Origin of the sequence: Vreelandella alkaliphila, from assembly GCF_016107625.1 — a bacterium.
Lineage (GTDB): Bacteria > Pseudomonadota > Gammaproteobacteria > Pseudomonadales > Halomonadaceae > Vreelandella > Vreelandella alkaliphila.
Map to the genome: position 1 here is coordinate 1 of NZ_JABASV010000015.1, position 57,671 is coordinate 57,671.

A 57,671-nucleotide genomic window follows, 5' to 3' on the forward strand; every position below is an offset into this window, starting at 1 on the left:
TGGTAACGCTGTGCGTCCCCGGCAGCGGATGCGTACTTTACGGATTCGCTGCCGTTTTGGCAAGAGCTATTGGAAAATAAATTGAAATAAAAAAGCGGCAGGTGTTGTTCTAAGAACAAGCCTGCCGCAAACCACCGATCAGTCCCCTGACCAGAGAGTGCTCAGTTAAACCTACAGATGAATCTGCTTTTGCAGAATAACGACTCCTGCTGAGCTAAATCTCAAAAGCTTATATCTCAAAGCCCAAGCCAAAATCTTCGCTCGACATCGCCATAAGGCTTCCCGCACCCGCTTGAATCATCTGAGCATGTGCTTTAGTACGCGGCAGCAGGCGCTGGTAATAGAAACGAGCAGTATTCAACTTGGCCGCATAAAACGCCTTATCGTCACCTTCTAATTCCACCAACGACTGCTTAGCTGCGCGGGCAAAAAGGTACGCCAAGGTGACATAGCCGGAGTACATGAGGTAGTCGACGCTAGCCGCCCCCACTTCTTCACGGTCTTGCATGGCTTTCATACCCACGCCCATCGTTAGCTCGCCCCACTCAGCATTTAGCTTCGCTAGCGGCTCAACAAACTCTTTTAGAGCTGGGTTATCAGCTTCCGTCTTACAGAACTTATGGATCTCTTTGGTGAATACTTTTAGCGATTCACCCTGGCTCATCAACACCTTTCGGCCAAGCAGGTCTAACGCCTGAATGCCGGTAGTACCTTCATAGAGACGGGTAATACGCGCATCACGCACCAGCTGTTCCATCCCCCACTCTTTAATGAAGCCGTGCCCACCAAAAATCTGCACGCCTTCATTGGTGCACTCAAAACCAACTTCAGTGAGAAACGCTTTCACGATAGGCGTTAATAGACCAAGCAGAGTTTCAGCCCGCTCTTTCTCTTCGCCAGGCTTACCGTGCTCAACGATATCTAGCATTTGAGCGGTGTATAGCACCAGCATGCGACCACCCTCGGCGAACGCCTTCTGGGTTAGTAGCATACGGCGCACATCAGGATGAACAATAATAGGGTCTGCTACTTTCTCAGGCGCTTGAGCACCAGAAAGGGCGCGCATTTGTAACCGGTCACGAGCGTAACTGAGCGAGTTTTGGAAACTGGCTTCAATTAAGCCTAAACCTTGAATACCCACCCCAAGACGTGCGGCATTCATCATAGTGAACATGCACGCCAAGCCCTTGTTAGGCGCTCCAACTAAATAGCCCGTCGCACCATCAAAGTTCATCACACAAGTCGCATTACCGTGGATGCCCATTTTGTGCTCGAGCGAGCCACAGGAAACGCCATTACGATCGCCGGGATTGCCTTGAGCATCTGGCATAAACTTAGGCACAACAAATAGAGAAATACCCTTCGAGCCCTCAGGAGCGCCAGGCAGTTTGGCTAATACGAGGTGTACGATGTTTTCTGCCAGATTATGGTCGCCAGCAGAAATAAAGATCTTAGTACCTGTAATGGCGTAGGCACCACTCTCATTAGGCACCGCACGCGTCTTAATTAACCCGAGGTCAGTACCACAGTGCGGCTCGGTGAGGCACATTGTGCCTGTCCAAACACCCTCAACCAGTTTGGTAAGGTAGGTTTCCTTTTGCTCATCAGTGCCATGATGCCGAAGCGCATCGGCCGCACCATGGGAAAGCCCTGGATACATACCCCACGCTAAGTTAGTTGCGCAGATCATTTCAGACAGCATCATCGCCAATGAGGGCGGAAGACCTTGGCCGCCCTGTTCAGGATCTGCTGCTAGGCTTGGCCAGCCACCTTCAACATATTGCTGATACGCTTCTTTAAAACCTTGCGGCGCTTTAACTTCGCCACCTTCTAACAAGCACCCCTCTTCATCGCCACTTTGATTGAGCGGAAGTAGCACATCACGGGCAAAGCGCGCGCCCTCTTCAAGAATCGCATTCACGACGTCTGGAGACGCTTCATCACCACAGGGTAGCGCTGCATAGTGGCTGGGGTAGTCAAACATTTCGTCCATAACGAAACGCATATCACGTAAGGGGGCTTGATAGCTGGGCATGTCACTTCTCCTGAACTGGGGGCTGAAAGCGGCTTACATTTTTAGTACGGCCTGGATTTCAAAAAAAGCCGCTTTCAAACACATGTTTGAAAACTAGCGCGCAGCCGCATCATAGTCAAGCGGTCGTTTGAATATAACACTCAAAACCGCTACAACTTTGGTCGACCAACCGGTAAAAAATTGATCTATAAACAAAAAAACCCGCCAGCAAAAGTGCTGGCAGGTTATCAGCCGCTACTAATTTTCCAGCCTATTTACTGCATTCGAATGCCTCCATCCAGCCGAATCACTTCACCATTCAACATTGGGTTAGTGATAATCTGCTCGGCCAACTGAGCAAATTCATCTGGCTTACCCAACCGCTTGGGGAAAGGCACCGCAGCGGCTAAGGCTTGAGCCGCCTCGTCAGGAATCTCACTCATCATGGGCGTTTCAAAAACGCCAGGCGCAATCGCCATAACGCGAATAGCATGACGCGATAGCTCTCTAGCAGCCGGCAAACTCATTCCCACAACACCGGCTTTCGAAGCACTGTAAGCACACTGCCCCACTTGCCCATCGAATGCCGCGATAGAAGCCGTATTAATAATTACGCCCCGCTCACCGCTCTCATTGGGCGTATTTTTGGCCATGGCGGCTGCCGCCAAACGCATCACATTAAACGTACCCACTAAATTAATGTTGATCGTTTTTGCATAGCTTTTCAGGTCTGCGGGATTGCCATTACGGTCAACCAGTTTGGCCACGCTTACTACGCCAGCACAGTGAATAACACCCGAAAGGCCGCTGCCACCTCCCAGTGCAATCGCTTCGTCAATCGCCTGCTGCATTTGCTCGGCAGAGGTGATATCAGCTATGCAGGCCACTGCACGATCACCTAAGCGTTTAGCATGGTCCGACACGCTATTATTCATGTCACACAATACAACGCTCCCACCGGCAGCTATTAGGCGCTCTGCTGTTGCCGCACCTAGCCCTGAAGCAGCACCAGTAATTAAAAACGTACAATCCTTCACCTGCATTTCAACTTTCCTTTGATTATTTGTCGTTGCGTGCTTGCTCAGTCGCTTGGGCACGAAGTTTGAAGCGCTGAATCTTGCCGCTAGGCGTTTTGGGCAGCTCATCGACGAATTCGATAACCCTGGGGAACGCATGAGTAGAAAGACGCTCACGCACTTGCTGGCGGATCTCATCAGCAAGCCCCTCACTAGCCTCATACCCATCACGCAGTACGATATAAGATTTAATGACCTCGCCACGAATCTCGTCTGGCTGGCCAACCGCTGCAGATTCGGCAACCGCAGGGTGGGTCATGACACTGTTTTCAACATCCGTAGGGCCAACTCGGTAGCCTGCGGTGGTAATAATGTCGTCATCGCGTCCGGCAAATTGAAACGAGCCGTCTTCATTGCGGATAACTACATCACCAGTCAGGTAGTAACCGTTCACAAAGGGATCTTTTTCTTGCCAGGTATACCCTTGGAAGAAGTGGGCGGGTGAGTTTTTGATATCAACTGCAAGCACACCCGGCTCACCGGGCGGCAGCTCGTTATACTCGGCGTCCAAGATAACCAAGCGGTAGCCCGGCATTGGCACCCCCATCGCTCCAACATGTTTGGGGTGATCAAGGGAGTGATGGTTATTACAGGTCATGCCGGTTTCTGTTTGACCATAGTGATCCATGACCGGACAACCTAACGACTTCTCCACCCAGGTCACTACTTCTGTATTCAGTGGCTCGCCTGCCGAACTCGCCGCGCGAAGCTCTAAGGTTTGGTGGGCGTCATCGAACAGTCCTGACGCTTTCATTAAGCGGTATGCCGTGGGCGCCGCAGCGAAGTTAGTAATATGGTGACGCTTCATGAACGCCAAGGCACCTTCTGCACTGAAACCTGCCTCGCAGAAGTGCGTGGTAACACCGAGCAGCAGCGGCCCAGCAATCGCGTAATAAAGCCCATATGCCCAACCAGGGTCAGCCATATTCCAAAAGCGATCATCGTCACGAAGATCGACCGCCAGCTCCATATAGAGAGCAAACGCTGTCATACCGGAAAGCGGCACTGCTACTCCCTTTGGCTTACCTACCGTGCCTGAAGTAAACATCTGAAGAAAAGGTTTTTCAGGGGCAAGACGAGGTGGCTTTTCGCTCATTGACGTATGCGTCAACGCAGCCTGCCAATCATGATCATTAGGATGCTCGCTAGTGGCCCCGCCTACTGCCAAAACAGGCGGGCACTGGCTTAGCCCATCAAACTTAAAGCGATTAGCATGATCGGTAATAACCAGCTTGGTGTCAGCGCGCCCCAGGCGATAATCCACCGCATCAGGACCGAACGCGGTAAATAACGGCTGATAAACCGCACCAATTCGCCAAGTGGCAAGAACCGCCACTAACAGCGCTGTTGAGCGCGGCAGCATGCAGGCAATACGGTCCCCTTCACCAAGCCCTTGGGCCTTAAACCAGCCAGCAAGCTTGCCGCTCTGCTCGTCTAGTTCTGCATACGTCAGCGTATGGGTTTGTCCATTGATATCTTCCTGCACGAGCGCAAGCACATCACCTCGCCCCTGGCGCACATGACGACCGCAGCATGCCTCAAAGGCATTAAGGCAACCATCCTGATGGTCATCCAGCCTGGCAATCATGGTGTCAACCGTAAAGCCTTCCAGGAAGGTGGAATATGTGGGTAGTGACGCTGATGTTGCTGTCATGATGGCTCTCTTATGTTGTTAGTCGTGAGCAGTTGTACGCAAACAGACAGGCCAGGTTTCGATCTTACACTTTATTATTGTCCGTTTACGTTAACGGAAACCTTGCAATTAAACTAACGCTAAAAGCATTTGCGCGGGAGCGCAAGCAATCAGCGTCGTAAACGGATTAGACGTTGGTCGAGAGGGGTGTTAACGGGCCATAATCATTGCGACCAGTTCATCGGCTAGATCATCGGGGGTGCGCGGCCCACTAGGGTCGTACCAGCGTACCGTCCAATTCAGGGCACCCAATATAAATCGCGATACAAGAAAGCGGTCACCGTGAATAAGCTCTGCTGCCAGCGCATCATCGATAACCTCTACCCATAGTGCTTCGTAAGCATCCCGCAGGTGGCTTAAATGGGCACTCGCATCTGGATCTAACCGTCGCCATTCAAATAACGCGACCACATGGGCATTGCGATCAGCGAAAAGTGTCTCTAAGTGCGCTCGGGCCATAGCATGCAGACGCGCCTCAGGATCATTGTCGCACTCTTGAAGCGCTGCTTTAGCAATACTAAGAGCATTCTGGGTACCCTCCTCTATTACCGCAGCTAAGATTTCCTGCTTATCTTTGAAGTGATGGAACAAGCTGCCAGACTTGATACCCATTTCTTGCGCCAGCATACGCACCGTGGTGCGATCAAAGCCTTCTTGGACGAATAGCTGAGCCGCTAAACGTGTCAATTCCTTGCGGCGAGGGGAAGCATTCATTACATTCATGTCATTTACACTAGCGCTTGCTTGGTTACTTAGGAGAAGACCACAGCCCCGCCAACGGGTCAACGCATCACTAAGCTTACAGCAAGATAATCACAAGAAATCCGACAGGAGACGCACAAATGAGTAATGCCACCGAGGTTGTATTTTTATCTGCCACCCGCACGCCAATGGGCGGCATGATGGGTAGTCTTTCCAGCATGACGGCTCCCGAACTTGCGGCCGTTGCAATCCGCGCTGCCATAGAGCGAGCGGGTATCGAAGCATCCGTTATTGAAGAAGGCATCATGGGTTGTGTACTACCCGCCGGCGTAAAACAAGGGCCAGCCCGCCAGGCCATGCGTCAGGCTGGCATTCCCGATGCCAATGGTGCTACTACGATCAATAAACTGTGTGGTTCTGGCATGAAAGCCACCATGCTAGCCCACGACTTGATCAAAGCCGGGACGGGGGAAGTGCTTCTCGCTGGCGGCATGGAATCGATGTCTAATGCCCCACACGTACTCACTAAAGCGCGTGGCGGTTATCGTCTAGGTCATGGCGAGCTAAAGGACCACATGTTCCTTGACGGCTTAGAAGATGCCGAAACCGGCAAATTGATGGGGGTTTTCGCTCAGGATGTTGCCTCAGAGCGTGGCTACACGCGCGAGCGCCTGGATGATTTTGCCATTGCATCCTTAGAGCGCGCTATGGACGCTACCAATAACGGCCACTTAGCGGCAGAAATGGCGCCGGTAACAGTAACCACCCGCCAAGGTGAAACGCTGGTCGAGCATGATGAACAGCCCTTCCAAGCGAAGCTAGATAAAATTCGCCAGTTGCGCCCGGCGTTTGCCAAAGACGGTACTATTACGGCTGCCAACGCTAGCTCAATTTCCGACGGTGCATCCGCACTTATTTTGGCCAGCCATGAAGCCGCACAGCGCCATGGTGTGAAGCCACTAGCCAAAATGCTTGGCCATACCACCCACTCTCGCCATCCAAGCGAATTCACCATTGCGCCAGTCGGTGCCATTGAAAAGCTGATGAAAAAGCTTGGCTGGGGTGTTAACGATGTTGATCTGTTTGAGATTAACGAAGCGTTCGCTGTCGTTACGTTAATGGCGATGGATGACTTGGGGCTACCCCACGAGAAAGTCAACGTGTTTGGCGGCGCTTGTGCCCAAGGGCACCCAATTGGCTCAACAGGTTCACGCGTCATTGCGACGCTTATTCACGCCCTACGCACCAAAGGCAGCAAACGTGGTATTGCCAGCCTGTGCATTGGTGGTGGCGAAGCCACCGCTGTGGCCGTTGAGCTAATCGACTAATATAATCAACCCTCCCGCGCCTTGCCATACTGATCATGCCAAGGCGCGTTTATCCTCCCTATCGCCATACTTTTCTGAAGTGGCCAATGTCTGCCAGTCCAACGACCTGGGCGCCTCTGTAACTTCACTGATATCATCATGATTATTGCTAAGCTGATCCTCAACCATGCGAAATTGACCAGCATATTCACGCATTTTCAGAGCTTCTTGAGTTAGTCCTTCAGCACTTTGTGCCGCGTGATTGACCAGCTTCAGCGTATCTTGAGTTGTCATATCAATTTGCGTGACCGCCCTGTTCACTTCCTCAATACCACGTCGCTGCTCTTCCGACGCGCTGGCTATCCTTGCCATCAACTGCTCTACCTGAGTGGCCGACTGCATAATATCGCGCGTATGCTCACCCGCTTGCTGAGATAACTCACTCCCCTCCTCAACACTCTGGCGAGATGCTTCAATACGCGACCGAATTTCATGTGCCGCATCAGCACTGCGCGTTGCTAACGCTCGTACTTCGCTGGCCACCACCGCAAAGCCACGCCCGTGCTCACCCGCACGCGCTGCCTCAACAGAAGCATTCAAAGCCAGAATATTCGTTTGGAAGGCAATGCTTTCAATCATGGAAATAATGCTTTGTATTTCTTCGGAGTGCTTGTTAATGGCCTGCATAGTCGCTATGAACTGGGCAATCACTTGATCACCTTGCTGCGCTTTATGAGCGACACCCGTCGTCGCTTGACTCACATGCGCCGCACTTTCTGCATTCTGATTTACGGTTGCGGTTAACTGCTTGAGGCTTGCCGCCATTTGCACGAGTGCGGATACTTGCGAGTCAGTTTGCCCCGCCAATTGTTGGCTTTGAGCTGCCATGACTTGGCTATCGGTGTAAACCTGTTGGCTGCTGTTGTTAAGATGGTTCACCGTCGACGTCAGCGAATGCTGCATGTTTGCCAATTCGCTAAACAACAGACCAATTTCATTCGCGGCATGGGCTTCGACTGGCGTTGATAAATCGCCCTTGGCAATGCGTTTAAAGTGCTGCGTTATTGCACGCAAAGGCTGCAAAACATTGTTACGCACGCCCCATACCACTAACGCTATGACCAGCATTGCCACAACAACAACGCCAAGCACCCCCCAAAATAGTAGCGACGATACTTTTTGAAAGCGATCAAGCAGCCCAGCGCCACGGGCGACCGAATAACCGTAGAAGGCTTCCGCAGCAGTCACAAACTGCTGACTACTCTCATCCACGCGAGACTCGCCAGATAGGAAGCCTCGAACATCGCGCTCTTCCAGCATCATCATTTGCAAACTTAAATTATTATTAACTAGTGAGTGGAAATTATTCGCCAACTGATCCACAAGCTCAAGCCGCTCATCCTCAGCAAAACTCGAGTAGAAAGCGTTAAAGCGGGCTGAAGCCGTATTCAACAAGCTCCCTGCTTCCTCTAACAAAGGTTCTGGACGCTCAAAAGAAGGAGTACGAATTAGCTCAGCAGCTCGGTTCATTTGTATACGAGCACGCAGCAGCTGGGTATAGGCCCCGTTAAGCTCGCGTACCTGATTCATGTCTCGTTGCTGCAGCGACGTAAATGCCTCACGGCCAAAGTGATTGGCAAATAACCCCAACCCACCAATTGCCAATATGAGACAGGTGAAGGTCACTAACACCAGCGCCCAGCTTGCTTTAACGCTTAAACTATTCACCATACGCATAAATTCTTTCAACCACGTGGCTGATCATGAGCATGCAGGGACAGCCATAGCTGCAGACGCCGACGGATTTCTAATAGCGCTTGCTCGTATGCATCTAGTTTACTAATTAGCCTCGGATCACGAATATCCCAGAAAAGCACTTCTCTGGCGCGCCCTTGCCAGTCTCTGCAAACCTGTTGCGCCTTGTCGCAAAGTACAATGACAAAGTCGAAGTACTCGTCCTCAAACTCATCCAGTGACTTACTACGCAATCCTTCCGTATCAAGGCCCTGTTTATGCAGTGCCTCTAACGTTAGCGCATGGGGTTCATCTGGCTCGGAACCTCCGCTAAAAGCATCAAAACGATCACTTGCCATCTGGCGAAGCAGCGCTTCTCCCATCAAAGACCGTGCAGAATTGGCATTACAAAGGAACAGCACGCGGCGCTTTGGCATAAATAAATGACCTCTTAATGGGTGTAATTTAAGCAATTTACGCCTTCAAGATGACGTCATTATTGCAGCCTGCTAGTTACTGGTACAAATATACGAAAAAACATATATCATAACGATCAATAACCACTTCTTCGACATAAAAGGAGTACCGCCAATGGCATTGCTTGATGATTTACCCAACGTGGACAGCCGTCTGTTTAAAGCTCCCAATCATGAAACATTGAGGCTTCCCTTGAGTGACCAGCCTGCCCCCAAAATCCTGCTGCTTTACGGTTCACTGCGGGAACGCTCATTCAGTCGATTAGCCGTTGAAGAAGCCGCTCGGCTACTCAATGCAATGGGGGCAAATACAAAGATTTTTGATCCGCGGGGCTTACCCTTGCCGGATGCGGAAGATTCAAGTCACCCTAAAGTGGATGAGCTGCGTACACTGGCACAGTGGGCCGATGGCATGGTGTGGTGCTCACCTGAACGCCACGGTGCAATGACTGGCATTATGAAAGCACAAATTGACTGGATTCCTCTTGCCTTAGGCGGCGTTCGCCCCACCCAGGGTAAAACGCTTGCAGTAATGCAGGTGTGCGGTGGCTCCCAGTCGTTTAACACGGTAAATCAGCTGCGTATTTTAGGACGCTGGATGCGCATGGTGACGATTCCAAACCAGTCATCGGTACCTAAGGCTTTTATGGAGTTTGATGACAACGGTCGCATGAAGCCTTCTCCATTTTATGACCGCATTGTTGATGTTATGGAAGAACTGGTGAAGTTCACACTGCTGGTTCGTGAACGCAGCGATCTGCTAACCGACCGTTACTCCGAACGCAAAGAAAGCGCTGAAGAAGTCTCCAAACGCGTCAGTCAACGTGCTATTTGATCAGGGAGTGGCTTTATGACGACCCAGAGCAACACATCACCCACTAGTGCCGATATGGGGCTGTTTGAACGCTACCTTTCCGTATGGGTAGCAATTGCCATTGTCGCAGGGATTGCACTTGGGCAGTTCGCTCCTGCAGTGCCAGAGGTGTTATCACGGTTTGAGTATGCCCAGGTCTCCATTCCGATTGCAGTATTAATCTGGGCGATGATTTTTCCCATGATGGCGCAGATTGATTTCAGTGCTATTGCAGGAGTGCGCCGCCAGCCAAAGGGCCTAACCATTACCACCACTGTCAATTGGCTGATTAAACCCTTCACAATGTTCGCCTTGGCCTGGCTGTTTTTCATGGTGATTTTTCAGCCATTTATTCCTGAGGAACTGGCCAGTCAATATCTAGCGGGCGCCATATTATTGGGGGCAGCTCCCTGCACCGCGATGGTATTTGTATGGAGCTACCTGACTCGAGGTGATGCGGCTTACACGCTGGTTCAAGTAGCTTTGAATGACTTGATTATGCTGTTTGCCTTTGCGCCGCTTGTGGTGCTGTTACTAGGAATCTCAAATATTCAAGTGCCCTGGGACACGGTTATTTTGTCGGTGGTGCTGTACATCGTGATTCCACTTGCAGCGGGCTATTTCACCCGTAAAACACTGATCGCCAAGCGCGGCACCGAGTGGTACGACAGCGTGTTTATGAAGCGCGTTGGCCCAATCACGCCCATCGGGTTAATCATTACGCTAGTGCTTCTATTCGCCTTCCAAGGCGACGTTATTCTGAACAATCCGCTGCATATCGTATTGATCGCTATTCCTCTGATTATCCAAACGTTTTTGATCTTCTTTATCGCGTATGGCTGGGCCAAAGCGTGGCGTGTGCCGCACAACATCGCTGCGCCTGGCGCAATGATCGGCGCCAGCAACTTTTTTGAACTGGCGGTCGCAGCTGCCATTGCACTGTTTGGCTTACAGTCAGGCGCCGCGCTAGCCACAGTAGTTGGTGTTTTAGTTGAAGTGCCGCTTATGCTCGCACTGGTACGCATTGCCAACAAAACGCGTCAGCATTTTCCTGAAAACGCATAACAAAGAGATACTCGGATGGCACATTACTTAGTTTTTCTCGGTTCAACTCGAACCTCTACGCCGCCCGCCCCTGCTCGTTTAGGCGAGCGGGTATCCCAGGCGTGCAAACGCCTACTTAGCTCGCTACCCGATACAACGGCAGAGGTTATAGACCCGCTAACGTTAGACCTTAACGGCCCTTTCAAGCCACATTTTGCTTACGCAAAAACAGCGGTTCCCGATGATCTTGAAGCTCTTGCAGGCAAGATTGAACAAGCCGATGGCTACGTGATGGTCAGCCCCGAATATAACCACTCCATGAGCCCGGCGCTGAGCCATTTGCTGAATCATTTCGGTGCATCACTGTTTGCATTCAAACCCAGCGCTATCGTGACTTACTCCATGGGGCAATGGGGAGGCGTGCGTGCCGCCGTTAGCATGCGCGCATTTCTATCTGAGCTTGGCTGCCTGCCAGTGTCCGCCATGATCCATATACCTAAAGCGCAGGAAGCGCTGAACGATGACGGGGAGTTTGCCCAGGAGCAAGAACGCTGGGAAAACTATTTTGGGCGCGCGCTAGGGCAATTAACGTGGTGGGCAGAAGCGGCTAAGTCGCACAAAACCGAGCAAGACCCCACAACGCTATCACCTGCGTTTACTAAATCGCCAGCTCAGCGCAATGCACCTACAACCGATCTTTCCACCTAACCAAGAGATAACTCACCATGTCAGTCACCATCTACCACAACCCTAACTGCGGTACTTCGCGCAATACGCTGACAATGATCAAGGCATCGGGCGAAGATCCCGAGGTAATTCACTACTTGGAAACACCTCCCAGCCGAGAGCACCTAGTAGCGCTACTCGCGATGATGAAGATATCACCGCGAGAACTGCTGCGCCAAAAGGGCACCCCTTATGATGAGCTCAAATTGGATGACTCTTCGCTAGACGATGATCAGCTGATTGACGCCATGATAGCGCACCCGATTCTGATCAATCGTCCTATCGTCATTAGCCAAAAAGGCGCGCGCTTATGTCGCCCATCCGAACTAGTATTGGAACTGCTTGAGCAGCCCGTTGCACACTTTACCAAAGAGGATGGCGAAACCGTCTACTATCCCGCGAGCTAATACAGGAACCAAATGCCAGAACAATAGTACGGGGTGAACAATGAACCATGTCATTGATATCGACAGCAACGCCGTCGACTTCATCAAACAACAAGGCGGCGTTGTGACCGTCCGCCTCTCCCCACGGTACGGCTGCTGCGGAGGCCTCGCCAATCTTGCGGTAGCTGAAGCGCACCATCCAGAAGATACCCAACACTATCAGCACCATATTCAAGATAGTGTTTCGATCTATATTGATCCCGACCTTGCTAACCAAGGGCTGCGCATTGGCGTTGAAGGTTGGTGGAAATTGCGCCACCTTTATGTGGATGGCGCGGCGTTATCAACAGACTAAACAATGGCCTTTAGGCAACCTGCTTTGGCAACGCCAGTGCCATCACTGAACTGGCTATCACTAAGGCCGCCGATACCCAAAGACAGGCGCTCAGCCCGTAAGCCATATACAACCAGCCTGACAGCAACGTTCCCACCAAACGCCCCATGGCGTTGGCCATATAGTAGAAGCCAACATCCATCGAGACGCCATCGGCACGGGCATAATGAACAATCAGGTAACTATGCCAGCTGGAATTAATCGCAAACAGCACACCAAACGCTAAAAGCCCGACCACCAGCCAACCTACCTGCGCCAGCGGTAGTGACGCCAACAAAATCGCTAGTACCGCTAAAGCGGCTGCCCAGCCTGCGGTTAGCGCGCGGGCATCCCCTTTAATCAATCGGGTAAGTTTAGGTGCCTGAGTTTGTACCCCACCGTAGCCAATAATCCATGCTGCCAGTAATCCCCCCACTGTCCAATGAGTCCAGCCGTGCTGGTCATATAAAAACACCGGCAACGCCACGACAAACCAGACATCCCTAGAAGCAAACAGGCAAAAGCGCGCCGCTGAAAGCACGTTGATGGCACGAGACTTGGAGAAAATCTCCGAAAACTTGGGTTTTACTTTTTGGCGCCCTAAGTCTGCTTTTAAGCGCCATAAAGAGACCAGTAATACCGCGCTAAGCATCACCGCCATGGCAATCACCGCGCCTCGGAAACCAATCAGCGTCAGTAACAACCCGCCGATAAAAAAGCCTAGGCCTTTCAATGCATTTTTAGAACCGGTCAGCATCGCTACCCAGCGGTAGAGAGAGCTATTAGCGTTGGCACTCTCTTTAGGCACCAATACTTTGACCGCACTTTTAGCACTCATTTTATTTAAGTCTTTGGCAATGCCAGACAGCGCCTGCGCCGCCATCACCCAAACAACAGTGAGCATCCCTGCGGGCACCATCAGCATGGCAAGCGCAACAATTTGTAGCCCCAACCCCACATTCATCGTGCGGTTCAAGCCTAGCCTCGCGCCAAGCCAGCCGCCGACCAAGTTGGTCACTACGCCAAACGCTTCATAGAACAGAAACAGCATGGCAATTTGCAGCGGCGAGTAACCTAGCTGGTGGAAATACATCACCACCAGCATGCGCAGCGCGCCGTCGGTAATGGTAAACGCCCAGTAGTTGCCAGTGATCAACATATATTGGCGAACTTCAAACGGCAGCGCTATGACTCGGGCGCGCATTTTGAGAAACGGCGAATCAGCCACGGTCAATCTGCTCTTTAACTGTCTTCTCACCAGCTACCATTAGCGCCAACTCGGCCGTGCGGTTGGCATAGCCCCACTCGTTGTCATACCAGGCGTAAAGCTTAAGCTGGGTGCCGTTGACCACCATGGTAGAAAGCGCATCAATAATGGAGCTGCGCGGGTCAGTGCGATAATCAATCGATACCAGCGGGCGCTCTTCATAACCCAAAATACCGGCGAGCCCTCCCTCCGCGGCCGCTTTCAGCGCTTGATTGACCTCTTCCACCGTGACCTCGCGCTCAAGCTCAAACACCATATCGGTGAGCGATGCATTGGCCAGCGGCACACGAATGGCATGACCATTCAGCTTTCCTTCCAGTTCGGGAAAGATGGCTGTAATTGCTTTTGCAGAGCCCGTTGTCGTTGGAATCAAACTCATACCACAGGCGCGAGCGCGACGTAGGTCTTTGTGCGGCGCATCTAGAATCGTCTGAGTGTTGGTAATGTCATGTACCGTCGTCATCGAACCATGGCGAATACCAAAGGTTTCCTGAATCACTTTAACTACTGGGGCTAGGCAGTTTGTGGTGCAGCTAGCGGCAGTCACGATTCGATGCTGAGCGGGGTCATAAAGATGATCGTTGACACCTACCACTACGTTCAGCACGCCCTCTTCTTTAATCGGTGCACTAACCACTACGCGCGCAACGCCTTGATCAAGATATGCCTGGAGCTTGGCGGTTTCTTTCATTTTACCCGAGCACTCGATGACCACGTCACAGGCAGACCAGTCACTATCGGCAATCGCCTTATTGGCGCTAAACGCAACAGTTTTACTATCTAAAACAATCGCATCGTCGCAAGCTGCAATCCCTTCGCCAGGAGACCAGTGGCCATGCACCGAATCAAACTCAAGCAGGTGGGCAAACGTTGCTGAATCACCGCCTGGGTCGTTAATACGCACAAGCTCTACTGCCCCAGCTTCGACTTCAGTCCATAAGCTTCGCAGTGCTAATCGACCAATACGACCAAACCCGTTAATACCGATACGTAATACCATGGGGCCTCCTATTTAGATAAACGTATACATGAACGTCTAAATAAATGAATAGGTGAACAGTGCGAAAATCGTAATTCTAATATACGAAAAAACATATATGAGAAATTAAAAAAATGCCTGCAGGCTAGCTTGGCGCTGGCCTGCAGGCAGTCTTAGTTAACCGTAACGACCGGAGATATAGTCTTCGGTCTTTTTCTGTGCCGGGGTTGAGAACATCACTTTGGTATCGTTGTACTCGATGATTTCTCCCAGGTGGAAAAATGCCGTGTAGTCGGCTACCCGTGCGGCCTGCTGCATATTATGCGTCACGGTAACAATGGTGAACTGCTCTTTCAGCTTGTCCATCAGATCTTCGATCGTTGCTGTAGAGATCGGGTCCAACGCAGAGGTAGGTTCATCCATTAAAATTACATCTGGTTGTACTGCAATCGCTCGGGCAATACACAAACGCTGCTGCTGGCCGCCAGATAATGAGGTGCCTGGCTCCTGCAGTTTATCTTTCACTTCATTCCACAGGCCTGCATCACGTAACGCTTTCTCAACAAGCTCATCCTGATCTGCCTTACGACTTACTAAGTCATGCATACGCGGTGCGTAGGCAATATTTTCGTAGATCGACTTAGGAAAAGGGTTTGGCTTCTGAAAAACCATGCCAACACGACGGCGCAAAGCTACTTCATCCATCTTAGAAGCATTGACGTCCTGCCCATCCATTTCGACCAACCCTTCGGTGTGCACACTAGGAATTAGGTCATTCATGCGGTTTAGACAGCGCAAAAAGGTCGATTTACCGCACCCCGAAGGGCCAATCAGTGCGGTCACATTCTTCTGAAACAGATCAATATTTAGCCCTTTTAACGCTTGGGTTTTGCCGTACCACAGGTTCAAATCACGAACGCGGATACTTAAATCATGGCAAGCCTTTTCATTACGCGTATAAGGCTGCCCTACGTCGGGCAGGTTCTGCTGGTTCATGACAGGTACATGGCTGTTCATAGTAATGTCCTCTATGACGTGCTGGCCTACCAGCGACGCTCAAATTTCTTACGTAGTACAACGGCAAAGGCGTTGAGTGAGATAAGTATGGTGAGCAGCACTAAAATACCGCCAGCAGTTTTTTCTACAAACGCCTGCTCTGGCTCACCTGACCAGGTAAATATTTGAGCTGGCATTACCGTTGCGGCATTAGTAAATGAAGCCCCTACATCAGGGATAAATGCCACCATTCCAACAATAATTAGCGGTGCTGTTTCCCCCATCGCCTGTGCCAAACCGATGATAGAACCGGTCATGATTCCCGGCATCGCCAAGGGGAGAACATGATCACGGACTACCTGCCAGCGTGAGCACCCTACTCCAAACGCCGCATGGCGAATGGAATCCGGCACGCTACGAAGCGCCGTACGCGTAGAGATAATAATCACCGGCAGCGTCATCAGCGCTAAGGTCATACCACCTGCCAGTGGCGAAGAACGCGGCACCCCAAAGAAGTTAATAAAAATCGCTAAGCCCAGCAAACCGAACAGAATCGAAGGTATGGCAGCTAGATTGTTGATATTAATTTCAATTGCTTGGGTAAAGCGGTTATCTGGCGCAAATTCTTCTAAATAAATCGCTGTCATTACACCAATGGGAAACGCAATCAGCAGGGTAACGATCATCGTCATCACTGTGCCAACAACCGCCGACAAAATGCCTGCATTCTCAGCAATTTTTGAATCACCAGAACCAAAAAACGTTTTATTGAAGCGTAGATCCACTTGGCCGGCTGCTACACGCTCCTCAATTTCTGCCTTTTCTTGATCGCTGAGGCGATTGCGATGCCCTTTTAGATATTGATCTACTTCACTGTTCGCTAACATCCAACGTTGCTCTGACGTACCGATTAGCTCAGGGTTGTTACGCAGTTGGAGCGGAATTACCCTCACCTCAGTGCGGCTAATCAGCGGTATCAAGTCTTCATCAAATGCTTGTCGGCCATCGCGGCTAGCTTCTTCTGAATAACGAATTTCCGTATTGATGTACGCCTGCTGGAAAGCTGGCAACCCTTTGCTCAACATATCAGCAAAGAACAGCACCAAAAACAGACCAGCCAAACCCAGCGCCCCCATGGATACCCACTTCAAGCGTGCCGACTTACGGTGACGCCGCTTAAGCTGCTGGCTGATCTCGTCAAAAGTATGGCTCATCGAATCAGTTCCTCGGCGTTACAGGTTATTTACGCGGTATTTTTCACGGAAGCGGCGAATCATTAAGACTGAGACTAGGTTGAGTGTCAGCGTCACCGCGAATAGCACCAAGCCCAAAGCAAACGCTGAAAGCGTTTCTGCGCTTTCAAACTCCTGATCGCCAGTAAGAGCCGCCACAATGCGCACCGTCACTGTCGTCATGTCCTCTAATGGATTCGCTGTTAGATTAGGTCGCATCCCCGCAGCCATTACCACAATCATTGTTTCGCCTAGCGCTCGCGACATACCAAGCAATGACGCAGAAATAATCCCAGGTAAAGCAGCAGGTATGACCACATCACGAATGGTCTCGCCTTTCGTCATCCCCAGTGCGAGCGAACCTTGGCGCATGCTGTCTGGCACAGAGTTAATGACGTCGTCGGAAAGCGATGAAATAAACGGGATAATCATAATTCCCATCACTACACCGGGTGCGACGGCATTGTTATAAGAGGCATCTAAACCAAAGAACCCTGCAATGTTTACAATAATTGGGGCAACGGTAATGGCAGCAAAGAAGCCATACACCACGGTTGGAATGCCCGCTAACACTTCAAGTACAGGCTTAGCGACAGTACGAACCCTAGCAGGCGCATATTCCGACATATAAATAGCTGAGAGCAGCCCTACCGGCACTGCCACCAACATCGCAATAGCAGTGATCATAAAGGTGCCCGCAAATAGCGGCACTGAACCAAATTCTGCACCGCTGCCGTCACCACGCCCTGCCGATGCTAAAAAGCTCGCACCTGGATTCCATGTTGTGCCGGTAATGAACTCCCAGAAGCTATGCATCTGAAAAAAGCGTAAAGCTTCTGAAATAATTGAGAATAGTATTCCGAAGGTTGTGAAAATCGAGATCAAAGCCGCGCCCGCTAAAATCCACCGGATAACGCGTTCAATGGCTTGGCGCGCGTGGAACTGAGGTTTTACCTGAGCAACACCTACGGCGAGACCAGCGGCGGCCACCACAAGACTAGCGGCAAACAAATAAAGCGGGGGTATCTCAGCGCCTAGCAGCAACAAAAGCAAAGAGCCGACTGCACCCACTAGCACTGCTGGCCCTGCGGTTGAGAGAACAGCAAACCATGCATACTGATCTGGCTGCGCATACATCGCAGCCCCTGACGCGCGTACACGGGAAGCCTTTGCGCGGCCAATAAAGTAGGCCGCTAGCCCAAGCAGCAAGAGCACAGTGCAAAAGAGTAGAAGTAGCTGGTTAGTTTGCATCGAATTTCTCTCGCATCACCTAATGAAATCGTGTTGGCGACCACTTTGGAGTAAAAACATGACAGCAATGTGACAAACACCAAGATATAGCCAACTCAAACTAAAAGGCCGGTAGCTTATGCTACCGGCCTTTTGTATCTAGCGTTCTAACTTACTTCAGGTCTTCAACAGTTAACTGAGCACGGTCAGCAACACGCTGACGAGCTTGCTCACGCTCAGCTTCGGGCAGCGGAATCAAGCCAATATCAACCAAGTAGCCATCACTGCCAATCATCAGCTCTTCCATAAACATGTTGGCATAGTCATACATTGGCGGTACTTCATCAGCGTGCTGGTTCTTGAGGTAGAACCACAGCGAGCGAGCAACTGGATATTCACCAGAACTAATTGCTTCTACTTCTGGCTCAACACCATTAATAGACGCGCCCTGGATAGTATCCGGGTTTTCAGTCAAGAAAGAGTATCCAAAGATACCGAACGCTTTAGTATCTTCAGACAAACGCTGAACGATCAAGTTATCGTTTTCGCCTGCATCGATATAAACGCCGTCTGAGCGGATTTCGGTGTAACCTTCGTCACCGTAAGCTCCCAACTCTTCTGAAGCTACTTCCATCACCAGCTCTTCAAAAGCATCGCGGGTTCCAGAGGTCGTGGGCGGCCCATAGATAGAAATCTCACGATCCGGTAGAGAATCGTCGATTTCGCTCCAGTTAGTGTAAGGGTTATCAACCAGCTCACCATCAACGGGGACCTGAGCGGCAACGGCTAGGAAAATATGTTCTAGGGTAAAGTCTGCTGCGTCGTTATTAGTTGATTGGCCAAGAACGATACCGTCAGAACCGATTTTAGCTTCAGTAATATCGGTAACGCCGTTCTCTTCACAGCGCTCAAATTCAGATGGCTTCATACGACGTGAAGCATTGGTGATATCGGGCGTGCCTTCACCTACACCATTACAGAACAAGCGCAAACCGCCACCCGAACCTGTTGACTCAATCACAGGCGTAGGGTTACCGGTAGTCGCACCGAACTCTTCAGTAACGTAGCTGGCAAACGGATAAACGGTACTGGAACCTACGATGCGGATCTGATCACGTGCCTGGGCAACACCGGCAACGCTCATTACGGCAGCCGCTATCACGGTCGTTTTTAGAATACGGTTCATGCGAAATACTCCTGTCGATGTAAGGTTTTGGCCTTCGCAAGACGTACTTTGCACCGTTTCAATGACAACTTTGTGACAGGACGTAACATCACAAAAATTTTTAATCCGAGGTACCGCATAACACTGGTACTAAATTAACAGCCCCAACGCAGCCAACGTACATAGCCCAAGCGAGACACCTTGTAGTAACCGCCTATCCAAGCGATGGGCAATCACATCTGCCAGCGCATTACCGATTAGCACTGCAGGTAGAAACGTGAGCGCTAATTTAAAATGCCAAGCGGATACCTGGCCCGCAAGCGCTAGCGTCATGAGCGTTAGAAGAGATGTCAGAATAAAGAAAGCGGCCAAATTGCCGCGCAGGCGATCAGGTGGAAAGCCATGCATTAGCAGGACGACTGGAGGACCACCGATGGCAGCCACCGTGCCAAAAACGCCTGACAGTATACCTGCCAGGAACAGCGTCACACGGTTTACCGGGGGATGAAAACGAAACAGCGTTACTATCACAGCAAACAACACGATAGCGGCGATCAGTTTTTCGAGCACCACCAACGGAGCAGTTAACAATAACCAAATGCCCAGCGCATTCCCTGGCAAGCGGCCAATCAAGGCAATGCCTATCGCGTCCAGGCGTATTTCTTGCCAGTAGTGGCGCACCATCAGCAATGAAACAGTAAACCCAAACAACACGAGCACTACCGGCACCAAACGTGGTTCTAGCATCAACAGTAGTGGTGCCCCTACCACTGCCAAACCGAAACCTGTCGCACGCTGTACGAAAGCACCCAGCATTAATACGGCAGAACAGGCTAGCCACACGCCAAGTGGCATGTCTATCCATGGCAACGAGTTATTCATTAAAATCAATCATCACACCTTTTCGCTAACATCAATCAGCAGCACAAAGCATCAGTACGAATCACCGTAAGCGGGCTTTCTTGTCAGCTTTTGGACGCCGATATTACCCAGCAACGCGGCCCCCAACATAGTGAGCACCATCGGCCATAGGTGCTCTACCTGGAACAAGCCCACCAGCACCCCAGCAATTGCGCCACAACTAAACTGGATGCCACCTAGCAGTGCAGTTGCCGTGGCACTGATATGTCCAAAATGGTCCAGTAACGCAGAAATGGCATTAGGTGTGATCAGACCAATCATACCGGTAAACAACATGACTAGAGGCACCACCACATATAGCGAAGCCAAATTAAGCGCTGTCGCGATAACAAGCCCCAGTGCCGCAATTAACTGAATCGTTAACCCTAGTCGTAAATTCTGTTGTGGCGAGCGCTTACGCAGTAAATGAATATTGACGCGATTAGACAGCGCAATCACAAGCACATTGACGCCAAACACCATTGGGTAAACGCTAGGCGATAGTGAGAAGTAGTCTAAGTATAAAAATGGAGAGGCGGTTACAAAAGCAAACAGCCCAGCGAATGAAGCTGCGACAGCGCAAATATAGCCCATCCCCTCTTTATGACATAGCACACTGGCGTAATTGCGTATAACTTGGCGGGGCGAAGCTGCGGGTAAGTTAGTATCTCGTGTTTCGGGTAAACGCGTACCTAGCAGCCAAAGCAAAAAACCTGCGTAAGCGGCCAAAAATACAAATATCAGCCACCACCCCGCAATGTGCAGCAAGATACTACCCACGGCAGGTGCCACCAACGGCGCAAGCATCATGATCATAGCCATCGTTGACATGACTTTAGCGGCTTCACGTCCGCTGAAACAGTCGCGCACAATCGCCGCTGAGTTCACCACACAAGCGCCGCCGCCCAGTGCTTGAATAAATCGCCACACCAGCAAAGAGGTCAAACTATCGACGGTGGTGATCATTAAGCTTGCGAGCATAAACACCACCAAGCCACTGAGCAAAACAGGCTTACGCCCCACCCTATCCGACAGCGGTCCAAAGCACAGCTGACCGATTGCGAAGCCAAATAAAAACATACTGATTGAGAGTTCAGTATGATGAATACTCGCATTGATGTTTTCTGCCAGTACCCCAATGGCTGGTAAGTAAGCATCAATCGCAAACGGCGCAAGCGCTGTGTTGGCCGCCACCAACAGCGCCACTCGACGAGGATTAAGTTCCATAAACATCCTTGAAGTTGGCATTATCCAGCAGAGAATGCCGCTGAATTGATAGGCCGCTAATCATAATCGATTTCAATTCATTTGTCGGTCACTGTTCGCCACGCAATGCCCTTGCTAAAGTATCCAACGACAACTATCTCAACGACGACAAGGAACGATGCATGGCCACTAGCCTACTAACTCAATTAAAAGAGATGACCACGGTTGTCGCTGACACCGGCGACCTTGAGGCTATCCGCCGCTTTCAGCCGCAAGATGCCACAACCAACCCCTCGCTTATCTTGCAAGCTGCCCAGCAAGAAGACCGACGCGCACGACTTGCCAGCATTGCCAAAGAAAGCACCGACCTTGAAGACGCGGTAGATCGCGTGGCTGTCGATATTGGTAGCGAAATCAGTGAACTGGTACCTGGCTACGTGTCGACTGAAGTCAGTGCCCGACTATCGTTTGACCGTGATGCCACCATTGCCAAGGCGCACTCATTGATTGAGCGATACGCCCAGCATGGAGTAGGCCCAGAGCGTATTTTGATCAAAATGGCGTCGACATGGGAAGGCATCCAAGCCGCTCGCCAACTTGAACGTGACGGCATTCGCACTAACTTAACCCTATTATTTGGCTTTGCCCAGGCACAGGCCTGTGCAGATGCTGGTGCAACGCTTATTTCACCGTTCGTAGGCCGTATTCTCGATTGGCATAAAGCTAAAGCCCCTGACACAGATTTTAGCGGTGCCAACGACCCAGGCGTGCAGTCTGTTAAGCGCATTTACGACTACTACAAAGGCCATGGCTACTCCACCATCGTCATGGGCGCAAGTTTCAGAAACGTGGGTGAAATTCAGGCGCTAGCTGGCTGTGATCGTTTGACGATTTCCCCTGCACTACTTAACGAACTAGACGAACTTCAAGGAGAGTTGCCGCAACAACTCATTCCCAAAGCAGCTAGCAGCGCACCGAGTGAAGCGTTAGCGCAGGCAGATTTCCGCTGGGCAATGAACGAAGATGAAATGGCGACGGACAAACTAGCAGAAGGTATTCGCAAATTTATGGCTGACCAGCGCAAGCTCGAAGAACTGCTTAGTAAGCTTCGCAGCAGCTAATTCGATTGCTGACTCCGCTGGATCGCTAACATAGATAGGCGACAAAAAAAGCCAAAAGGCCCTCTAGGATGTTTATCTTAGGGGGCCTTGTCTAGTAGACGCGTTTTTTTTGAAACCTAGTTCTTGAAACCTAGTTCTTGAAACCTACATATAGATAAAGTGCGTTAGTGGGCCGTTGTGTTTTGCGCTTCGAGCATTTCCACAAGCGGTTGAAACTGTTCGCGGTTGTGCTCGTTCATATGCATTAGAATTCGATGGGCCTCTAAAATACGTTCACGCAGCCCCTCTTCGTCAGCTGGCTCAGCAGGCAAGTCTTCTAGGGCCGATGTTAGTTTCGACGCTTGCTGCAATGGCGCTTCCATCAGCGTAAAAAAACGAGCAAAGCCCATCACATCCAGCATTTGTCGTACATCTGGATTATCAGCAATGATGGTGGGTGGATGCTCTAAACGTCCTTTTACCGCCATAGCAACTTTGGCAAGAAAGCCCAGCGCGGTCGAATCAACATTCGTTGCTTCGCGCAGGTCGATCATTACCGCCGTTAGCCCAGGCGTTTCAGCAAGGCGCTGAGCTTGGGTATCAAGCGTGGCGCACAGCGTTAGGCGCACGTCACCACATAATTTTAAAACAAAAACACCGGAGTCGAACGCCGCTTTAATGCGGCCTTCTTCAATCAGCATGACCAAATCCGCTCACCATCATGATTGTTAGGTCATCGGGTAAAGCATCGCGGTCCTGGTTCGCCTCATTATCCGCATCGCCTTCTATAAGAAGGGAGTTGGTGTTGGCTAGCCGATCGCGCAACTGCTCAAGCGTGACACTTTCACTTACTAATTGCTCAAGTTCCTTGAGCCGCGTGTCGAGTGTCTTACCCGGCAAGCATTCCAATACACCGTCTGAACACAGCCATAAATGAAAATCGGCCGGTAAAGCACAGCTGAGCGAAGGATACTCTACATCTGGAAAAAGACCTACTGGCATTCCCTCTCCTGCCAGACGCATTAGCTTACCACCAGACACTAGCAGTGGCATAGGAAGCTGCGCACCGAGCGAATAGTGAAGCGTTCGCTCCTGGTGGTCAATGACACCAACAAACAAGGTCGCGTGTTTGCCAATATCAGTGTCCTGCAACTCTCTGTTTAATGCCGCCAACCAGTTAGGTGCCAACTGTTCTGGCGATTGGCCATCCCACTCATTAAGCCATCGATTGCATAGATACTTGAGCAGTACGGTAACAAACGCAGAGGATGCCCCATGCCCAGACACATCGGCAAAATAGAATGCGCTGTAGCGATCGTTATAGCGCTGATAGTCAAGGAAGTCTCCCGACAAATACAGCGAAGGTGCAAACCAGTAATCGTAGTACACACCGTTGATGATTTTGGGATGAATAGGCAATAAGCGGCGCTGAATATGACCACCGCTCTGTTGATCCATACGCAGCAAGGCTAGATGCGTTTCCAGGCTTTCGTTTAATTCGGCCAGACGCTCTCGGTCTCGATCTCGCTCCTGAGCCAATGTGTGAAGCTCAATGGCTTTACGAATCATCCGGCGCAACAGTTCTGCGTGGCGTAGCGGATGAACAATATAGTCAACTAAACCAACATCAACTGCCTTAATTAGGTCCGCGTCCTGACGAGAATCACTGACAACTAAAGTAGGCAAACGATGTGTCAGTTGCGACCACTGCTGACGCGGCACTGCCCTTGCATGAGCAACGATGAGCGCGGTGTCGGCAGGCAAATTGTCAATATTATCTGCTGCAAATACCCACAAGCCATCGCACGTAATCGCTTCTGCTAGCGCGTCACGCTCTTGCCCTGGCTCATCGATCACCGCGATCAACTGCTTGGAATGATCCATATTAAGCCTCAATCGGCGAAATCGTCGTCACCAAAATCGGTATCGTCGAATTCAAAATCGTCCATAGCAAACGGGTCATCCCCAAGCTCACCATCACTAATCTCAAACTGACGGCGCTGTAAGAAGGCATCACGAACAAAGCGATAACGATCGCCACTAATTAACGCTTCCTGATCCAGTAGCCTTGCGCGAATTTGGACAATATCCAGTGCCGTCAAACCAGCCCTAAGTGTATGGTCATCCAGATAGGTAATAGGGTGAGCAGCAATATCAAAGGGCAACCCAGCGGTATCTCGTAGCGTTCCAGGACCGAGCAATGGTAACACCAAATAGCGCGAGTCATCCCATCCCCATACCGCCAACGTTTGACCGAAATCTTCCCTATCAGCATTGATTTCCATCAACGTGGCGTAATCCAATAGCCCGCCTATGCCAACAGTCGAGTTAATTAAAAAGCGCGACGTCGCAAGCCCTGCATTAGCGGGCTTGCCTTGGAGCAAACTGTTTAATGCGGTTCGCACGTCACGCAGGTTAGAGAAAAAATTACCTACCCCAGTTTGTACGGGGTCGGGGGTAACCGTCTGGTAACCTTTAGCTATTGGTTTTAACGTATAGCGATCTAACACGTCATTAAAAGCAAACACGCGACGGTTAAACCCTTCCCAAGGATCTTCAGGGTGGACTTGCTCGCCAACATTCCCCCCTGAACTAGCACACCCACTCATGCTTAATACGGCTAGCAGCAAGACAGGCAATCCCTTGTAGCGCCAGCTAAACGCGCTTTTGTGCTTTGCTAACAACCCAAGCATGGTAGCTCCTCTTTCAACATGTGTGGCGTGCAGTTCGTCGCATTTCACGCCTAAAAAAATTAACCCAAAGCCCTGTTATTGACGACGTATAACAACACTACCGGCACTGTAACCTGCGCCAAACGAACAAATCACACCAATATCACCACCTTCTAACTGTTCACGATGCAAGTGAAAGGCAATTATCGATCCTGCCGAACTGGTATTAGCATAGCGATCAAGAATAATGGGCGCTTGCGCTTTACTAGGTTCCACACCTAGCACTTTCCGCGCAATCAGGTCATTCATGTGCTGATTAGCCTGATGCAGCCACATGCGCTTCAAATCGCTTCCAGAAAGTTCTAGAGAAGCTAAATGGCTCGAAATCAGTTGAGCAACCATAGGGCACACTTCTCGGAACACCCGCCGCCCTTCTTGTACAAATAACTTATCCAGCGCCAGCGGGTCACTGTCGGTAACGCGATTAAGGAAACCTGCGTTATTACGAATCGCATTAGAGAACTTCGTCACTAGACGCGTACCTAATATTTCATACTGCTCATCAGACACAGCGCAATCACTGCTTTCCAGTACCATTGCTGTACAAGCATCGCCAAAAATAAAGTGGCTATCGCGATCTGTAAAGTTGAGATGTGCCGAACAGATCTCTGGGTTTACAATGAGAGCCCGCTTTACGCTACCAGATGCAATCGCATTGGCCGCTATTTCAAGCGCAAATGTGGCTGAACTACAGGCTACATTCATATCGAAACCGTAACCGCTGGTGCCTAACGCCCGCTGAACTTCGACAGCCACAGCTGGGTAGGCACGTTCTAGGTTCGAACACGCTACGATGACAAGCTCGATGTCAGCGGCATCGACGTTAGCTGCTGCCAATGCCTGTTGTGCCGCCTGGGTAGCCATATCACACTGAACAGACGGTTCATCATTGCTACGCTGTGGCAGTTTAGGCCGCATTCGCGCTGGGTCAAGAATTCCTGAGGCATCCAACACATAACGACTTTTAATGCCAGATGCCTTTTCAATAAACTCGCTACTGGAGTGTGACAACGGCTCTCGTTCACCACGTGAGATTGCATCAGCATGCCGAGCATTTTGGCTGTCTACCCACGCGTTAAATGCTTTCACCAACGACGCGTTATCAATGGCGTGTTCCGGCGTGTAAAGTCCTGTACCGGTAATCACCACATGTGTCATGCCTTTCTCCTTTTAGCGGCTTACTGAGAGTCGCTGGCTGTCAATCGATGTTGTCATCTTGGTGCATTGGCTTAACTACGTAAGCCTATTATCGTATTACGACAAGCGTTAAACGCTAATAAGCTCTTCCCAACGCTTTTCTAGGCGCTTCACAGAAACGGGCATTTTAGTACCCAACTGCTGGGCAAACAGAGACACTCGGAGCTCCTGAATCCACCAACCAAATGCCACCAACTCTGGGTCTTCTGCGTCGCCCCTGCGTTCGCTTTTTCGGCGCGCGTCGAAACGCGTTTCTAATGCTTGGACATCGTGCATCAGCATTTGGTCGCGCCCTCGCTCGCGCGCGGCTTTTTCCAGCCGGATTAATGCAGCCTCTGTATAACGAGGATACTCCGTTAACCACTCACCTGCATCGCGAATAAAACCGGGGTAAACCAATCGCTTCATCTGCGCGCTGACATCGCTGTAAACAAGCGCCAATGCAAAATTGAGCTTCCCTTTTAAAATTTTGGTTACTGCCAAGTGCCCCTTAAGCGCCGCCTCAACATGCGTTAACAGTGTTTGGGCATGCGCTAACAAGCTTTCTTCAGAAGTTTGCAAGCGCTGCTTAAGGGCTTGCTCCGAACGTGGCAGAGGATGCGTAGCCACTACTTGAGTAAACACCGCCAGCAAAAGATCATCAACCAACTCATTTTTGTTTCCTACCTTCGCAAACAACAATGCGCATTTTTCCACGCCAGGCAAACGCTTAATAGCTTTCACCTGACCCGGCTGTTGTGAGATCGCCAAACGGGCCACACCCATTTGATGCGCTGCCGCTGCCTTGGCGGGATGGTCGAAAAGTGCCACTTTGAAGCGTGAATCTTCTGCCACCAGTGCCGGGTAAGCTTCGACACGGATCCCCGCCTGGGTCGTCACCCGAGATTCAGGGAGCGGCTCACTAGGCAGACTTTCAAGCGCCGGGGCCTGATTAGCCTGTTCTGCTAATGCCTGGGCTCCCCTACTGGCGGCTTCTTCAAAGCGCCTTTCCAGGGCACGTACGTCACGCCCCTGGCCCAGCGTTTTACCAGCGTGATCAACAACACGCACGTTCATAATTAAATGTGGTGCTAGCAGGTCAAGCCGCCAGTCATCAGGATGTACCCGCGTACCCGTTCGCCGCCGAATAAACTCGCCAAGCGCCTCGGTCAGTGGGCGCTGATCAGGCACAAGCATTTCCAGTGCCGCATCGACCCAGTCGGGAATGGGGACCACTTGACGACGAATGCTTTTCGGCAGGGATTTAAGTAGCGCAATACACTTTTCGCGCAGCAACCCCGGTACTAACCACTCAAGGGCATGCACGGGCAACTGAGGCAGCATAGCGGCAGGTACGGTCAACGTAACGCCATCATCTTCTGCATCAGGATCGAAGTGATAGCTAACCGGATAGGCAACCCCTGCCAACGTTAGGTGATCAGGGTACTGCGCCTGAGTAACGTCGTTGGCATCCCGCGCTTTAAGTGCCTCAATATCGAATTTTAATAAGTCAGGAGACTCACGCTCCACCTGCTTGCGCCAATGCTCAAACCCTTTGCCATTAACGATATCGTGAGGGAGTCGTTCATCATAAAAAGCAAACAACGCCTCTTCATCGACCAGAATATCGCGCCGACGTGCACGATCCTCAAGTGCCTCGACTTCTTCAATCAGCGCTCGGTTATGGGCAAAAAACTCACCCTTAGTCTGAAATTCGCCTTCCACTAGCGCACGACGAATAAACAGCTCACGGGACTCTTGGGGAGCAATAGGGCCATAATGCACGCGGCGACGGGCAACGATAGGCAGACCAAACAGGGTTACTTGCTCGAACGCAACTACCTGGGCACGTTTCATTTCCCAGTGCGGCTCGCTATAGCTGCTTTTTATCAAGTGCTGCGCTTGAGGCTCAATCCACTGGGGGTCTATTTTCGCCACTGTACGGGCAAATAGTTTAGTGGTTTCAATCAGCTCAAACGCCATTACCCACTTCGGCGTTTTTTTCGCCAGCCCTGAACCGGGGTGAATCATAAACTTACGATTACGCGCACCGAGATATTCACGATTTTCCAGCAGTGTTCCCAGGTTAGAAAGCAGCCCAGACAACAGTGCTTGGTGCAGTTTTCCTGACGTTTTACGACGTGCTTGCTTGGCCTGCTCTTCGCTTTCGTCTTCATCTCTGGGCAGCGGTGCGGGCACGTCAATGTCCATATCGCGCAGCAGCTGACGCAATTGACGGAACGTGTCATGCCATTCGCGCATGCGCAGATAGTTAATATAGTGCTCGCGGCACCAGCGACGTAGTTGGTTGCCTGAGAGAGCCTCGCGGGCATTTTCGATGCCATGCCATAAGTTTAACAACGCAACGAAATCAGAATCGGGATCATGCCAGCGCTGGTGCGCTTGATCCGCCGCTTGGCGTTTGTCAGCAGGCCGATCTCTAGGGTCTTGTATCGCCAAAGCCGATACCACAACCAACACATCCCGCAGGCTGCCTCGTTCGGCACCTGCCAGCACCATGCGCGCTAGGCGTGGGTCGATGGGTAGCTTAGCGAGCTTGCGGCCCAGCGGGGTCAGGCGCTGCTGGTCGTCTACCGCTCCCAGCTCAAACAGCAAACGAAAGCCATCTTTTACGAATCGGCTATCGGGCGGGTCGACAAAGGGAAAAGCTTCAATACTGCCAAGCTTCAGCGCCAGCATGGAAAGGATAACTGACGCTAAATTGGTACGCTGAATTTCTGGGTCGGTAAACGCTGGCCGCGATAGGAAATCCTCTTCATCATAAAGACGAATACATACCCCTTCCGCAACACGGCCACAGCGGCCTTTACGCTGATTGGCGCTAGCTTGGCTAATCGGCTCAATCGGTAGCCGCTGTATTTTCGCCCGATAGCTGTAGCGGCTGATACGCACCAAGCCAGGATCAATAACGTAGCGAATTCCCGGTACCGTGAGCGAGGTTTCAGCAACGTTAGTAGCCAGCACAATTCGCCGCCCTTTGTGGGAAGCGAAGACACGATTTTGCTCTTCGTTGGAAAGCCGAGCATAGAGTGGCAATATTTCAGTGCCGGTTAAGTCAGCCCGTCGCAACGTATCGGCTGTCTCACGAATCTCACGCTCCCCGGGTAAAAACACCAGCACGTCGCGCGGACCATGCAGCCAGCCCTTCTCACGCTCGATGGTTTCGATTTCGCGCACTGCGTGCAAAATGCCTTCTTGCAGTGTCCGGTCATCCTCATCCTCTTCGCTACGCGCCAGCGGGCGGTAATGCAGATCGACGGGGAAAGTGCGGCCAGAGACTTCAACCACCGGCGCAGGCGCGTTGGCACTGCCGAAATGGGCGGCAAAACGATCTACATCAATGGTGGCTGAGGTAATAATGACTTTTAGATCAGGACGTTTCGGCAGCAGGCGCTTTAAATACCCCAGCAAAAAGTCGATGTTAAGACTGCGCTCGTGCGCCTCATCAATAATCAGCGTGTCGTAACGCAGCAGCAAAGAATCGTGCTGGGTTTCTGCCAGCAGGATACCGTCCGTCATCAGCTTTACGAGCGTATTCGGGGAACTTTGATCATTGAAGCGCACTTGGTAGCCCACCTGCTCACCCAGCGGCACGCTCATTTCTTCCGCTAACCGCCCGGCAACGCTACGCGCTGCCAGTCGACGTGGCTGGGTATGCCCAATCACCCCTTTACGCCCACGGCCAAGCTCTAGACAAATTTTAGGCAGCTGAGTGGTTTTACCCGACCCTGTCTCCCCCGCCACGACTACTACCTGATGGTCGCGGATAGCGTTTAGGATATCCTCTCGTCGTTCTACTACAGGCAACTCGGCAGGATAATCCAGCGCCACCTTCAGTGCTTCACGGTTAGCAAGCAGCCGCTTAGCTTTTTCAAGGTCGCGCTGAACCTGTTGGACACCGTGGTCGATCGGTTTTCTGTCTCGTTGACGCCGCTTAAGGCCTGCCACACGACGCGCTAGCTGCTGTGCATCACGCAGCATAACGTGCCTTATCTCCTCATCTAATGCGGTGAGTGGATAAGCGTTCTGGGCGTCAGCATGGGAAGTTTGCGTGTCGGTGGTCACGTTAGGCTCGGTTTCCATCTCAGAATAAAATCGGCCCACTGCATGAGTGGGCCGACTATTGTAACGCCTTCGATAACAGGACGCCTAACAGCCACCTATTAGTGAACTCATTAAGCGCTTAAGCGTTGCTTGTTTCCTGATCGCGGAGCTGTCGACGCAGCACCTTACCAACGTTGGTTTTGGGAAGCTCATCACGGAACTCTACGTACTTCGGAACTTTGTAGCCAGTTAGCTCTTTTTTGCACCACTTGCGCAGCGTCTCAGCGTCTAACTCACTGTTTTTGGAAACAACGAATAGCTTGATCGCTTCTCCAGCACCTTCATCTGGCACACCCACTGCTGCAGACTCCAACACATCTGGATGCGCAGCCACTACATCTTCTATTTCATTTGGGTAGACATTAAAGCCAGATACTAAAATCATATCTTTTTTACGATCAACGATCTTGATGTAGCCATCATCTTGCAAAACAGCAATATCGCCCGTATGGAACCAGCCGTTTTCATCAATAGAATTGCGGGTTTCATCATCGCGCTGCCAGTAGCCTTTCATTACCTGAGGCCCTTGCACGCAAAGCTCACCAGGCTCCCCCATTGCAACATCATTGCCGTCAGCATCAATTACCTTCACTGAGGTACCAGCCACTGGTTTACCAATGGTGCCCAGCTGTATAGCGTTTGTGGGGTTAAAGCTAACAATGGGCGATGTTTCCGTTAGCCCATAGCCCTCTGCAATCGGGCACCCCGTTGTCTCTTCCCAACGCTGAGCCGCCGCTTTAGTCAGTGCCATACCGCCGGAAATGGTCAGTTTCAGCTTGGAAAAATCGAGCTGCTTAAAGTCATCTCGGTTACACAGCGCATTAAACAGTGTGTTCAGACCAATAAACCCGGTAAACGGCAAGCCTTTAAGCTCTTTGACAAAGCTAGGTAAGTCACGAGGATTAGTAATCAATAGCGAGTGGTTGCCTGTTTCCATCAGGAATAAACAGTTAACGGTAAACGTATAGATGTGATAGACCGGCAGTGGCGCAATTACCAGCTCTTCGCCATCGGTCAAGTGTTCACCGATAGCGGCACGCGCCTGGAGCATATTGGCCACTAGGTTCCGGTGGGTCAGCATCGCGCCTTTAGGCATACCGGTGGTGCCACCGGTGTATTGCAGTGCAGCCACATCATCCATGGTGCGTTGCACCTCGGTATGATGTAACGACGCGCCTTTTTTCAGTGCATCGCGGAAGCCAACAGCGGTGGGTAGCGAGTAGGCAGGCACCATCTTTTTAACGTGCTTAACAACGGCGTTAATTAGCCAACGCTTCGGCACATCGTGCAGATCGGCAAGCTGGGTAACCAAGACGTGTTGGATATCCGTTTTATCCAGAGCTTTCTCAAGCTTATCCGCCATATTGGCCAAAATCACAATGGCTTTGGCATTTGAGTCTTTGAACTGGTGCGCCATCTCCCGCTCGGTGTAAAGCGGGTTGGTATTAACGACCACGAGCCCCGCTCTTAGTGCACCAAACACCGCCACAGGAAACTGCAGCACGTTAGGCAACTGAATGGCGATCCGGTCTCCAGGAACTAAGTCGGTTTCATGCTGCAACCAAGCTGCAAAATTGGCAGACAGGCGATCAAGATCGGCAAACGTTAGGGTTTTACCCATGCAGCTAAATGCCGGCTTGTTGGCAAAACGTTTAACCGCTGAATGAAAGACATCCGTGACTGAGTTGTACTGATCCAAGCCTTCAAGCGCTGGGCCACGTAGTACGTGGGCATTGGCGTGTTCGCTCATGGGCAATCTCCGCTATCCGTGTCGATATTTGACCGACCTTGTTATTGTGCGTGACTAACTAGCAAGCCTAAAAGAGCCAACCATATACGACAGGCAGCACGCTGTAAAACGATCGATTGAAACTGGCGTTTCAACTTTAGCTTAAAGCACTGCCCTGTTGCTGTCGCTCACGCTGTGTCGCCACCCTATTTGCTATGACCGTAACTCGCTTTGATCTCTCCCTCGCGCCATACCAATAATTCACCAGGAACCATTCGCTGCCACGCTTCATTTTGGGTAAGTGGTTCGGTGGCAATCACAGAGACAATATCGTTAGGCGTCGTATGCTCGATAAAGTTAACCGTTAACTCTGCATCGGACAGCTCCGCCTCACCAAAGGGTGCACGGCGAGTAATATGAGCCAACTTGGTCGAGCAGTAGCTGTATAAGTAAATGCCATCAGATAACAGTAGGTTAAAAACGCCTAGTCCGCGCAACTCTTCGCAGAGTCCGTGCAGATGCTCCCACAATGATTCAGGAGACGCAGGCGGCGCGGGAAAACAACGACGCAGTTCGCCCATTAACCAGCAGAAAGCGTGTTCACTGTCTGTATTACCTACCGGGGTGTACGCACCTAATGGCAACTTTTGCCAATCGCTCAATTGGCCATTATGGGCGTAGCACCAGGGCCGCCCCCACATTTCACGGGTAAATGGGTGCGTATTTGCCAGCCTTACGCCGCCTACATTTGCTTGGCGAATGTGGCTAATCACTACATTGGACTTGATAGGATATTCACAGATTAAGCGGGCTATCGGGGAATTAACCGAGGGGTGAGGATCACGAAATTCACGGTAACCGCCCTCCTCGTAAAATGCGATGCCCCACCCATCGCGGTGAGGCCCAGTGCCCCCACCGCGGTGTAAAAATCCGGAAAAGCTGAAACAAATATCGGTAGGAACATTGGCGCTCATGCCTAGTAACTCACACATCGGCTAGCTCCATCATCGCGCCTTGTACTCGCATTAGTTAATCACTGGTTCCCGGCGTCGGGTTGGCTGAGGATCTTCTTCCTGGGACTGATGCTGAGACACATCATCATAAGGTTCTGGCCTACGCCACCACCACAGGGCAATGCCAACACATGCGCCTAAGGCAATGCCTAAAATCAACCACAGTAAACCACCACGTAGTGCACTGGTGCTATGCTCAAGAAAAGCAACCGCAGACACCATGGCAGCCGGTGCCCAGCCGGTATAGAACTCACCCTCTTCTATCAACGGTAACTGATATCCTGCAGGCATCCACATCGCTCCCGCCACACACCAAGTAATCACCAAACGCGGTAGGCGAGGCAAAAATGCTAGCGCAAAGTAGACAGCGACCAGCACGATCAGTGAAAGAACGTAATAACTTAACCACAGCAGTGACATTGAGTCTTCAAACAGCATAATACCCCTCATGTGGGTGGAGACACCCGACGTTGATTTCCCGTTATGGTACCTATCAATTTATGAAAGCACAGCCTGATAAGCACGAAGGCTCGCCTGTCACACATTATTATCGCGCTAATTCTCCAGAATGGCACTGGTTAGAAGAGCGTGATGCGCCTGACGTATCGCTTTTTTTAGAAGCCGCCAACCATCAGCATGATGAATGGTTTGCTCCTTTACGGCCGCTTGCTGAAACACTTTATCAAAACCACTTAGCGCGTCGTGAATTGGCAATAACCAGCCTTAAGACAGCGCTTGACCACTTTACGTTCTGGAGCAATACCGCCGCCGAGGATGATTACCCTTGCTGGTGGCGCCACCCTAACAGCCAACCCGGTGCTGACGAGTGCTTTCTTGACGTACGTGAACGTGCCGCCGATCAGCCTTTTTATGACATGGGCGACATGGCACTGTCCCCGAATGAACAGTGGCTCGCCTGGACGGAAGATACCCAGGGCGACGAGCGCTTCACACTGTGGTTAAAAGCACTCCCCAACGGCAAACCTCAGCAACTACTAAGCGATATTGGCGCTAGCGTATGCTGGGCAGAGGATGAGACAACCAACGGCGCAACGCTGCTATTTACACGCTTTGATGACACTCAGCGCCCGGACTCCATCTGGCGTGTATGGATACCGTTTTCAACGCCAGAGCGCCTTGCTGAACCAACCTTAGTAATGCGTGAGAACGATCCGGAGTTCTGGATTGGGATTGGCAAAACGCGCTCGAAAGCATGGCTTTTGATTGAAAGCGGTTCGAAAGATACAACAGAAATCCATGCCGTGCCGGCAGATCAGCCCCATGCTTCCCCGATGTGCCTACATGCCCGCCAGGCAGGGGTTGAAGTGAGCATTGATCATCGCCCTGGTACGTTTTATCGCTTACAAAATCTCGCAGGCCCGCATTTTCAGCTCGACTTCACACGCGCTGATCAACAAAGCAACCCTGCTCCCGAGTGGAAGTCGCTGATAGCTCACCGTGAAGACACTACCCTAGAAGGGATCGATGCGTTTGAATGGGGGCTAATCATCGCCGAGCGAAGCCATCGCGATGCCCAGGTTATGTTACGCCGCTTAGTGCTAGATAAAGATCACAACCTCACACTAGATAAGCATATCGAACTACCTGAAACGCCCTGCTCGCAGCTGCTAGAAGATTCGCCACACTTCGATGCAAATACCGTACATCTACGCGAAGAGTCGTTCACTCGCCCTCCCAGCTGGTACGCGCTAAACCTGGATAGCGGTGAACGTACGTTGCTAAAGCAAGTCCCCGTTTACGGCCAACTGCTGCCTGATCAACTAGTCAGCCAGCGCATATGGGCAACCAGCGCTGACGGCGAACGCGTGCCAGTATCCATTGTCATGCGCGCTGACTTAGCCGGCCAACCACTGCCCACGCTGCTGTATGGTTACGGCGCCTATGGTGAAGCGCTTGACCCCTGGTTCTCAATTGCTCGGCTCGAACTACTGGAGCGTGGCGCAGCATTTGCAGTCGCCCACGTACGCGGCGGCGGTGAGCGAGGCGAGCCATGGTATCTAAATGGCAAAATGGCTCATAAAGAGAATAGCTTTAACGACTTCTTAGCTGCCCGAGAGGCGCTAGTAAACGAGGGGCTTAGCCAGCCAGAACGGATCGTGGCTTGCGGGGCAAGCGCAGGCGGTTTGCTAGTCGGCACCTGCGTCAATCGTAAACCTGAGGCATTTTGCGCAGCGGTATTGGAGGTGCCGTTTCTGGATGTGCTCCGTACCATGCAGAACCCAGAGTTACCGCTTACCACCGCCGAATATAGTGAGTGGGGCAATCCTGAAGACCCAGAAGTCGCCGAGCGTATCGCTGGCTACTCACCTATCGACAACATACGCGCCCAGCACTACCCAGCGCTATGGATAGAGGGCAACTGGTTTGATACTCGTGTTAGTTACTGGGAGCCTGCCAAATTTTATGCCCGCGTTACCGAGGCACAGCAAGGCAATGCTCCTGTACTGCTTCACACCGACATGACCAGCGGCCACGGCGGCGCATCCGGCAGGTTCAAAGCTTGGCGAGATACGGCTCGCCAAGACGCATTTATCCTGTGGGCACTCGGGCTAGCCCCTATGGACGCGGCAAAGCAAGCGCAATAGTTGCTTATCAAGAAATAGCCGACAGCTCGAAAATAACATTCAAGCAGCGCCCAGGCGCTGCTTTTTTTGTGAAAAAACACTTTATGGAAATGTTTTCCATAAAGTGTTTTTTACGTCATACTACCTATAAGTTTTATAGACAAACGCCTAGTTCACAAAATCAGGAGCAGACCATGAGCTATCAGGAACAGTTTCCAACAATTTGGGATACCCCGCCAAAGACAACAGCGCCAACCGATCAAGCGGCGACGCGAGAAGCCACAGCGAAGCCACAGCCCTCACCGTTTAAAGAAGCGTTTTTAACCATTTGGGATAGTACAAAAAGCAAAACCGCCAGCTAACGTTATTACCGTTAGCCAGCGGTTAGTGAGCATGCCAGGGAGGGCGACTGTTAGGTTTAAGACATCGGCAATACAGCGATAATATGCTCTTCCAAAAGGCGCTCGGGCACGTCATCTTGGGAAACCGCAAAGCTTCTTACGCTGACGCCCTTCCGGTGAACGCGCTCAGCATCGTTACTCAGCAGCGGATGCCATCCTGCTAGCTTGCGCCCTTCAGCAACACGCCGATAGCCACATGTGTGCGGCAGCCAGGTAAACTCTTTGACGAGCTCAGGCGTCAGTTGTGTACAGTCGGGTACGCTATCGAAGCGATTTTCATAGTCACTGCACTGGCAACTGTGAATATCCAGCAACCGACAGGCAACGTTAAGCACCGCTAATTCTTGCGTTTCATCGTCGTGGAGCTTCAACAAGCAACACTGGCCGCAGCCATCGCATAACGCCTCCCACTCTTGGGGCGTTAACTCTTCTAGCGAGTATCTTTCCCAGAAGCGCTCACGCATGGCCGCCACCATCATTGATTCCCTTTACTTTCAACATGTCTGAATAACTCCCACTCTCCGCAGCACCACCGCTGCTGGTTAGTGTGGCACGACACTCTTGCCATAACACTGCGAAGTCGGCCGCTAAGCATGGATAGTCTTCGTAAAGCCAAGGCACTAACTCTGCTAAGCGGTTCGGCCCCGATAGCCGCTGACCAATGCCTGCTACTGCACGGCAGGTAAAGTCAAAATCAGCGTAACGGTGCAGCCAGTCATGCTTAATCATCAACGGCATCATGGTAGACAACCGTTGCGGCGCAGGCCAAGCCTGTAACAACTGATAGCAGCGCTCGATTAACTGGTGCTGCTGCTCTCCCGCCTGCTGACGAGCAAGAAAATGATCCCACACGATATCTAACGCGATACCGACATAACGCCGCTGAGCGTGTGGCGCGCGCCGCTTTGCTTCTAAAACGTTTGGGTGCCGATCAATCCAGGCATCCACGCGGCGATGATGACGTATGCCGCTAGCAACATCTGGCGACCAAGCCGTTAAGTCTTGCCCCTTCACGCCGTCAGCAATCAGATTTCCGTACAGAAACTCATCACTACCAGGATGAGCAAGCCAAGCATGGGCAAGAAAGTTCATGGCAAAACGCTCATGGCAGAACGTTCATGGTAAGAAGCTCATAACGCTCATTCGCGGTTAGCCGCCTGAGCGCGGTGAACATCCAGCAAATAGGCTTCTTTCGCAGGCGGCATTTGCAGGTAAAAGCCTTGCTCTTGGATTGCATCCATCACATCAGCAGCGTTCACTCGAGCCAGCTTTTTATCGGCAGTCAGTATCATTGTCAGCACCGGCACTGGCTTACCGAAGGTATCCATCAATGCGTCGGGCACGGATGACAACCCTTTCTGTTTGTCTATGTAGAGATACATCTCGTCTTTGCGTGAGCTTTTTAAAATCTCACAAAGCAGTTTCTCGCTCATTACGACAACTCCTCAAGCGCCTGATGAATTTCTTGAGTTAAATAGGCATCACGCCAGCCGCCAGGAGTGGTTAATGGCTGGTTAGCAAGCCGCTGCATCACAAGCGCCTCAATATCTCGCCGCCGCAGCAACATCTCGGGCGCTATTTGTAGCTCAGCAGCCTTCTCCGTCACTACTTTTTTAAGTGCTTTAAAGCGCCGCTTAAACACAGGATGCATCGGGTCTGGCCAGCGCGCCGGTAAATCACCTTCGGGGCAATGCTGAGCCTGTTTCACCAGCGACAGCAGCGTATCGCCTTCTTTTTTAACCAGGGGCGGCTTAACCCCTTCAATTTCTGCTAGCTCATAACGATTTTTAGGCATTTTTTCAGCCACCGCGAACAACAACTTATCGCTAACCAACCAATTACGCGGCAAATCCCGACGGCGGGTTTCGCCTTCCCGCCAGATGGTCATTAAGCGGTAGGCTTCAAGCTGGCGAGGATCAAGGCGCCACAACTGCCGCTGGCGCGTATACCATTGGCCATCGCTCTCTACGCTGCGACCTGCCTGCTCGATAAGACTGGCACACTCATCGTCAAGCCATTCGCGCCGCCCCAGTTGTTCAAGCTTCTCCGCTTGAAGCCCCCAAACCTTCAGCAAATAGATAACATCTAACGCCGCATATTCGCACTGGGAGGGCGTTAAGGGGCGCTCTAACCAGTTGGAACGCGTCTCCTCTTTAGGCAGCGTTTCCCCCATCCAGTGCTCTACCAATTTTTGATAGCCCATGCCGGGAGTTTCTCCCAAAAAAGCCTGAGCGACTTGCGTATCGATAAGCGGTGCTGGCAATACGCCGGCCCAGTGCTGGAACACCTCGAGGTCTTCGCTACAGGCATGCAGTAATTTGATGGCACTATTCTTCTGCAACAAATCACGAAAAGCAGCGGTGCAAGGCGTGCTCAACGGGTCCACTAAATACGCCATGTCACCGGTGGTGAACTGAATAAGCGCTGGCACCGGAAAAAACGTGTTTTCACGGAAAAATTCAGTATCTAAGGCAATCACACTGGCACCGGCAACTTGCTCGCATGCAGCATCTAAGGCGTCGGCACTATCAATCCATTGATACAACGAGGGGGCTAAAGAGGACAAAGCAAACTTCCGGGTTGGCACAATCGCAAAAGCGCTTGCGTTTTTTTATAAGGTCAATCGCTAGCGAAAGGCTGGCGACCATTAAAGGCGCGGCTTAGCGTACCACCGTCTACATACTCAAGCTCCCCTCCCATAGGAACACCATAGGCGAGTCGCGAAAAAGAGACACCGTAGTGAGCAAGTTGGGCGGCAATGAAGTGCGCTGTCGCTTCGCCTTCTACGGTGGGATTGGTGGCAAGCACTACTTCGCGAATGTTGCCTTCTGCGACGCGGCTTTCCAATAGATCCAATCCAATGGCATCTGGGCCGACGCCGTCCAGCGGAGAAAGGTGACCATGCAATACAAAGTAACGCCCTTGAAAGCCACCCGCCTCTTCAATAGCAAGCTGATCAGCAGGCGACTCGACTACACACAGCAGCGCATCATCACGACGGGGGCTTTCGCACAGCGCGCAGATATCTGCTTCGGTCAACGTACGGCAGCGCTGACAATAACCGACCTCTTCAATGGCCTGCTGAATTACCGCTGCCAACCGCTGCCCTCCTGGGCGCTCGCGTTCTAACAGGTGCATGGCCATGCGTTGGGCCGTTTTTGGCCCAACGCCCGGCAACACGCGAAAAGCGTCCATCAGTTGCTCAACAAGCGGGGAGAAGCGCATGTTTAGAACGGCATCTTAAAGCCGGGCGGCAAGTTCAAGCCTGCCGTCGCTTCTTCCATTTTCGCTTTGGAGTTTGCTTCCACTTTTCGAACAGCATCATTCACGGCAGCGGCGAGCAAATCTTCCAGCAGCTCTTTGTCTTCTTCAAGAACGCTGGGATCAATAGTGACATTGGTAACATCGTGGCGGCCGTTCATGGTGATTTTCACCATACCGGCGCCCGCTTCGCCATGGACTTCCGCTTTAGCAGCTTCTTCTTGAATCTGCTGCATCTTTTCCTGCATCTCTTGGGCTTGCTTCATTATGTTGCCCATTCCACCTTTAAACATGCGGTTATCTCCTGAAGGAATAAAAAATAAGCATCGCGAGTCAATCGTCAGCGGCTAAGAACGCTTGTCAGACGCGGGTTTAACGGTTGACTCAATGAGAGTAGCCCCAAATGCCTGCTGTAGCTTCTGTATATTGGGGTCGCGGTGTAATAGATCAACAGCCAACGAGTGGCGCTCTTTCTGCTGACGCTCTTCCTGCTGGCGGGGAGTTTCAAGATCAGGCGCTAAGTCAGCCACCGTAAACTCGATTCGCCGAGGCAGCCCATAACTACTTAGCGCGCGCTCAATACGACCATTGTGAACATCGGCCTGCATAGCGGATTGCCCAGGGTCAAGCCGCAGCACCACAGTGTGGCCATCATCGCTTTCAAGCTGACAGTGCGCTGCCAAATTACGGGTAAGGCCGCCTAACCCAAGGGCACTGAAGCATGCCAGCCACCCAGCATGGTCTAGACGATCGTCAGCAGCGACCTGGCTGCTAGCAGCATTGGCAGGCACCTCACTGGAAACTGGCTCTGGCTCTGGCTCTGGCTCTGGCTCTGGCTCTGGCTCTGGCTCTGGCTCTGGCTCTGGCTCTGGCTCTGGCTCTGAAGAAAGCATGGCGGCACTCTCCACCTCGTCAAGCGACCAGGGTGGCGCTTGCTCTGATGAAACAGCGTCAGGCGCGCTTAACTCGTCAGTTGCACCCGGGGCAGCACTCGCCTGCACCGCGGCTGAGTCAGGCGTTTTGGCCTGATTGCTCGGCAGCGCAGGCTCAGGCTTTTTTACCGCTGGCTCATGGGCAGAGACTGGTTCAGGTGCGTAGCTATCCTCAGATGCAGCTACCTGAGCAGCAGGTTCAGGAGAGACAGGCTCATGCGACACCGCTGTTTGGGAAACAGTGTCACTGGAAGGTTCTCGGCGCAGCGGAAGCGGCGTGGCAGCAGGCTTTGGCACCCCCTGGGGGCGAAACGCCAGCATTCGCAATAGCGTCATTTCTAGCGCACTGCGCAGATCAGGTGCATGCACCATGTCGCCGCGCCCTTGAATGCCGATCTGGTAATAGAGTTGAATATCCTCGGCAGTAAAGCGGCTCGCCAGTTGTTGAATAAGCGCTCGATCACCGTGACTATTATCAACGGCATCAGGCACCATCTGCGCCACGGCCAAGCGATGCAAAACCGCACTTAATTCATCCAATACTGCTGCAAAATCAGGCCCCTGCTCCGATAACTGAGCAACCTCGGCTAGCAGTCGCTGAACATCAACATCAGCCAGCGCTTCTACCAGCGCCAACACATGGCGATGATCCAAGGTACCCAGCATGGCAGCGACATCCGCATGGCGAATCGCACCCTGGCCAAAGGCAATGGCTTGATCGGTCAGGCTCATTGCATCGCGCATAGAACCTTCCGCGGCCTTACCTAACAGCCACAGAGCGCTCTCATCATACTCGACCCCTTCCTCCCCCAGCACATAGGTTAGGTGCTCTACCACCCGTTCAGGGGGCATATGCTTAAGCGTGAACTGTAAACAGCGGGATAGGACGGTGGCGGGCAGCTTTTGCGGATCTGTGGTGGCCAGCAGAAACTTCACGTGGGGTGGCGGCTCTTCCAGCGTTTTAAGCAGCGCATTGAAACTGCTGGTCGACAGCATGTGTACCTCGTCAATCAGGTACACCTTATAGCGTCCTTGCGTTGGCGCATACTGCACGTTATCAAGCAGCTCTCGGGTATCTTCAACCTTTGTCCGCGAAGCAGCATCGACCTCGATCAAGTCAACGAATCGGCCTTCATCAATCGCGCGACAGCTGTCGCACTGACCGCAAGGCGTCGAGGTAATGCCTTCATTACCGCGGCCATTTGCGGTGCAGTTAAGGCATTTAGCCAGGATACGCGCAAGGGTGGTCTTGCCCACCCCGCGAGTACCCGTAAATAGGTAGGCATGGTGAAGACGGCCTTGGTCGAGTGCATTGACCAAGGCGCGCTGAACATGGGCCTGGCCCACGAGCTCGTGGAATGTACGCGGCCGCCATTTGCGGGCCAGAACCTGATAGCTCATTGAGCATTACTTCCTTTGGCGGGCTAACTGTCGATGCGAAAAGGACACCATTCTAGCGGCTGCGCTGCAGCCCGCCAACCGCTCAGCCCAATAGACTAGCAGTCCACTAGACCAAGCGGCATTGGGCAATAAACGTTAAGCGTTGTTGTCACTTTCAGCAGCGCCAGCACGCTGGGCAGCTTCTTTGATCAGCTTTTCGAGCTCACCACTTTGATGCATCTCGATCACGATATCGCAGCCGCCAACCAATTCGCCTTCCACCCAAAGCTGCGGGAAGGTCGGCCAGTTAGCAATTTTTGGCAGCTCAGCGCGAATATCTGGATTATCCAGCACGTTAACAAAGGCAAAACGCTCACCGCAGCCCATCAGCGCCTGCACTGTTTGTGCAGAAAAACCACACTGCGGCAGCTGGGGGGTACCTTTCATGTAGATAAGAATGGGGTTTTCACTAATTTGGCGCTGAATATTTTCGGCAGTCGTACTCATGATGTGCTCCTAAAACAAGTGATGTTATCTCGCCAGTTTACGCAATTCGTTAACTAGCTTTAACCCTTAAAGCCGAAGATTACCTTTTGTTGCCGTGCAACCTAATACTTGAGCAAACTACTCGGCCTTACCATGTGGGTCGTCATTCTACGCATGCCAAGCGCGTTGCGCATCCCCTGCCGCATCGCTAGGATAGTGTTTTTGCGCGGAGAGATATCATCATGGCGACACGCCATTTCTTAACCTTGCTGGATTTAACCCCAGATGAGCTGGCGTACCTGATTCAGCGTGCGATTAAGATCAAAACCGAGCTCAAGGCTAACGGCCCCATCTATACGCCGCTACCTAACCGCACGCTGGCGATGATTTTTGAAAAATCATCGACTCGCACCCGTGTGTCGTTTGAAACCGGCATGGCGCAGTTCGGCGGTCACGCCCTCTTCCTCTCTCCCCGCGACACCCAACTAGGGCGTGGAGAGCCGATTGAAGACACCGCCCGCGTACTGTCCGAAATGGTTGATGCGGTAATGATTCGGACCTTTTCACACGCAGGCTTAGAAGCCTATGCCAACGCTAGCAGCGTGCCTGTGATTAACGCGTTAAGTGACGATTATCATCCTTGCCAATTGCTAGCAGACGTGATGACCTGGACCGAGCTGCGTGGCAGTGTAGAAGGACGCACGGCTGTTTGGGTAGGTGATGGCAATAACATGTGCCACTCCTGGATTAATGCCGCCCGTCAGTTTGGTTTCAAACTGCGCGTTTGTTGCCCTAAAGGCTATGAACCGCGCGCTGACATTATGGAAGCCGCCGGGGACTGTGTAACGTTGCATCACACCCCCCACGAGGCTGCCAAAGACGCCGACTTGATCACGACAGATGTGTGGGCATCCATGGGGCAGGAAGAAGAACAAGCTAAGCGCGAAGCAGACTTTGCAGGCTTCCAGGTCACTGAGGCAATGCTTGATAGCGCACAACCTGATGTGCTTTTCCTACACTGCCTACCTGCCCACCGCGGTGAAGAGATCAGCACTACCTTATTGGACGATCCGCGCGCTGTCGTGTGGCAAGAAGCGGGGAATCGCCTGCATGCACAAAAGGCGTTAATCGAATTTTTGCTGCTTGGCAGAATTGCCAACGAGTAACACCTGAGGGTACGTGCTTTTTAACACAGGCTTTCAGTTACGCGAATGCCCAACAGCACGCACTCTCACACGTACTCTCGCATGTATCCCCGCACGAACCATCAATTGAAAATGATAAGCATAAAAAAACGCCTCGTTACTGGTAACGAGGCGTTTTTTTGGATTCTGTGGGTCTGTAAAATGGTGGAGCCTAGCGGGATCGAACCGCTGACCTCAACACTGCCAGTGTTGCGCTCTCCCAGCTGAGCTAAGGCCCCACATAGTTTTACATGCCGCTTTTTCAAACCACTCATTGAGCAGCGGCGAAATACTACGCCAGTAATTTGCTCAGCGTCAAGCTAATCATGAACAACTATCAACTAAATTCTCCTTTGGTTAGAGCTGTGGCACTCTATATCATGCAACGCGGCTTACGCCCACCACTACGATGATTTCATGCAGGAGCCTGCACCTTGATCAAAGTTTTAATCGCCGATGATCATCACCTAGTGAGAACCAGCATTGCTCATCTGCTAAACGAAGAGTGCGATATTAAAGTCGTAGGTGAGGTCGACGATGGCGAAAGCGCAGTGGCTCAATGCCGTCGCTTAAAGCCTGACATTGTCGTGATGGATATTCGCATGCCGGGCATTGGCGGACTCGAAGCTACTCGCCGCATCCATAGAACAATGGAAGACGTCAAAGTACTCATATTAACCGCTCACATTGAAGATAGTGCGTTACGGCTCATGCTGGAAGCGGGTGCGATTGGCTTCCTCAGTAAAGGGGCTGACACGTCAGAAATGACCGACGCTATCCGCCAAGTCTTTCACGGAAAGCGCTATGTCAGCCAAGAAATCGCCCAGCGGTTGGCGCTTTCCCATTTTACTGACGAAGACAATCCGTTTAGACACCTGTCGCATCGTGAGCTACAAATCGCCCTTATGATTGTAAATTGCCAGCGCGTCCAGGATATTTCAGACCGCTTGCACCTTAGCCCCAAAACAGTGAACACCTATCGCTATCGGCTATTTGACAAACTAGAGGTCGCTACTGATGTAGAGCTTACCCACCTGGCACTACGCCACGGTTTAGTTGAGGGCTTTGACGCCATGCTGGGATAGACCTACCATCGCAGCTTCCGTTGCCTAGAAACGCCGATTTCCAGCCATGACTTTTGATGCCAAGCAATTTTTAAGCTCTGTCAGTGCCTCGCCCGGTGTTTATAGGATGCTGGACGAGCACAGCAACACTCTCTATGTCGGCAAAGCCAAGCGCCTAAAAGCTCGGCTTGCTAGCTATTTCCGTGGCCAGCTTAATACCAAAACCCAGGCGATGGTGGCACGAATTGCAGATATCCAAATTACCGTCACCCGTAGCGAAACAGAGGCCCTGCTGCTAGAGCAGACGCTCATAAAAGAACTGCGTCCGCCCTATAACATTCTGCTAAGAGACGACAAGTCTTACCCTTTCGTATTTGTGACCGATCGGCACGCTTACCCTGCGCTTGAATATAAACGTGCGCGACAGCGTCGAGGAGATGGCCGCTATTTAGGTCCTTATCCAAGTAGCGGAGCGGTGAAAGAAAGCCTAGCGCTGATGCAGAAAATTTTTCGCATACGTAATTGTGAAGACAGCGTGTTTGCCCACCGCTCTCGACCATGCCTGCAATACCAAATTCAGCGCTGTAGCGCGCCTTGCGTTGACTTCATTTCGGAAGCAGATTATCGACGCGACGTTGAGCATGCAGTGATGTGCCTTGAAGGTAAAAGCGAACACGTCACCCAGCTTCTTAGCGAGGAGATGGAAACGGCCAGCCGCGCTTTAAATTTTGAAGAAGCAGCAAGGTTGCGTGACCAAATACAGCAGCTACGCCAGTTACAGCAACGCCAGTTTGTCGATAACGAAAGTGGTGATGCCGATATTTTTGCGCTGGCCCAACGCCCTGGGGCGCTAGGCATATCAATACTTAGCGTTCGCGATGGCCGCTTACTGGGCGCTCGCCATCACACGCCTAAAAACGACCTCGACCTGCCACCGGACATGCTACTGACGGAAGTCGTTAGCCAGTACTACTTTGGCCAACCTCACAACGTACCCAGTGAAGTAATTACCAGCCACCCACTGGAAGATAGCCCACTGATTGCCGACGCACTTTCACAGCAAGCGGGTAAACGCGTTCGCGTCACCAGCCAAGTTCGGGGGCATCGCGCCCAGTGGCAGCATCTGGCTATGACCAATGCCGAGCAACAGCTTGCGTCGCAGTTGGCTAACAAAACCCAGCTTACTCAGCGATTTGAAGCCCTCCAGAAAGCGCTCGCATTGGACAAAACACCCCAGCGCCTTGAGTGCTTTGACATTAGCCACAGCCAGGGGGAAGCGACCGTTGCTTCCTGTGTCGTATTTGACCATCAGGGCCCACGCAAGAGCGATTACCGCCACTTCCGCATCGAAGGCGTCGCCGCAGGCGATGATTATGCAGCCATGCAACAAGCACTAACACGCCGCCTTAAACGGGTGAAAAGTGGCGAGGCAGTGGCGCCTGATATTTTGATCGTCGATGGCGGCAAAGGTCAGTTGAACATGGCTCGCGGTGTGTTAACCGAACTAGCGGTTACCGATATCATTTTGCTCGGTGTTGCTAAAGGCACCACACGTAAAGCAGGCCTGGAAACGCTCTTCCTAGAAACCACCGATAATCCCTTACCCCTTGACCCCGCGTCGCCAGCATTACACTTAATTCAGCATATACGCGATGAATCTCACCGTTTTGCCATTGCCGGCCACCGCGCCCAGCGTGACAAAGCACGCCGCACCTCTACGCTTCAAGACATTCCCGGCATAGGCCCTAAAAGACGGCGCGAATTATTACGCTTCTTCGGCGGTTTGCAGGGCGTTCAGAAAGCTAGCCGCGATGAGTTGGCGCGCGTACCTGGCATTAATGCCTCACTCGCTGAGACAATTTACCAATCACTAAATGGATAAACCTACTGTTAACATGGATGCTAAGCACCAAGGGGGATAGAATATCCCCCACTACACTCCGTCTTCCATGACTCTCCGGCAAGGATCGCGCCCCGCGATGAATATACCCAACATACTTACTCTGGCAAGAATCGTTTTTATTCCACTGTTAGTAGTGCTTTTTTACCTACCTTTCAGTTGGAGTATGCCAGTCGCTGCAGGCTTATTTGCGCTAGCATCCATCACCGATTGGCTAGATGGCTACTTAGCCCGCCGCTGGAATCAATCAACGCCGTTTGGCGCGTTTCTCGACCCTGTGGCTGATAAATTGATGGTCGCGGTTGCACTGGCGCTACTCATTGAGCGCTTTGACACACTGGTATTAACACTGCCAGCATTGGTCATTATCGGCCGCGAAATCGTCATTTCGGCACTACGTGAGTGGATGGCCGAAATGGGCAAGCGAGGTATGGTTGCGGTGTCCTGGATCGGTAAGCTTAAAACAACACTGCAGATGGTTGCCTTGCTCATACTTCTGGCCTTCCCTCCAGGACATGAGTTTGCGCTAATGGGTGTGGTTGTTCTTTACGCTGCAGCCATTCTTACGCTGTGGTCCATGGCGCAGTACCTTAAAGCAGCCTGGCCTCACTTGAGTCGTTCCATGTGATCGACTCTCTAGGCGACTGAACCTCCAGACAAATTCATTAATTGACAAGCGCGTAGCGATGCGTATAATTCGCCCTCGAGTCGAGCGGGAATAGCTCAGTGGTAGAGCATCGCCTTGCCAAGGCGAGGGTCGGGAGTTCGAATCTCCTTTCCCGCTCCAACTTGGATAGCGTGGTAAAGCAAGAGAGGGTCGTGAGCTGGAACGCCAGTCCGATCGAATCTACTTTCTCGCTCCAACGACTTGTTAGGCTGGATGGCAGAGTGGTTATGCAGCGGACTGCAACTCCGTGTACGCCGGTTCGATTCCGACTCCAGCCTCCATTTCAGTGTGGCGATGAATAGCAATATTCCTGCGATGCACTGCCCGGATGGCGAAATTGGTAGACGCAAGAGACTTAAAATCTCTCGGAGGCAACTCCGTGCCGGTTCAAGTCCGGCTCCGGGCACCATATTTAATTAGCACCTCCCCTTCTTTCAGCGGTAAACGTTTCCCATATTGTTTTAAGAGCGCTAGAGAAGCGTTTTTTGTGCTTCTTACAAGGCTCTGCAATTTTTTGATTACCCCTCTTTTTTGCCCCTCCTGTTTTATCCAATCGCCAAATAGCTTACCCCCTCTTAAATATCGCATCAGAGCGTTTAGCCGCTATCTATATGCGCTGAAAGCAATTTTTCACAGCCCCTCATCGCCAAGTGACAACAGTCACGCTATGATGCCTTCCTCTGCTGTCTACAGCACGCGAAGCATTTAGCACCCACTGCGTTTGAATGTAAAAAGAGGATCCGGCCCCATGAGCTCGCCAACATCCGACGTACTTGTCATCGGCGGCGGCGTCGCCGGCCTAACTTTAGCCCTTGAAGTTGCTGACCATCTTTCGGTAACCCTGGTTAGGCCTGCTCTGGATGACCAGGGAGCCAGCCGCTGGGCGCAGGGCGGAATAGCAGCCGTACTCTCACCAGACGACGACCTAGATGCCCATGTGCGAGATACGCTCATTGCTGGCGATGGCCTATGTGATGAAGAGGCTGTTCGATTTACCGTGACACACGGCCCAGATGCCATTCAGTGGCTAATCGACAACGGCGTCCCCTTTACACCGGATCCAGACCCGAGCGCCCGCTACCCTTATCACTTAACACGGGAAGGCGGCCACAACGCACGCCGCATTATTCATGCTGACGATGCAACTGGACGCGCGGTAGTCGATACGCTGTACGAAAAAGTCACTTCTCACCCCAATATTACTCAGCGCAGTGACTTAACCATACTGCACTTAATCAGCGATGCCACAGGCCGCTGTATTGGCGCGGAAGGCGTAGATCAACAACAGCATCAACAAACACTGCTTGCCAAGCACATCGTACTAGCAACAGGCGGTGCAAGCGGCCTTTATCGGCACACCACCACCCCATCGCCAAGCAGCGGGGAAGGCATGGTGATGGCCGCTGAACTGGGCGCAAAACTGATGAATCTTGAGTTTCAGCAGTTTCATCCTACCTGTCTGTTTGACCCAGAAGGACCTGCTTTTTTAATTAGCGAAGCCGTACGAGGAGAAGGCGGACACCTGCTAAATGAGGCCGGTCATCGATTTATGCCCGATATTGATTCTCGCGCTGAGCTGGCTCCCAGAGACGTCGTTGCTCGAGCAATCGATTCGCAAATCCAACAAAGCAGCCAAGGGCATGTGTGGCTAGATATCAGCCACCTTGGAGCAGCCGCTATTCGCCACCATTTCCCTACTATTTTGGCACACTGCGCCTCCCGGGGAATTGATATAACCCGCCAACCCATTCCAGTAGTGCCTGCCGCTCATTACAGCTGTGGCGGTGTTGCCACAGACCACCGCGGTGCAACTCACGTCACTAATCTCTATGCGGTTGGAGAGCTTGCTTACACAGGCCTACATGGCGCAAATCGCATGGCTAGCAACTCACTATTGGAGTGTCTGGTATACGCCAGAAGCTGCGCAAAGCACTTACGCACGCAGGAAAAACGCGCACAAACACGCCCAGTTGCACCTAAAGAGATTCTTAGCGATACCCGCGATACAATGCCGCTGCAGAGTCAGCAGTGGTCATCCACGCCCCTGGAAGCCCTGGCGACTATACGTAGCGAACTGCGGGCAACAATGAGCCAGCATGTTTCGATTGTTCGCAGCAATCAGGGGCTAAATATCGCTCACCATAAGCTGAACGAACTTGAGACGCAGCTTAACGACATTCTAAACGGCAGTCTTGACGGTGTTGCTGACAGCTCAAAGAAAGGCTCTAACAACGCTTTTGAAGGCACCGCTGGCAAGCGCAGCCACCCTGAAAGCGTGCGTTTACAGCAAGCACTGTGGCTTGCAAAGTTGACGGTATTAGCGGCACTTCAAAGACATGAATCACGAGGACTGCATTACTCTATCGACTGGCCTAAGCACCAGGAAAATACAGCGGCTTCGGAGATGTCACTTGATCAGCTAGCGCCCGGGACGATGGCATAAACGCCGCAGCGAACGCTGACTGTGTGCTGGCAAGCTATCTGGCCACAACCAAAGCCGTTGCGGCCCGACATGGAGCCCGATTAACCAAGGGCCCACGTAATCAGCGTTAACAGGCTGTTCGTTTTCAAGCTCACCCTCTTCCGATAACCACTGCGCACTTAATCGATTGCCGCTTTTCGAAACTCTTAACTCCCCCATGGGTTGATAGCGATACTCACGGCCCAGCAACAGTATCGCGATTACTGCCGCAAGTAACGCTATCCATGGGCCAATAAGCCACGCCGTCACTGCACACAACCCGAATGCCAAGAATGCGTGAAAAGCGCACTGGATTTTAGAGCGTGCGATAAGCAGAGTTATCGGTATTTTCTGCATGCTCTACGATCATCTGCACGATGCGCTTTAATGATGGCTCCTCGGGCCATTCACGACGCATCAACCATCCAAAGAGATCTTGATCCTCTTCCTCAATTAAGCGCTGATAGGCCAACTGCTCATCTTCACTCAGTTCATCAAAGCGGTGTTCAAGAAACGGTATCAGCAGCAGGTCAAGCTCCCACATGCCACGGCGAGAGTGCCAATAAAGCCGTTTACGCAATATGGCTGCAGGGGAAGTATCGTCGTTCAACGTCAGCCTCTCCGGTTACAAAATGAGTCGCCAGTATACCTAAGCCACAGGGTCGCGCCAGCGCCTCACTTCGCCTATGCTGATATTCATTCTAGTACCTTGTTTTATCTGAATTGTTTTATCCTGTTATGCGCAGTATGCTGACTCTGTTGTTATCGAGGTCGCAAGCGCGTCACGGCCATTAAAGTTCGCAGGGAGCCAACCGATGACCAAATCTGAACTAATCGAACAAATTGCGATGCGTCAACCGGAGCTATCCGCCAAAGAAGTAGAAACGGCGGTGCGTATTATTTTAGACGATATGACCGACGCTCTTGCTAGCGGGGGACGGGTTGAGATCCGGGGGTTCGGCAGCTTTTCGCTTCACTACCGAGAGCCTCGTGTCGGGCGCAACCCTAAAACAGGAGACCCGGTCGACTTGGACGGCAAGTACGTGCCGCACTTCAAACCGGGCAAAGAGTTGCGCGAACAGGTAGATGCAAGCCGCGCACTTGGCTATTAATGAGCTAACCGAGGCTACACAACCTCGGCGTTGCCAATAGCAAGGCTCTTTTGATCTTGTTATCCGACTTTATGTGGGATGACGCCGCGCCACGACTCATACACAATAGAGCCATTATGAATGTCACTGACTAGGAAACTCTCATGCGTTGGATCAAAGGGCTGATTCTGGCCGTCATATTGCTGGTTGTTCTACTGGTGGGCATTTTATTTGCCGTCAACAACCAACAAACCATTGCCTTAAACCTAATTTGGGCAGAACTGCCGCCTGTGTCACTCTCTGTCTGGCTGCTTGCTACGTTAACTTTCGGCGTTATCTTAGGCATGCTTGCCATGCTAGGTGTTTACGTACGCCTTAAAGCGCAGCTAGCACGAAGTGAACGACACAATAAGCAACAGCGCAAAGAGCTAGACCGCCTACGCACTCAGGAGCTTAAGGAACTGGCTTAAATGTATGATGCCGTGCTGCTAGGCGTTCTACTGGCAGCCATTGCCATCGGCTTTGGCCTGGGTGTTCGTCACGCTTCCCGCCGCCGCCAGCGCACTCACGACTCTCGCCCATCTGGCTTATCGAGAGAGTACTTTGTCGGGCTGAATTACCTGCTCAATGAGCAGCCCGACGAAGCTATCAATACGTTTGTCAATGCACTGGATGTTAATAGCGATACTGTGGAAACCCACATAGCGCTAGGCAAGCTGTTTCGCGCACGCGGTGAAGCAGACAAAGCCGTTAGCATTCATCAAAACCTACTTGCTCGCCCTGCCCTTTCCACCAGCACTAACGAACATGTGCAGCTTGAGCTAGCACGTGACTTTATGGCGTTAGGCGTTCACGACCGAGCTCAGCGAATGCTGAGAGCGCTGCTGGATAAATCAGACAATGACACCTATCGCCAGGAAGCCAAGCGGCTACTGATCGATTTACTTGAGCGCGAAAAGGACTGGCAAGAAGCACTCGACGTGGCTCAATCACTGTTTAAGCAACAGCCCGGCATGCAACGACCTGCTGCTCACTGGCTATGTGAACTCGCCCAGCAGGAGATACATCAAGCAAGTCGCGCGATCGCCCGCAAGCACTTAAAAAAAGCGCTTCAGTTGGATGAGCGATGCGTCCGTGCGACGTTACTACTTGCTGAACTGGAGATGGATAATGGGCATTACACACGTGCCATTGAGCGCCTAAACCATATTCCCCAGCAGGATATTGCTCACATCCCCACCATGCTGCCCACCCTCCAGCATGCCTATGAGCGTAATAACGACATTCAAGGGTTTGAAACGCATCTTTATCGACTGCTGGGACAAGCACCGTACACCAGCATTATTATCGCCCTCGGAGAGCTCGTTCATCAAAGAGATGGCGTAGATAGTGCTATTGAGCAAACGGGCGAGTGGCTAAGGGAGGCACCCAGCCTGGGTGGGCTTGATTACCTAATCGACCTTTATCATGAAAGCCAACGTTTGAGTGGAAAAACTCCGCCAGACACGCGTTTGCTGTTACTTAAGCACCATACCAATGCCCTTTTAGAGGGCAAAGCCCGCCATCGCTGCCGCCGCTGCGGCTTTGCCAGCGACAGCCTGGCATGGCAGTGCCCTAGCTGCCGCCGCTGGGGCACCATTAAACCTATTACCGGGGTTGATGGCGAATAAGCGATGATTACCGTCAGTCAGCCAGCTCAGCTTCTATGGCTGCTAGCGCCATCATTGGCTCTTCCGCCTGTGTTACCGGTCGCCCAACTACTAAGTGCGTACTACCAACACGCATCGCATCACTTGGTGTCATAATACGCTGTTGGTCATTAGCCGCAGCAAAGCTAGGGCGTATTCCAGGAGTTACCTTCAAAAAGTCGTCGCCACAGAGCGCCTTGATTTGCGCCGCCTCTTGGGCTGAACAGACAACACCGCCTAATCCGCTCTGCTGAGTTAATGCGGCTAAACGCAATACATGTTCTTCCGGCGTCGCAGCTATGCCTACCTCATGCAGATCTTCACTTTGCATGCTGGTTAGCACCGTAACGGCAATAAGATGTGTACTTAGCCCATGATCATCTAAACGCTTAGCGGCCGCTTCCATCATCTTGCGCCCGCCAGAAGCATGCACGTTAACCATCCATACACCTTGCTCCGCTGCCGCCTGCACCGCGCCTGCCACCGTATTGGGAATGTCATGAAATTTTAAGTCTAGAAAAATTTCAAAACCACGACCATGTAAGGCTTCCAGTACCGCAGGGCCACTGCGCGTAAACAACTCTTTACCCACCTTTACCCGGCAGCGCTTAGGGTCAAGCTGATCTGCCATACATAAAGCCGCATCAAGAGAGGAATAATCCAACGCGATAATCAACGGGGTATCAGTAGACACTGTGCTTAACTCCATTTTTCATTTGACAGCATTATAACAGCCATCCCGACCCTGCTGTGTAAGTGATTAACCATTATCAGAGAGCAAAAATCTTACAAACACCGTCGTTAATGTCTTACAGCTCACCTCCTATAAACGTATTAGTTTAGTTAAGGCAAAAGGGTATTGAAGAAACAGTAAACCTTTTTGCATGCGCAAACCGCCACAACCTATCACTCCCAAGTACAACAACCGATGGGAAAGGCGGCTTTAAGGAAATCTATGAGGATATTAACAATGCAAACAACGCTAAAAGGACTATTGGCTGCACTGCTATTGAGCCTAAGCTTAGGGGTTTCGGGCCTTGCATTGGCACAAGACATCGCGCCTATTAATGTGAATACAGCGGATGCTGAGCTGCTTGCTGAGTTGCCTGGCATCGGCCCCAGCCGTGCAGCCGCGATTATAGAAGAGCGCGAAAATAATGGCGCATTTGCTAATGTAGATGATCTCACCCGCGTTAGCGGCATTGGCCCCGCCACTGTTGATCGTATGCGCGAGCAAGTAGCGATTGAAGAGTAAACCGCTAAAGCAAAGATAGTATAAAACTTACATCACTCTAGGTTGAAGCCGCCGTTTAGGGCATTCCCAAAACGGCGGCAAGGCGTCACCTAGTATTCACGCGCGAATAACTCTTTAAAAGCTATCTCCGGGTATGCGTACAGAACCTTCCATTAATACCCGTGCGCTACGGCTCATAACAGCTTGATCAATCTGCCAGCGCCCATCGGCCAGGCTTGCTTTTGCACCTACACGTAGCGAGCCAGAAGGATGCCCAAAGGTCACCGCTTCACGCTCCTCACCACCTGCGGCTAAATTTACTAACGTGCCTTGAATGGCTGCTGCTGCGCCGATGGCAACCGCTGCGGTGCCCATCATTGCGTGGTGCAGTTTACCCATGGAAAGCGCTCTTACCACAAGATCGATGTTTTCCGCATTCACCGCTTTACCACTGGACGCCGTATAGCTAGCCGGCGGGGCAACGAAAGCCACCTTCGGCGTGTGCTGTCGGCTGGCCGCTTCATCAACATGCTTAATCAATCCCATACGCACCGCAGCATGGGCACGAATGGTCTCGAACATGGCGAGTGCTTTGGCATCGCTGTTAATTGCTTCCTGCAGTTCACAACCGGTATAGCCTATGTCCTGGGCGTTAACAAACACGGTGGGAATACCTGCATTAATCAGCGTCGCTTTTAAAACACCAACCCCGGGCACTTCCAAGTCATCGACCAAGCTCCCGGTTGGGAAAATTGCCCCCTCACCATCCGCAGGATCCATAAAGGCCACAGGAATCTCAGCAGCAGGAAAGGTCACACCATCTAGCTCAAAATCGCCGGTCTCCTGCACCTGTCCATTAACAATAGGCACTTTAGAGACAATGGTTTTACTGATATTGACCTGCCAAATACGTACTTCAGCGACACCATTTTGCGGTATTTTGGCGGGGTCAACTAACCCATTAGCAATCGCATAAGGACCTACTGCTGCCGATAAGTTGCCGCAGTTGCCGCTCCAATCCACAAACGGCTTATCAATTGAAACCTGGCCAAACAGGTAGTCCACATCGTGATCTGACGACTCACTCTTGGAAAGAATCACCGTTTTACTGGTGCTTGAGGTTGCTCCGCCCATCCCATCGATCTGCTTTTCATAGGGGTCTGGGCTACCAATCACCCTCATCAGCAGCTTATCTCGTGCCTCTCCCGGCACTCTCGCCGCCTCGGGCAAGTTGTCCAAGGTGAAAAACACCCCCTTACTAGTGCCACCGCGCATATACGTCGCAGGAATACTAATCTGTCCAACATGAGACATAAATAACGCTCCCTAACCATTCTCAATGACGATGCCTGAACATTCTCAATGACGATTATCAATGACCATGTTCACTAATCGAATGCCGAAAAAAGAGCCCGGCGCTTAGCGACGGGCTCTTTCATTAATCGCCTTGGCGCTGCGTTACACGCCAATCTGGCTACGCCGTGGTGGACTCAAGAAAGTCCTGGGCGAAACGCTGCAAGACCCCACCGGCAGAGTAAATCGTGACCTCTTCGGCGGTATCAATACGGCAGATCACCGGCACACGTTCAGTGGTACCACTTTGACGATGAATAACCAGCGTCAGCTTGGCGCGGGGCTGAGGAGTGCCTTCTACGTCGAAGACTTCCGTACCGTCCAGCGCCAAGGTTTTACGTGTGGTGCCCTCTTCAAACTGCAGCGGCATCACGCCCATACCAATTAAATTGGTACGGTGAATACGCTCAAAGCCTTCAGCCACAATGGCTTCAACACCCGCTAGCGCAACACCTTTCGCCGCCCAGTCACGCGAGGAACCCTGACCATAATCCGCACCGGCAATAATAATCAGCGGCTGTTTACGTGCCATATACGTTTCAATGGCTTCCCACATCCGCGTCACGGTGCCTTCTGGCTCAACACGTGCCAACGACCCCTGCAGCACTTTGCCCTGCTCGTCGTGCACCATTTCATTAAACAGCTTCGGGTTCGCCAATGTCGCCCGTTGGGCAGTTAAATGATCGCCGCGGTGGGTCGCGTAGGAGTTAAAGTCCTCCTCAGGCAGGCCCATCTTGTGCAGATACTCACCTGCTGCACTGTCCAGCATAATCGCGTTAGAAGGCGACAAATGGTCGGTGGTGATATTGTCCGGCAAAATCGCCAACGGACGCATACCTTTCAAACCACGTTCGGCAGCCATATTGCCCTCCCAGTAGGGAGGCCGACGAATATAGGTGCTCTGGGGCCGCCATTCGTAAAGCGGGCTGACCTGAACGCGCGCGCTCTTGTCGAGGTCGAACATCGGGATATAGGTCTGACGGAACTGCTCCGGCTTCACGGAAGCCTTCACAATCGCATCGATTTCGCTATCGTCGGGCCAGATATCTTTTAGCGTGACTGGGTTTCCATCATGGTCGGTGCCCAATACGTCTTTCTCAATATCAAAGCGAATCGTGCCAGCAATTGCGTAGGCAACCACTAAGGGCGGCGATGCCAGAAATGCCTGCTTCGCATAGGGGTGAATGCGCCCGTCAAAGTTTCGGTTACCGGAAAGTACCGCTGTGGCGTATAGATCACGGTCGATAATTTCTTTCTGGATGACCGGATCTAACGCACCGGACATGCCGTTACAGGTTGTACAGGCGTACGCCACGACACCAAAGCCAAGTGTTTCCAGCTCATCCATCAGCTTGGCTTCTTCCAGATACATCTTGACGGTTTTCGACCCCGGCGCCAGCGACGACTTAACCCACGGTTTGCGGGTTAACCCTAAGCGGTTAGCATTGCGAGCAATTAAGCCAGCTGCCACCATATTGCGCGGGTTAGAGGTATTCGTGCAGCTGGTAATCGCGGCGATAATCACCGCACCATCTGGCATTCTACCTGCTTGCTCGTCGGCCCTTGCTTTATCCAGGTCGATCGCGATACCGCGCTGGGCCAGCTCCGAGGTGGGCAAATGAGCATGAGGGTTGGAAGGCCCTGCCAAGGTGCGATTAACGCTTGAAAGATCAAAGCGCAGTATCCGCTCATACTCAGCAGTTTTTAGACTATCGGCCCATAGCCCTGTGTGCTTGGCATAGGCTTCAACCAGAGCAACCTGCTCATCCTCACGCCCCGTGAGCTTGAGGTAATCAATGGTTTGGTTGTCGATGTAGAACATCGCCGCCGTGGCGCCGTACTCTGGCGTCATGTTGGAAATGGTCGCCCGGTCGCCTACGGTTAACGCGTCGGCACCTTCTCCGTAAAACTCCAGGTAGGCACCGACGACGCGCTCTTTACGTAGAAACTCGGTAATCGCCAACACCATATCGGTGCTGGTAATGCCTGGCTGCAGTTTGCCAGAGAGCTCTACGCCAACGATATCCGGCAGGCGCATCATCGAGGCACGGCCCAGCATCACGCTTTCGGCTTCAAGACCACCCACACCAACGGAAATAACACCCAGCGCATCAACCATCGGCGTGTGACTATCGGTGCCCACACAGGTGTCTGGATAAGCAATACGCACGCCTTGCTCATCAGGGCGGCACTGCACCACCGGCGACATTTTCTCCAGATTGATCTGGTGCATAATGCCGTTGCCCGGAGGAATAACATCAACGTTCTCAAATGCCACTTTGGTCCAGTTAATGAAATGGAAGCGGTCATCGTTACGGCGATCTTCTACCTGGCGGTTTTTTTCGAACGCGTCTTTCTCAAACCCAGCGTGCTCAACGGCCAATGAGTGATCAACAATCAGCTGTGTAGGTACCACAGGATTCACTTTAGCCGGATCACCGCCCTTCTCAGCGATGGCATCCCTTAGGCCAGCAAGGTCGACTAACGCGGTCTGTCCCAGGATGTCATGGCACACAACGCGTGCCGGGTACCAAGGAAAATCTAAATCTTGCTTGCGCTCGATGAGCTGCTTCAGTGCGTCGGTTAACAGCGTTGGATCGCAGCGGCGTACCAACTGCTCAGCCAACACTCTGGACGTGTAGGGCAGCGTCGCGTAGGCGCCGGGCTTGATATCTTCAACGGCTTGATGCGCGTCGAAGTAATCTACCGGAGCACCCTCTGCCGTCACGCCTGGCAGCGGCTTACGATAA

At 51.9% G+C, this 57,671-nt stretch carries 53 protein-coding genes and 4 tRNA genes (1 of these 57 running past the window's edge); 21 read left to right on the forward strand and 36 right to left on the reverse strand.

Features of this window, described 5'->3' with window-relative positions:
• Nucleotides 1–229: 229 nt before the first annotated feature.
• The 4 genes from JFC11_RS16960 to JFC11_RS16975 form a co-directional block, all read right to left on the reverse strand.
• Nucleotides 230–2,035, reverse strand: a complete 1,806-nt coding sequence (locus tag JFC11_RS16960; protein WP_120387201.1) for an acyl-CoA dehydrogenase C-terminal domain-containing protein — start codon at nt 2,033–2,035, stop codon at nt 230–232.
• 254 nt (nt 2,036–2,289) lie between these two features.
• Nucleotides 2,290–3,057 (reverse strand): SDR family NAD(P)-dependent oxidoreductase, encoded by a 768-nt coding sequence (locus JFC11_RS16965; protein ID WP_198350128.1) that lies wholly within the window; start codon nt 3,055–3,057, stop codon nt 2,290–2,292.
• 16 nt (nt 3,058–3,073) lie between these two features.
• Nucleotides 3,074–4,744, reverse strand: coding sequence for an AMP-binding protein (locus tag JFC11_RS16970; RefSeq protein WP_198350129.1), 1,671 nt, complete (start codon nt 4,742–4,744; stop codon nt 3,074–3,076).
• Nucleotides 4,745–4,933: 189 nt separating this feature from the next.
• Nucleotides 4,934–5,497: a TetR/AcrR family transcriptional regulator gene (locus JFC11_RS16975; RefSeq protein WP_089037912.1), complete on the reverse strand. Its 564-nt coding sequence runs from the start codon at nt 5,495–5,497 to the stop codon at nt 4,934–4,936.
• A gap of 128 nt (nt 5,498–5,625) precedes the next feature.
• Here JFC11_RS16975 and JFC11_RS16980 point away from each other — a divergent pair, with 128 nt between their 5' ends.
• Nucleotides 5,626–6,813, forward strand: a complete 1,188-nt coding sequence (locus JFC11_RS16980) for an acetyl-CoA C-acyltransferase (RefSeq protein ID WP_198350130.1) — start codon at nt 5,626–5,628, stop codon at nt 6,811–6,813.
• A gap of 33 nt (nt 6,814–6,846) precedes the next feature.
• Here the strand turns inward: JFC11_RS16980 and JFC11_RS16985 are convergent, their stop codons facing one another.
• A complete protein-coding gene (locus JFC11_RS16985) occupies nt 6,847–8,523 on the reverse strand; it encodes a methyl-accepting chemotaxis protein (RefSeq protein WP_231658637.1) in 1,677 nt (558 codons plus the stop codon).
• A 14-nt stretch (nt 8,524–8,537) separates the two neighbouring features.
• Nucleotides 8,538–8,963, reverse strand: coding sequence for an arsenate reductase ArsC (locus JFC11_RS16990; protein ID WP_198350132.1), 426 nt, complete (start codon nt 8,961–8,963; stop codon nt 8,538–8,540).
• Between the two features lie 154 nt (nt 8,964–9,117).
• On the opposite strand from JFC11_RS16990, the gene arsH reads away from it, so the two are divergent.
• Genes arsH through JFC11_RS17015 form a run of 5 tightly spaced genes read left to right on the forward strand, consistent with a single transcriptional unit; the run spans nt 9,118 to nt 12,366 of the window.
• Nucleotides 9,118–9,837, forward strand: coding sequence for an arsenical resistance protein ArsH (gene arsH / locus JFC11_RS16995; protein WP_198350133.1), 720 nt, complete (start codon nt 9,118–9,120; stop codon nt 9,835–9,837).
• Nucleotides 9,838–9,852: 15 nt separating this feature from the next.
• Nucleotides 9,853–10,920, forward strand: coding sequence for an ACR3 family arsenite efflux transporter (gene arsB / locus JFC11_RS17000; protein ID WP_038482970.1), 1,068 nt, complete (start codon nt 9,853–9,855; stop codon nt 10,918–10,920).
• Nucleotides 10,921–10,935: 15 nt separating this feature from the next.
• Nucleotides 10,936–11,607, forward strand: a complete 672-nt coding sequence (locus JFC11_RS17005; protein WP_038482967.1) for an NADPH-dependent FMN reductase — start codon at nt 10,936–10,938, stop codon at nt 11,605–11,607.
• Nucleotides 11,608–11,624: 17 nt separating this feature from the next.
• Nucleotides 11,625–12,032 (forward strand): arsenate reductase (glutaredoxin), encoded by a 408-nt coding sequence (gene arsC / locus JFC11_RS17010; protein ID WP_198350134.1) that lies wholly within the window; start codon nt 11,625–11,627, stop codon nt 12,030–12,032.
• Nucleotides 12,033–12,072: 40 nt separating this feature from the next.
• Nucleotides 12,073–12,366, forward strand: coding sequence for a CC/Se motif family (seleno)protein (locus JFC11_RS17015; RefSeq protein ID WP_038482962.1), 294 nt, complete (start codon nt 12,073–12,075; stop codon nt 12,364–12,366).
• Nucleotides 12,367–12,376: 10 nt separating this feature from the next.
• Here the strand turns inward: JFC11_RS17015 and arsJ are convergent, their stop codons facing one another.
• From arsJ to JFC11_RS17055, 8 genes are all read right to left on the reverse strand, one after another.
• On the reverse strand, nt 12,377–13,588 hold the full coding sequence (gene arsJ, locus JFC11_RS17020) for an organoarsenical effux MFS transporter ArsJ (RefSeq protein ID WP_198350148.1): 1,212 nt from the start codon (nt 13,586–13,588) through the stop codon (nt 12,377–12,379).
• Nucleotides 13,589–13,604: 16 nt separating this feature from the next.
• Entirely contained in the window at nt 13,605–14,651 is a 1,047-nt protein-coding gene (locus JFC11_RS17025; RefSeq protein WP_198350135.1) for an ArsJ-associated glyceraldehyde-3-phosphate dehydrogenase, read from the reverse strand.
• A gap of 156 nt (nt 14,652–14,807) precedes the next feature.
• Nucleotides 14,808–15,647: a phosphate ABC transporter ATP-binding protein PstB gene (gene pstB / locus JFC11_RS17030; protein ID WP_038482956.1), complete on the reverse strand. Its 840-nt coding sequence runs from the start codon at nt 15,645–15,647 to the stop codon at nt 14,808–14,810.
• Nucleotides 15,648–15,673: 26 nt separating this feature from the next.
• Nucleotides 15,674–16,840, reverse strand: a complete 1,167-nt coding sequence (pstA, locus tag JFC11_RS17035; protein WP_038482953.1) for a phosphate ABC transporter permease PstA — start codon at nt 16,838–16,840, stop codon at nt 15,674–15,676.
• 18 nt (nt 16,841–16,858) lie between these two features.
• Nucleotides 16,859–18,109 (reverse strand): phosphate ABC transporter permease subunit PstC, encoded by a 1,251-nt coding sequence (gene pstC, locus JFC11_RS17040; RefSeq protein ID WP_038482950.1) that lies wholly within the window; start codon nt 18,107–18,109, stop codon nt 16,859–16,861.
• A gap of 151 nt (nt 18,110–18,260) precedes the next feature.
• The gene (locus JFC11_RS17045; protein ID WP_038482947.1) at nt 18,261–19,274 is read right to left on the reverse strand and encodes a substrate-binding domain-containing protein; all 1,014 of its coding nucleotides are present in this window, start codon (nt 19,272–19,274) and stop codon (nt 18,261–18,263) included.
• A gap of 129 nt (nt 19,275–19,403) precedes the next feature.
• Entirely contained in the window at nt 19,404–20,135 is a 732-nt protein-coding gene (locus JFC11_RS17050) for a sulfite exporter TauE/SafE family protein (RefSeq protein ID WP_038486613.1), read from the reverse strand.
• Between the two features lie 51 nt (nt 20,136–20,186).
• Nucleotides 20,187–21,380, reverse strand: a complete 1,194-nt coding sequence (locus JFC11_RS17055) for a multidrug effflux MFS transporter (RefSeq protein ID WP_038482944.1) — start codon at nt 21,378–21,380, stop codon at nt 20,187–20,189.
• 161 nt (nt 21,381–21,541) lie between these two features.
• Between JFC11_RS17055 and tal the strand changes: the two genes are divergently transcribed.
• The gene (tal, locus tag JFC11_RS17060; RefSeq protein WP_038482941.1) at nt 21,542–22,480 is read left to right on the forward strand and encodes a transaldolase; all 939 of its coding nucleotides are present in this window, start codon (nt 21,542–21,544) and stop codon (nt 22,478–22,480) included.
• 164 nt (nt 22,481–22,644) lie between these two features.
• Here the strand turns inward: tal and JFC11_RS17065 are convergent, their stop codons facing one another.
• The 8 genes from JFC11_RS17065 to JFC11_RS17100 all read right to left on the reverse strand — a co-directional run bounded on the left by JFC11_RS17065 (nt 22,645) and on the right by JFC11_RS17100 (nt 33,672).
• A complete protein-coding gene (locus JFC11_RS17065; protein ID WP_038482938.1) occupies nt 22,645–23,160 on the reverse strand; it encodes an STAS domain-containing protein in 516 nt (171 codons plus the stop codon).
• On the reverse strand, nt 23,150–24,343 hold the full coding sequence (locus JFC11_RS17070; protein ID WP_095602252.1) for a PP2C family protein-serine/threonine phosphatase: 1,194 nt from the start codon (nt 24,341–24,343) through the stop codon (nt 23,150–23,152). Before JFC11_RS17070 ends, JFC11_RS17065 begins: the two co-directional genes overlap by 11 nt.
• Nucleotides 24,344–24,351: 8 nt before the next feature.
• The gene (locus tag JFC11_RS17075) at nt 24,352–25,152 is read right to left on the reverse strand and encodes an MlaA family lipoprotein (protein ID WP_038482932.1); all 801 of its coding nucleotides are present in this window, start codon (nt 25,150–25,152) and stop codon (nt 24,352–24,354) included.
• Nucleotides 25,153–25,227: 75 nt separating this feature from the next.
• Complete coding sequence (locus JFC11_RS17080; protein WP_198350136.1) at nt 25,228–26,349, reverse strand: beta-ketoacyl-ACP synthase III; 1,122 nt, start codon at nt 26,347–26,349, stop codon at nt 25,228–25,230.
• Nucleotides 26,350–26,457: 108 nt separating this feature from the next.
• Nucleotides 26,458–30,471 (reverse strand): ATP-dependent RNA helicase HrpA, encoded by a 4,014-nt coding sequence (gene hrpA / locus JFC11_RS17085; protein WP_198350137.1) that lies wholly within the window; start codon nt 30,469–30,471, stop codon nt 26,458–26,460.
• Nucleotides 30,472–30,571: 100 nt separating this feature from the next.
• Nucleotides 30,572–32,242, reverse strand: a complete 1,671-nt coding sequence (locus JFC11_RS17090; protein ID WP_198350138.1) for an AMP-binding protein — start codon at nt 32,240–32,242, stop codon at nt 30,572–30,574.
• 185 nt (nt 32,243–32,427) lie between these two features.
• Nucleotides 32,428–33,213, reverse strand: coding sequence for a class II glutamine amidotransferase (locus JFC11_RS17095; RefSeq protein WP_198350139.1), 786 nt, complete (start codon nt 33,211–33,213; stop codon nt 32,428–32,430).
• A gap of 33 nt (nt 33,214–33,246) precedes the next feature.
• Nucleotides 33,247–33,672: a hypothetical protein gene (locus JFC11_RS17100; protein ID WP_038482919.1), complete on the reverse strand. Its 426-nt coding sequence runs from the start codon at nt 33,670–33,672 to the stop codon at nt 33,247–33,249.
• Between the two features lie 62 nt (nt 33,673–33,734).
• Between JFC11_RS17100 and JFC11_RS17105 the strand changes: the two genes are divergently transcribed.
• Both JFC11_RS17105 and JFC11_RS17110 read left to right on the forward strand, forming a co-directional pair.
• Nucleotides 33,735–35,840 (forward strand): S9 family peptidase, encoded by a 2,106-nt coding sequence (locus JFC11_RS17105; RefSeq protein WP_198350140.1) that lies wholly within the window; start codon nt 33,735–33,737, stop codon nt 35,838–35,840.
• A 173-nt stretch (nt 35,841–36,013) separates the two neighbouring features.
• Entirely contained in the window at nt 36,014–36,181 is a 168-nt protein-coding gene (locus JFC11_RS17110) for a hypothetical protein (protein ID WP_167457126.1), read from the forward strand.
• Nucleotides 36,182–36,237: 56 nt separating this feature from the next.
• On the opposite strand, the gene JFC11_RS17115 is transcribed toward JFC11_RS17110, so the two are convergent.
• The 8 genes from JFC11_RS17115 to grxD form a co-directional block, all read right to left on the reverse strand.
• Nucleotides 36,238–36,696 carry a YcgN family cysteine cluster protein gene (locus JFC11_RS17115; protein WP_038482916.1) on the reverse strand — a complete coding sequence of 153 codons (459 nt, stop codon included), beginning with the start codon at nt 36,694–36,696 and terminating at the stop codon, nt 36,238–36,240.
• The gene (locus tag JFC11_RS17120) at nt 36,677–37,312 is read right to left on the reverse strand and encodes an acyl carrier protein phosphodiesterase (protein ID WP_231658630.1); all 636 of its coding nucleotides are present in this window, start codon (nt 37,310–37,312) and stop codon (nt 36,677–36,679) included. The genes JFC11_RS17115 and JFC11_RS17120 overlap by 20 nt, the downstream gene beginning before the upstream one ends.
• A gap of 47 nt (nt 37,313–37,359) precedes the next feature.
• Nucleotides 37,360–37,653: a YcgL domain-containing protein gene (locus tag JFC11_RS17125; protein ID WP_038482913.1), complete on the reverse strand. Its 294-nt coding sequence runs from the start codon at nt 37,651–37,653 to the stop codon at nt 37,360–37,362.
• Nucleotides 37,653–38,786 (reverse strand): ribonuclease D, encoded by a 1,134-nt coding sequence (gene rnd / locus JFC11_RS17130; RefSeq protein ID WP_038482911.1) that lies wholly within the window; start codon nt 38,784–38,786, stop codon nt 37,653–37,655. Before rnd ends, JFC11_RS17125 begins: the two co-directional genes overlap by 1 nt.
• A gap of 53 nt (nt 38,787–38,839) precedes the next feature.
• On the reverse strand, nt 38,840–39,445 hold the full coding sequence (recR, locus tag JFC11_RS17135; protein ID WP_198350141.1) for a recombination mediator RecR: 606 nt from the start codon (nt 39,443–39,445) through the stop codon (nt 38,840–38,842).
• Between the two features lie 2 nt (nt 39,446–39,447).
• Complete coding sequence (locus tag JFC11_RS17140; protein ID WP_038482905.1) at nt 39,448–39,774, reverse strand: YbaB/EbfC family nucleoid-associated protein; 327 nt, start codon at nt 39,772–39,774, stop codon at nt 39,448–39,450.
• Between the two features lie 54 nt (nt 39,775–39,828).
• Nucleotides 39,829–41,814: a DNA polymerase III subunit gamma/tau gene (gene dnaX, locus JFC11_RS17145; RefSeq protein WP_198350142.1), complete on the reverse strand. Its 1,986-nt coding sequence runs from the start codon at nt 41,812–41,814 to the stop codon at nt 39,829–39,831.
• 135 nt (nt 41,815–41,949) lie between these two features.
• Complete coding sequence (grxD, locus tag JFC11_RS17150) at nt 41,950–42,300, reverse strand: Grx4 family monothiol glutaredoxin (RefSeq protein WP_038482899.1); 351 nt, start codon at nt 42,298–42,300, stop codon at nt 41,950–41,952.
• A gap of 221 nt (nt 42,301–42,521) precedes the next feature.
• Here grxD and argF point away from each other — a divergent pair, with 221 nt between their 5' ends.
• Nucleotides 42,522–43,445 (forward strand): ornithine carbamoyltransferase, encoded by a 924-nt coding sequence (gene argF / locus JFC11_RS17155; RefSeq protein WP_198350143.1) that lies wholly within the window; start codon nt 42,522–42,524, stop codon nt 43,443–43,445.
• Nucleotides 43,446–43,626: 181 nt separating this feature from the next.
• Here argF and JFC11_RS17160 read toward each other — a convergent pair.
• Nucleotides 43,627–43,702, reverse strand: a tRNA-Ala gene (locus JFC11_RS17160).
• Between the two features lie 195 nt (nt 43,703–43,897).
• On the opposite strand from JFC11_RS17160, the gene uvrY reads away from it, so the two are divergent.
• From uvrY to nadB, 7 genes are all read left to right on the forward strand, one after another.
• A complete protein-coding gene (gene uvrY, locus JFC11_RS17165) occupies nt 43,898–44,548 on the forward strand; it encodes a UvrY/SirA/GacA family response regulator transcription factor (RefSeq protein ID WP_038482893.1) in 651 nt (216 codons plus the stop codon).
• A 46-nt stretch (nt 44,549–44,594) separates the two neighbouring features.
• Nucleotides 44,595–46,409, forward strand: a complete 1,815-nt coding sequence (uvrC, locus tag JFC11_RS17170; protein ID WP_198350144.1) for an excinuclease ABC subunit UvrC — start codon at nt 44,595–44,597, stop codon at nt 46,407–46,409.
• Between the two features lie 97 nt (nt 46,410–46,506).
• Nucleotides 46,507–47,055 carry a CDP-diacylglycerol--glycerol-3-phosphate 3-phosphatidyltransferase gene (gene pgsA / locus JFC11_RS17175; RefSeq protein ID WP_038482886.1) on the forward strand — a complete coding sequence of 183 codons (549 nt, stop codon included), beginning with the start codon at nt 46,507–46,509 and terminating at the stop codon, nt 47,053–47,055.
• Nucleotides 47,056–47,139: 84 nt separating this feature from the next.
• A tRNA-Gly gene (locus JFC11_RS17180) sits at nt 47,140–47,214 on the forward strand.
• An 87-nt stretch (nt 47,215–47,301) separates the two neighbouring features.
• A tRNA-Cys gene (locus JFC11_RS17185) sits at nt 47,302–47,375 on the forward strand.
• 41 nt (nt 47,376–47,416) lie between these two features.
• A tRNA-Leu gene (locus JFC11_RS17190) sits at nt 47,417–47,503 on the forward strand.
• Nucleotides 47,504–47,842: 339 nt separating this feature from the next.
• Nucleotides 47,843–49,537, forward strand: coding sequence for an L-aspartate oxidase (gene nadB / locus JFC11_RS17195; protein ID WP_198350145.1), 1,695 nt, complete (start codon nt 47,843–47,845; stop codon nt 49,535–49,537).
• Here the strand turns inward: nadB and JFC11_RS17200 are convergent.
• Together JFC11_RS17200 and JFC11_RS17205 are read right to left on the reverse strand one after the other, a co-directional pair.
• Entirely contained in the window at nt 49,514–49,825 is a 312-nt protein-coding gene (locus JFC11_RS17200; protein ID WP_233437230.1) for a hypothetical protein, read from the reverse strand. The two genes, nadB and JFC11_RS17200, sit on opposite strands and share 24 nt — an antisense overlap.
• A gap of 46 nt (nt 49,826–49,871) precedes the next feature.
• Nucleotides 49,872–50,165: an FAD assembly factor SdhE gene (locus JFC11_RS17205; protein ID WP_009722716.1), complete on the reverse strand. Its 294-nt coding sequence runs from the start codon at nt 50,163–50,165 to the stop codon at nt 49,872–49,874.
• 205 nt (nt 50,166–50,370) lie between these two features.
• On the opposite strand from JFC11_RS17205, the gene JFC11_RS17210 reads away from it, so the two are divergent.
• From JFC11_RS17210 to lapB, 3 genes are all read left to right on the forward strand, one after another.
• A complete protein-coding gene (locus tag JFC11_RS17210; protein WP_009722715.1) occupies nt 50,371–50,667 on the forward strand; it encodes an integration host factor subunit beta in 297 nt (98 codons plus the stop codon).
• Between the two features lie 143 nt (nt 50,668–50,810).
• Nucleotides 50,811–51,116 carry a lipopolysaccharide assembly protein LapA domain-containing protein gene (locus JFC11_RS17215; protein WP_038482879.1) on the forward strand — a complete coding sequence of 102 codons (306 nt, stop codon included), beginning with the start codon at nt 50,811–50,813 and terminating at the stop codon, nt 51,114–51,116.
• Nucleotides 51,117–52,316, forward strand: coding sequence for a lipopolysaccharide assembly protein LapB (gene lapB / locus JFC11_RS17220; RefSeq protein WP_038482875.1), 1,200 nt, complete (start codon nt 51,117–51,119; stop codon nt 52,314–52,316).
• 13 nt (nt 52,317–52,329) lie between these two features.
• Here lapB and pyrF read toward each other — a convergent pair whose 3' ends face one another.
• The gene (gene pyrF, locus JFC11_RS17225) at nt 52,330–53,028 is read right to left on the reverse strand and encodes an orotidine-5'-phosphate decarboxylase (RefSeq protein WP_038482872.1); all 699 of its coding nucleotides are present in this window, start codon (nt 53,026–53,028) and stop codon (nt 52,330–52,332) included.
• Between the two features lie 276 nt (nt 53,029–53,304).
• On the opposite strand from pyrF, the gene JFC11_RS17230 reads away from it, so the two are divergent.
• Entirely contained in the window at nt 53,305–53,589 is a 285-nt protein-coding gene (locus JFC11_RS17230) for a ComEA family DNA-binding protein (RefSeq protein WP_038482869.1), read from the forward strand.
• 114 nt (nt 53,590–53,703) lie between these two features.
• Here the strand turns inward: JFC11_RS17230 and prpF are convergent, their stop codons facing one another.
• Together prpF and acnD are read right to left on the reverse strand one after the other, a co-directional pair.
• On the reverse strand, nt 53,704–54,882 hold the full coding sequence (gene prpF / locus JFC11_RS17235; protein WP_120387216.1) for a 2-methylaconitate cis-trans isomerase PrpF: 1,179 nt from the start codon (nt 54,880–54,882) through the stop codon (nt 53,704–53,706).
• Nucleotides 54,883–55,042: 160 nt separating this feature from the next.
• Nucleotides 55,043–57,671, reverse strand: partial view of a Fe/S-dependent 2-methylisocitrate dehydratase AcnD gene (gene acnD / locus JFC11_RS17240; RefSeq protein ID WP_038482864.1) — the 3' portion only. The gene runs 11 nt beyond the window's last position; 2,629 of the gene's 2,640 nt are visible here — the last part of the coding sequence; its start codon lies beyond the right edge, outside the window; it ends in the stop codon at nt 55,043–55,045.

Excerpts from the sequence above, each read along its gene's own strand:
- tal (WP_038482941.1), top strand. The coding sequence starts at position 21,542 with ATGGCCACTAGCCTACTAACTCAATTAAAAGAGATGACCACGGTTGTC.
- pstA (WP_038482953.1), bottom strand. The coding sequence starts at position 16,840 with ATGAGCCATACTTTTGACGAGATCAGCCAGCAGCTTAAGCGGCGTCAC.
- JFC11_RS17070 (WP_095602252.1), bottom strand. The coding sequence starts at position 24,343 with ATGGATCATTCCAAGCAGTTGATCGCGGTGATCGATGAGCCAGGGCAA.
- JFC11_RS17110 (WP_167457126.1), top strand. The coding sequence starts at position 36,014 with ATGAGCTATCAGGAACAGTTTCCAACAATTTGGGATACCCCGCCAAAG.
- JFC11_RS17025 (WP_198350135.1), bottom strand. The coding sequence starts at position 14,651 with ATGGTATTACGTATCGGTATTAACGGGTTTGGTCGTATTGGTCGATTA.
- pstB (WP_038482956.1), bottom strand. The coding sequence starts at position 15,647 with ATGAACAGCCATGTACCTGTCATGAACCAGCAGAACCTGCCCGACGTA.
- nadB (WP_198350145.1), top strand. The coding sequence starts at position 47,843 with ATGAGCTCGCCAACATCCGACGTACTTGTCATCGGCGGCGGCGTCGCC.
- JFC11_RS17215 (WP_038482879.1), top strand. The coding sequence starts at position 50,811 with ATGCGTTGGATCAAAGGGCTGATTCTGGCCGTCATATTGCTGGTTGTT.
- JFC11_RS16960 (WP_120387201.1), bottom strand. The coding sequence starts at position 2,035 with ATGCCCAGCTATCAAGCCCCCTTACGTGATATGCGTTTCGTTATGGAC.
- arsJ (WP_198350148.1), bottom strand. The coding sequence starts at position 13,588 with ATGCGCGCCCGAGTCATAGCGCTGCCGTTTGAAGTTCGCCAATATATG.
- JFC11_RS17050 (WP_038486613.1), bottom strand. The coding sequence starts at position 20,135 with ATGAATAACTCGTTGCCATGGATAGACATGCCACTTGGCGTGTGGCTA.
- JFC11_RS17140 (WP_038482905.1), bottom strand. The coding sequence starts at position 39,774 with ATGTTTAAAGGTGGAATGGGCAACATAATGAAGCAAGCCCAAGAGATG.
- JFC11_RS17115 (WP_038482916.1), bottom strand. The coding sequence starts at position 36,696 with ATGGTGGCGGCCATGCGTGAGCGCTTCTGGGAAAGATACTCGCTAGAA.
- pgsA (WP_038482886.1), top strand. The coding sequence starts at position 46,507 with ATGAATATACCCAACATACTTACTCTGGCAAGAATCGTTTTTATTCCA.
- JFC11_RS16965 (WP_198350128.1), bottom strand. The coding sequence starts at position 3,057 with ATGCAGGTGAAGGATTGTACGTTTTTAATTACTGGTGCTGCTTCAGGG.
- JFC11_RS17125 (WP_038482913.1), bottom strand. The coding sequence starts at position 37,653 with ATGAGCGAGAAACTGCTTTGTGAGATTTTAAAAAGCTCACGCAAAGAC.
- JFC11_RS16980 (WP_198350130.1), top strand. The coding sequence starts at position 5,626 with ATGAGTAATGCCACCGAGGTTGTATTTTTATCTGCCACCCGCACGCCA.
- JFC11_RS17230 (WP_038482869.1), top strand. The coding sequence starts at position 53,305 with ATGCAAACAACGCTAAAAGGACTATTGGCTGCACTGCTATTGAGCCTA.
- uvrC (WP_198350144.1), top strand. The coding sequence starts at position 44,595 with ATGACTTTTGATGCCAAGCAATTTTTAAGCTCTGTCAGTGCCTCGCCC.
- grxD (WP_038482899.1), bottom strand. The coding sequence starts at position 42,300 with ATGAGTACGACTGCCGAAAATATTCAGCGCCAAATTAGTGAAAACCCC.
- argF (WP_198350143.1), top strand. The coding sequence starts at position 42,522 with ATGGCGACACGCCATTTCTTAACCTTGCTGGATTTAACCCCAGATGAG.
- lapB (WP_038482875.1), top strand. The coding sequence starts at position 51,117 with ATGTATGATGCCGTGCTGCTAGGCGTTCTACTGGCAGCCATTGCCATC.
- prpF (WP_120387216.1), bottom strand. The coding sequence starts at position 54,882 with ATGTCTCATGTTGGACAGATTAGTATTCCTGCGACGTATATGCGCGGT.
- JFC11_RS17005 (WP_038482967.1), top strand. The coding sequence starts at position 10,936 with ATGGCACATTACTTAGTTTTTCTCGGTTCAACTCGAACCTCTACGCCG.
- JFC11_RS17090 (WP_198350138.1), bottom strand. The coding sequence starts at position 32,242 with ATGAGCGAACACGCCAATGCCCACGTACTACGTGGCCCAGCGCTTGAA.
- arsC (WP_198350134.1), top strand. The coding sequence starts at position 11,625 with ATGTCAGTCACCATCTACCACAACCCTAACTGCGGTACTTCGCGCAAT.
- arsB (WP_038482970.1), top strand. The coding sequence starts at position 9,853 with ATGACGACCCAGAGCAACACATCACCCACTAGTGCCGATATGGGGCTG.
- pstC (WP_038482950.1), bottom strand. The coding sequence starts at position 18,109 with ATGCAAACTAACCAGCTACTTCTACTCTTTTGCACTGTGCTCTTGCTG.
- recR (WP_198350141.1), bottom strand. The coding sequence starts at position 39,445 with ATGCGCTTCTCCCCGCTTGTTGAGCAACTGATGGACGCTTTTCGCGTG.
- JFC11_RS16970 (WP_198350129.1), bottom strand. The coding sequence starts at position 4,744 with ATGACAGCAACATCAGCGTCACTACCCACATATTCCACCTTCCTGGAA.
- arsH (WP_198350133.1), top strand. The coding sequence starts at position 9,118 with ATGGCATTGCTTGATGATTTACCCAACGTGGACAGCCGTCTGTTTAAA.
- JFC11_RS17120 (WP_231658630.1), bottom strand. The coding sequence starts at position 37,312 with ATGAACTTTCTTGCCCATGCTTGGCTTGCTCATCCTGGTAGTGATGAG.
- hrpA (WP_198350137.1), bottom strand. The coding sequence starts at position 30,471 with ATGGAAACCGAGCCTAACGTGACCACCGACACGCAAACTTCCCATGCT.
- JFC11_RS17055 (WP_038482944.1), bottom strand. The coding sequence starts at position 21,380 with ATGGAACTTAATCCTCGTCGAGTGGCGCTGTTGGTGGCGGCCAACACA.
- JFC11_RS17210 (WP_009722715.1), top strand. The coding sequence starts at position 50,371 with ATGACCAAATCTGAACTAATCGAACAAATTGCGATGCGTCAACCGGAG.
- JFC11_RS17045 (WP_038482947.1), bottom strand. The coding sequence starts at position 19,274 with ATGAACCGTATTCTAAAAACGACCGTGATAGCGGCTGCCGTAATGAGC.
- JFC11_RS17065 (WP_038482938.1), bottom strand. The coding sequence starts at position 23,160 with ATGCTGATTGAAGAAGGCCGCATTAAAGCGGCGTTCGACTCCGGTGTT.
- JFC11_RS17105 (WP_198350140.1), top strand. The coding sequence starts at position 33,735 with ATGAAAGCACAGCCTGATAAGCACGAAGGCTCGCCTGTCACACATTAT.
- JFC11_RS16975 (WP_089037912.1), bottom strand. The coding sequence starts at position 5,497 with ATGAATGCTTCCCCTCGCCGCAAGGAATTGACACGTTTAGCGGCTCAG.
- JFC11_RS17095 (WP_198350139.1), bottom strand. The coding sequence starts at position 33,213 with ATGTGTGAGTTACTAGGCATGAGCGCCAATGTTCCTACCGATATTTGT.
- JFC11_RS17015 (WP_038482962.1), top strand. The coding sequence starts at position 12,073 with ATGAACCATGTCATTGATATCGACAGCAACGCCGTCGACTTCATCAAA.
- dnaX (WP_198350142.1), bottom strand. The coding sequence starts at position 41,814 with ATGAGCTATCAGGTTCTGGCCCGCAAATGGCGGCCGCGTACATTCCAC.
- JFC11_RS17075 (WP_038482932.1), bottom strand. The coding sequence starts at position 25,152 with ATGCTTGGGTTGTTAGCAAAGCACAAAAGCGCGTTTAGCTGGCGCTAC.
- JFC11_RS17100 (WP_038482919.1), bottom strand. The coding sequence starts at position 33,672 with ATGCTGTTTGAAGACTCAATGTCACTGCTGTGGTTAAGTTATTACGTT.
- JFC11_RS16985 (WP_231658637.1), bottom strand. The coding sequence starts at position 8,523 with ATGGTGAATAGTTTAAGCGTTAAAGCAAGCTGGGCGCTGGTGTTAGTG.
- JFC11_RS16990 (WP_198350132.1), bottom strand. The coding sequence starts at position 8,963 with ATGCCAAAGCGCCGCGTGCTGTTCCTTTGTAATGCCAATTCTGCACGG.
- JFC11_RS17080 (WP_198350136.1), bottom strand. The coding sequence starts at position 26,349 with ATGACACATGTGGTGATTACCGGTACAGGACTTTACACGCCGGAACAC.